This window comes from Georgenia sp. Z1344, assembly GCF_049856295.1.
Classification (GTDB): Bacteria; Actinomycetota; Actinomycetes; order Actinomycetales; family Actinomycetaceae; genus JB111.
The window spans coordinates 1-51,042 of sequence record NZ_JBNDMZ010000017.1; the positions used below are offsets into that span (position 1 = coordinate 1).

A 51,042-nucleotide genomic window follows, 5' to 3' on the forward strand; every position below is an offset into this window, starting at 1 on the left:
GGCGGTTTCAAGTGGTTGTTGCAACGAGTAGGTCGTTGAGTCGTTTCGCTGGAGTCTGCCAGCCCAGTGTCATGCGTGGTCGTGTGTTGAGTTCGCGGGCGACGGCGTCGAGGTCGCGCTGGGCGTAGGTGCGGAAGTCGGTACTCGAGCGGGGAAAGTACTGCCGCAGCAGGCCGTTGGTGTTCTCGTTCGAGCCTCGCTGCCAGGGCGAGTGCGGGTCGCAGAAGAAGACCCGGCAGTCTGTCGCCAGCGTGAAGTGGGCGTGCTTGGCCATCTCAGCGCCCTGATCCCAGGTCAGAGTCGCGGCCAGCTCGGCCGGCAGGCGGCCCATCGTCTCGATCAGCACGTCGATCACCTGCTCGGAGACCCTGCTCTCCGGTAGAGCGCCGAGCATGACGTACCGCGTGGAACGCTCGACCAGGGTGATGATCGCCGACGCGCTACGCGCACCGATGATCAGGTCACCTTCCCAGTGCCCGGGCACGGCCCGGTCTTCGACCTCGGCCGGCCGGGTGCTGATGTTCAGGCCATGGGTCCAGGCCTTGCCCGAGTGTGCCGCCCGCGCGAGGCGGGACTGGGGGCGCCGCCTGGTCCGCCCGGTACGGAGTGCGACCTGGCGTGCGATCTCGCTGCGCAGCCCGCCACGAGCTTGGTAGTAGATCGCTTGGTAGATCGTCTCGTGGGACACCCATCGCTCCGGCCGGTCGGGATACTCCTGACGAAGCCAGTGTGCGATCTGCTGCGGAGACCACCGCTGTTCGAGCTTGTCCCGCACCAGGGGCCATAGCCGGCCGCGACCCGAGGTCACCCCGCGGCGGCGATCGCCGGTCAACTTGCCGGGCCTGGGCCTGCGGGCCCGCTTGTCGGCCCTGCGCTGCGCGTTCCGGCACGAGTACGCCCACCGGTAGGCGCCACCACGACCGGCGGGATTGGCCTGCCGGCGTCCCGCCGGGGAACGCGTCCCGGGTGTGTCCAGGTGAGCGCCCCGGTAGGAGTTATTGCGAGTGACCTCGCGCCACACCGTGGTCCGGTGACGACCGATCCGCTCAGCGATCTGCGGGAACGTCAATCGCTGACCGAACAGCGCCTCGATCTTCGCCCGCTCCTCAAGTGTCAATCTCTTCCCAGCCATCCGTACACCCTCCCAAGGCGCACGTTGCAACAACCGATTGAAACCGCCTTGCGGTTGGGGCCCCAACCGCAATCTCGACGACGAGCTACGCGTGGTGCATGTCTGCGCACGAGCGCTCGCGCGTGGCGGCGGTCTCGAGCTGGATCGTCGCGTGATCGAACGACACGGGGAAGTGCTCGCGCACGCACGCTCGGATCGTCTCGAGGATCTCGGGGGCGTGACCGGAGGCGAAGCAGTGGTCGTCGACCACCACGTGCGCCGAGATCACGGGCATGCCGGTGCCGATCTCGGAGGCGTGCAGGTCGTGCACCTCGCGGACGTGCTCGAGCTCGAGGAGATGAGTCCGCACGTCGTCGAGGTCCACCCCGCGCGGCGTGTACTCGAGCAGCACCCGCCCGGTGTCCCGCACGATCCGCAGCGCGCGCGGCACGATGAGCGCCACGATCACCAGGCCCGCGATCGTGTCGGCCCGCTCGAAGCCGGTGACGCGGATGACGACCGCACCGACGATGACGGCCACCGACCCGAGCGCGTCCGCAAGCACCTCGAGGAACGCGGCCCGCATGTTTCGGTTGGCCTCCCGCCCACCGCCGAGGACCGCGAGGGCGGCGAGGTTCGCGACGAGCCCGACGACGCCGAACACCACCAGCTCGGTGGCCGCGATCTCGGTCGGAGCGGCAAGACGGCGCACCGCCTCGACCGCCGCGTAGACGCCGACGGCGAGCAGGAGCACCGCCTGGCCGAGCGCGGCGATCACCTCGGCGCGGGCGAAGCCCCAGGTCCGCTCGCTCGTCGCGGGTCGGGCCATCATCGTGGCGGCAAGGACGGCGACCACGAGGCCGACCGCGTCCGCCGCGGCGTGCGCCGTGTCGGTGAGCAGGGCGAGGCTGCCGGTGACCGCGCTGCCGACGAGCTGGGCGAGAACGATCCCGACGGTGAGGACGAGGGCGACGATCAGGCGGAGCCGCAGCCTCGGGTCGGCCGACGCCGCGGCCGGGTCGACGCCGTGCGCGTGGCCGTCGTGGCTCACGAGGCCGCCCCGGCGCTCCCCCGGCCCCGCTCGGCGGTGCCGGCGTCGTCGTCGGAGCTCGGTGCCACTATGTCGTCGGGGCTCGGTGCCGCCTCGTCGTCGTGGCTGTGCTGCACCGCGCCGGGGGCGATACCGGCCGCGACGAGCAGCGCGTCCGCCCGCGCGCGCAAGTCGGCGAGCCGCTCCGGGTCGGCGATCGCGAACCACGACGCCCGCCCCTCGGCGCGGACGGTGACGAGCCCGCAGTCGCGCAGGCACGCGAGGTGCTTGCTCACGGTGGACTGGGCGAGGTGCATGTGGTCGACGAGGTCCCGCACGCGGTGCTCGCCGGTGGTCAGGTGGTCGAGGAGGGCGAGTCGCGCGGGCTCGGCGAGCGCGTGGAAGAGCAGGGCGTGCGCACCGGTGGCGCTCGTCGTCGTCGGACCCTCTTCTTTCATCGCCATAAGGCGATGCTAGCGCTTCCAGGCGATGCTGGCGAGGGTTCGAGCCGTGCAGCAGACCCTTCGTCGAGATTGCGGTTGGGGCCCCAACCGCAATCTCGACGAGCACCAACCGCAATCTCGACGCACCGCTCCCCCGCACCACCAATACGGGGCCGACGCCCGCCGACCTCGCTACTGTTCGCTCGGGAGTCGCGCGGCCCCGACGGGGTGGTCCCGCCGGCAGGCGCGCGGCAGCGACCAAGGAGGAGCCGGCATGACGTTCCGGGACTCGGCGAGCGGCAGCGGCGGCAGCGAGGGCGTGCGCAGGCGCGGACGTGGACGCGGCGGCGCCGCGGCCGCGGGCGGTGGCGGGCTGGCCGTCGTCGCGCTGGTCATCTACCTGCTCACGGGGCAGGACCTCGGCGGCCTCATGGGCGGCGGAGGGGGCGGCGGCGGTGCGGCCCCGGCCGAGGAGGAGACGCTCGGCGACTGCACGGGCGCGGACGCGAACACGGACGTCGACTGCCGGATGGTCCTGACCTGGGGCTCGCTGCACGACGTCTGGGCGGTCACCCTTCCCGAGCAGGCCGACCTCGAGCACCGCAACCCCGAGTTCATCCTCTTCCAGGACTCGGTGGGAACGGGCTGCGGGAACGCGACCTCCGCCGTCGGGCCGTTCTACTGCCCGCCCGACGAGAGCGCGTACATCGACACCGGCTTCTTCGACCAGCTCGAGACCCAGCTCGGCGCGGAGAACGCGCCGCTCGCGCAGATGTACATCCTCGCCCACGAGTACGGGCACCACGTGCAGAACGAGACCGGCGTGATGGCCACGGCGAACCGCACGGACACCGGCCCGCAGTCCGACGGCGTGCGGCTCGAGCTGCAGGCCGACTGCTACGCGGGCATCTGGGTCAACCACGCCTCCACCGTCCCGCAGGAGGAGACCGGCGAGCCGATGCTGGTCGAGCCCACCACCGAGGAGATCCAGGACGCGCTCGACGCCGCCTCGGCCGTCGGCGACGACCGGATCCAGTCCGGCGCCGGCCAGGAGGTCAACCCGGAGACGTGGACGCACGGCTCGTCCGAGCAGCGCATGCACTGGTTCACGGTCGGCTACGAGGGCGGCACGATGCAGGACTGCGACACGTTCGCGGTCGGTCAGATCTGAGCGGGCGGCTCACCTCCCGCACCCACCCGCACGACGACGAGGAGCGCCCGCTGATCGGGCGCCCCTCGTTCGTGCGTGCGCGGCTGGTCGCGCGCCTGGCCGTGCCTCGTCACTGCCCCTGGGAGATGACGCAGGAGTCCTCGCCCGGGCCACCGAGGCCGCCGTCGATGAGCAGCAGGCCGCCGGTGGCGTCGGCGCCCGAGGTCGGCTCGTCGAACCAACGCTCGCCCGCTCCGTCGTCGACGCCGAACCGCCACATGCCGCCGTCGGTCGCCGTGGGCTCCACCTCGCCGCCGACGGTGGCCGCGGTGATCCACAGCGACTCGTCCTGGACCGCGCCGCTGACGGAGGTCCCAGGCGCGTCGACGATGCCGACGAGCGTGCCGCCCTCGACATCGAGCACCGCTGCCTGCTCGGCGCCGTTCTCGCCGTGGACGCTGACGACGGCGTAGCCCTCGTCGTACGTGATCCCGCCGGCGACCAGGCCCTCGCCCTCGATCGTCGCGACCTGGCGGGGGTCACCGTCCCGGTCGACGTCGACCGCCTCGACGACGATCCCGACGTCGGTTGCCCGGGTGGTCAGCACGGTCGGGCCGTCGGCCGCCGCGGTCGAGACGCCGCGGTTCCCGGGGGACGAGTACGGCTCCGACATGACCCCGAGGTCGGTCGTCTCTCCGGAGAACGTCGCGTGGTAGAGCGCGCCGTCCTCGGCCTGCGTGACGATGCCGAAGTCCGAGACGCCGACGATGTCCTCGCCGATCGGGCCGTCGGAGGTCGAGGCGACCTCGGTCGCGGCGCCGCCGTTCGGGTCGAGCTGCATGAGGCGGATGCCCTGGTCGCTGCCGGCGGTCCACACGATCGTGTCGGCATTGCTGTCGGGGTGCGCCATCATGTCGAGCGGCTCGGCCAGACCGATGTCGGTCTCCGTCTCGAGCGTGTACTCGACGGGCGTGGCGTTGCCGTCGTGGTCGTGCTCGACCAGCGTGGCGTCGTCGCCCGCCATGCTCCAGGCGTACGGCTGCCCGAGCGGACCGGCGGCGACGACCTCGTTCGTTCGCGCCACCCCGTCCATCGAGCTGTCGGACGCCGGGACCGTCCGGTGGTCCTCGAGCTCGCCGAGCGGGGCCTCCGCCATGTCGAGCTCCTGGGTCCACCCCGGCTCGAGCTCCGCCCCGTCCGGTCCCACCACGGTGATCGGGGGCTCGCCGGTGGCGTCGCTCTGGTCCGCGGGCGCCTCGGCGCCGTCCTCCGGGGCGCCGTCGGTCGGCGCACCGTCCTCCGGGGCGCCCTCCTCCGGGGCCGGCGGCTCGGAGGGCTGGGTGTTCTCCCCGCCGTCGCCCGGCGCGGGTGCGGGCGCGGGCGCCTGCTCCTGCTGGCCGTCGCCGGGAGCGGTCCCGGCCGGGTCGCCGGCGCAGGCGCCGAGCGTGAGCGCCACGGCGGCGAGCAGGCCGGCCCCCCGTGATCGGGCGGACGGTGGTGCGGGCCGTCAGTCGTCGTGTCCTGGTCATGATGTCCCCCTCATGGTCGGTCGCGGCTCGGACGAGCTGCGGCTGATCGGCCGGTCATCGTGGTGATGACCACGTTCTCGACGCTAGGGAAGGGCCGGTGGTCCCCGCAGGCCCGGGACGGGGCAGGTCTGGGGGCGGGAGAACTCCCCCGGCCTCTCTCCTCAGCCGGCCCTCCCACCTGCGCCGACGCACGACGACGAGGGGTACCCGCGGTCCGGGCACCCCTCGTCGGTGCGGTCGTCACTGACCCTGCGAGATGACGCGCGAGCTGTCGCCGAGGCCGCCGAGACCCTCGTCGACGAGCAGCTGCCCACCCGAGGCATCCGCGCCGGAGACCGGCTCGTCGAGCCACATCTCGCCCTCGGCGGTCTCGGGGTCGAGCCGCCACATCGCGCCGGAGGTGGCGGTCGGCTCGACCTCGCCGCCCACGGTGGCCGCGGTCATCCACAGCGAGCCGTCCTGGACGGCGCCGCTGACGGACGCGCCCTGGCCGTCGAAGACGCCGGCAACCTCGCCCGAGGCCACGTCGAGCACCACGGCCCGGTCGGCCTCCTGCTCGTCGTAGACGGTGACCACGGCGTGGCCCTCGTCGAACGTGACGTCGCCGCCGGTCAGGCCCTCGCCTTCGATCGTCGCGATCTCGGTGGGCTCGCCGCCGCTCTCGACGTCGAGCTGCTCGACGACGACGCCGCCCTCGTCCGCCCGGGTCGTGACGACGGTGCTGCCGTCGTACGCCGCGGTGCGCGCCTCGCCGATGCCCGGCAGGCTGACCTCCTCGGCGGAGGCGGCGAGCTCGGTCGTCTCGCCGTCGTAGGTCGAGTGGTGGAGCGAGCCGTCCGCGGACTCGGTGACGACGCCGCCCTCCGAGACTCCGACGATCGTCTCGCCGAGCTCGCCGTCGGCGGTCGACGCGACCTCGGTGGCCACGCCCTCCTCCGGGTCGAGCTGCATGAGGCGCGTGCCCTCGTCGTTGCCGGCCGTCCACAGGACGGTCCCGTCGTTCGGGTCCGGGTGCGCCATCATGTCGAGGGGCGCGGCCTCGCCGATGTCGGTGTCCTCGTCGAGGGTGTAGGCCACCGGCTCCGCCGCGCCGTCGTGGTCGTACTCGACGAGGGTCGCGTCGACCCCCGTGCCCGTCCACGCGTAGCTCTCGGAGCCCGCGCCGACGGTGCGGATGGCGTTCGTGCTCGGCGACCCGTCCTCGGCGGTGTCGGTCGCCGGGATCTCGTCGAACGTGTCGAGCTCGGCCTCGGCGGAGCCCTGAAGTCCGGGACCCATCGTCCAGCCCGGCTCGAGCTCCTCGCCGTCCGGGCCGACGACCGTGAGGCCGCTCGGGTTCGGCGCGTCCGGCCCGTCCTCGGCCGGAGCGGCGGTCTGGTCGGCGGTCGCGGGGCCCGCGGCGCCGAGCGTGATCGCCACGGCGGCCAGCAGGCCGGCCCCGGCGGTCGGCCGGATCGTGGTGGTGTGTGTCCGTCGCGTCGTGGTCATGGTGCTCCCTTCGCTTCGGTCGCGGCGCGCTCGATCTGCGCCACATCTGTGGGTCATCGCCTGGCATCCGTTCGATGACCACGTCTTCGACGCTACGAACCACCGGAGCGTCGATGCAGGTCCGGCAGGGGACAGTTCTGGTGGCGGGAGAACTACCCGCCGATCAGGTCGCGTCGTCGCATCGTCCCTGGTAGGGGGCTCGAGGAGGCTCGACGCGCAGAGATGACGACGCGACGATGGGGCACCGTGCACGCGAACTGCGGGCCCGGACACGACGAGGGGGCGCCCGCCGTGCGGACGCCCCCTCGTGGGTGTGGTGCGGCTGAGCCGCCCGGTGCTACTGGACCTGCTCCAGCGCGCCGGAGATGTCCGTGACGTCCATCCGGGTCGAGCCCTCCGGGTCGTCCCCGGTACCGGGGCCGGTCGAGACCATGGTGCTGCCGTTGAGCTCGACGGTCGTACCGGTCGCCGCGCTGACGGACTCGACGTCACCGGCGAAGGTGTCGTAGAGATACGTGCCCCGAGCGGTCCCGTCGTGGTCGCTGACGCCGATCGCGACGGCTCCGCCCTCGACATCCACGTTGGCCCCGCCGTCCATGACGACCTCCCGCAGTTCCTCCGAGCTGGTGTCGTAGACGTACGCGAGGTCGTTCCCGCCACTCTGCACGGTGAAAGCGATCTGGGCCTCGCCCACGGCGACTGGGTGGTCCGCGACGGCCACGTCCGTCACCTCCCCGCCGGGCAGGTCGACGTCGAGGACCACCTCGGGGTCCTCGGCGTCGGGGCGGTCACCGACCCGCATGATGCTGGTCGTACCCTCGAGGTCGATCGCCGTCCAGACCGTGTGCGCAGCTACGGAGTCGACGTTCGTCGCGGGACCGAGGTCGAGCGGCTCGATGAACATCTCCGAGTCGGCGAGCCACAGGGTCGGACCGCGGTGGTCCTCCATGGGGTACGCCATGAAGGCGACCCGGCCGTCGTGTGCGGCCAGCTCGTCGTCGTGCACCAGCTGCGTTCCCTCGACCGGCACCTCGGACGAGTCGACGAGCGTGCGGGTCTCGCCCGTGCTCGGGTCGTACTCGACGTAGCTCCAGCCCTCCTCCGCCTGGACCGAGTTCACGGGCGAGCGCGTCGACGACGCGAACGTCAGCGTGCCGTCCTCGCCAACCGCCATCGGTCCGCTGGGGTACTGCGACTCCTCGGTGTCGGCGGGCATGTCCACCTGGGTGAACTCGCCGTCAGCACCCGCGGCGATCTCCTCCTCCGACTGCTCACCGGTCGACGGGTCGAACGTGCGCTGCACGAGGGTGGCGTCGCCGGACTGCCCCTCGGGCGGGGTCTGCCACTCGTAGGTGCCGAAGGGATCGTCGGAGGGGGTGATTCCAGTGACAACCGTGTCCGGTCCGCCGGTGACGGCGGAGAAGTGCTGCTCGGGCTGCAGCGCGGGCAGCGAAGGGTCGGCGGTCTGGCTCTCCGAGACGGCGACCGGAGCGCCCTCGCCGTTCGTGAACGTGATGCCGCTCGCCGCAGCGACACCACCGTCGGTCGCGCCTCCTTCCGGCGCGGCGTCCTCGCCCTCGGCGGGTGCGGCATCCTCGCCCTCGGCGGGCGGAGCGGCGTCGCCGGACCCGGCCTCGGGTGCGGTCCCCGCGTCGGGCGCGGCACCGGCGTCCGGCGCTGCCTCGGCGCCGTCCTCGGCACCGGCGACGGGCGGACCGTCGGCCGGCACGTCCTGGCCGGCGCAGGCGCCGAGGCCGAGAACGACGGCGGCGCCGAACGGCAGGACGGCGAGTCGGTTGATGGTCGGTCGGCGGTCGGTCGATCGGATCGTGCGGCTCATGGTGTCCCCCAGTAGGTCGTTGCGCCGGTCCCGGCGCTTGTCCTCGGCCACCTCGCTGATGGCCATGACCACGACGGTAGGAACGGACCTGAGGCGTGCGCAGGCTCACCTCGGGGCAGTTCTGGGGGCGGGACAACTCCCCCGCATCGGCTCCCGGACCTGGCCATACGCCAGGAAACGGCATCTTCGTGCGGCTCCCGCGGGGTGACGCGCGGTCTCGACACAACCGTCGAACGGGCCGGGGGGACCTCGGCCCATCGGCGCGATCTGCGCCCGGGCGGCCGGCCTGCAGGTCCGACACCCTCGGTGGTCGAGAGTGCGGGTCAGCCTCGCCCCGAGTGGTCACGAGTGCGGGTCAGTCTCGCCCCGACGCACAGACGCACAGACGGCGAGCGTCAGGAGGCGGACCACGCGAACCTGGTGTCCCCGTCCTCGCCGCTGCCGAGGGTGGAGAGGAGCGTGGTGCCGGCCGCCCGGAGCCCGGTGTGGCCGCGCCCCTCGTCGTACCCCGTGACCGCGCCGTCGGCGAGATCGATGGCGAACAGCCCGCCACCGGTCGACGCACCACCCGACTCGTCGGACGTGGCCAGGCCGGACCACAGCGCCCCGTCGACGACGACGCTGCTGACGGTGCCCGAGCCGGGGGCGACCGCACCGGTGTAGGTGCCGTCCGTCGTCGAGAGCACGACCGTGCCGAGCGGGTCGCCGGCCGCGCCGTCCACGACGTCGACGCTCGCGTGGTCCCCGCCGGCGGAGACCTGCGCCTGCGGGTCGGCGGCGTCGCTCTCGATCGTTGCCCGGGAGTCCTCGACGAGGATGCCGTCGGGCGAGCTCGAGAGGTCGACCGTCGAGACCTCGACGCCGGCGTCCGTCACCTCCGCGCTGACGAGCGTGGACCCGACGACGTCCCACCCGCCGGGCCCTGCGGTGGCTGGCAGCTCGGTGGGCGTCTCGCCGGTCAGCAGCAGGTACAGGGCGTCGGTGCCGTCCTGGACGACGACGCCCCCGTCGGAGACCCGGAGGCCGCTGGGCTCCTCGATGTCGCCGTCCACCGACGACACGAGCTCGACCGCCGCCCCCGCGTCGGGACCGAGGCTCATCACGCGCCACCCCTCGGAGGAGGTGGCGAGCCAGGCGATCGTGCCGTCGTCGCCCACGTCGGTCAGATGCGCCTCGGCGACGCCGATGTCCGTGTCGTCCTCCAGCGTGTACGGGATCTCCTCGATCGTCCCGTCCTCGTCCTCCCGCACCATCGTGTGGTCCGCGTCCTCGTCCGTGCCGGTGACGTGCCAGGCGACGACGCCGCCGTCGGGTGCGGGGGCGACGTCGGTGCGCCGGGTGTCGTCGTCGACCTCGGACGGCAGCTCCCGGCCGGCGCCGGGCAGCTCGGTGGCGGTGCTCGACCCGAGGCCTGCGACCCACCCCGGGGAGAGCTCCGTGCCCTCCATGTCCGTGACCGTGAGGGGGTCCCAGTCCGGCGGGGCGGACGCGCCGTCGGACGGTGTGTCGATGTTCGCGTCGGCGCTGCCGCTCTCGGCCGGCGCCTCGGCCTCCGCGCTCGGCGCACCGGTCGCCTCGTCCGGCGGCGCGACGGCCTCCGGCTCGGGCTCGGCGTCGGCCGAGTCGTCCGAGGACCCGCACGCCCCGAGCAGGAGGGCAGGGGCCAGGACGAGGGCGAGGGCCGCGGGGCGGCGGGTCGCACGCGCCCGCAGGGACACATCGGTGGTCGTGGTCGTCGTGCGCACGTCGCTCCTCATGGATGGTCCTCCGCCGGTGCCGTGCACAGTGTCGCCCGTCCGGCGCCCCCCGCGCACACCGTGGGCGGGGACGAGGCCCCGGACCGACGACGACGGCTGGCATCCGGACGACAGGACGTCGCCCCCGGACTCTGCGCCGGCAGGAGGTGTTCCTGACCGGGCGTCACCCCACCGGCTCGACCCAGACGAGCGCGGGTCGGGGGTGGACCGGGATCACCTCGTTGGCCACGACGGCGAGGCCGCTGGACTCCAGGCTGTTCGCGGGGAAGTCGGACCGGGCGAGCGGTGTCCCGCCGGCCAGGTCCACGGAGTAGATGCCGGAGGCGGCGGACTCCTCGTCGTCGCCGGCCGCGACCCACAGGTCCTCGCCGGCGACCACACCGCCACCGAGCGGGGAGTCGGCGATCACGCCGCCCACGAACCGGCCGTCGTCCAGGGACAGCACCAGAAGCCCGGAGGAGGAATTGTCGACGGGCGCCCCCGAGACGTCCTCGACCATGAGCACGACATGGTCCTGGGCGACGACGAGGGACATGACAGCCACCGTGTCGGGAAGGTCGAGAGTCGCGATCATGCGCGGCTCGGCGGAGGGGTCGGTGACGTCGAGCGCCGTTACTGCGAGGCCGTCCGTCCCTCCGTCCTGGACCGCGACCACGTGGCCCGATCCGGCGTCCCACGCGCCGGCTGTCGAGAGCTCGAACGGCAGCTCGCTCGGGGTCTCGCCGGGGCGGACGACGTGGCCCCCGACCTCGGGGTCGTAGTCGGCGAGGACGAGCACCCCGTCGGTCAGCCAGATCCGGGTGGCCTCGATCCCCGTGCCCTCGGAGGCGACGAGCTCGGTGGCCGTCTCCGCCCCCGGGTCGAGGGACATCACGCGCCAGGCCCCGGAGTCGTCGGTCGCGCGCGCGAGCCACGCGATCGAGCCGGGCCCACCCGCGGCGTCATCGACCACCGTCTGCTCGGGGTCCGCCACCCCGATGTCGGTCTCCCCGTCGAGCTCGTAGACCAGGTGCTCGGTGCTGCCGTCCGGGAGGTGCCGGAACAGGTTCCACGTGCCCGGGCCGCCGGCCCCCTCGTCCCAGCCGACCACGGTGCCGTCGGGCGCGAGGGCCCGCGAGGCCGGTGCCTCACCCGACCGTCCGCCCGGGACGAGCTCCCAGGCCCCGGGCAGCGGCTCGTCCGCGGCCGCGGCGAGCGGAGCCACCCAGCCCGGCGTCTGCTCGGCGCCGTCCACGTCCAGCACCCGCACCTCGTGCACGTCGCCCCGCACCACGTCGGCCGAGGACCCGTCCGTCGGACCCTCGGAGGCGGAAGCGACCGCGTTTGTGGGTGCCTCGGGCGCCGCGCTCGCCGACCCGGTGGCCGCCTCGTCCTCCGCAGCCGTGGCCGACTCGCTCGGACCCGCCGTGGGCCACGCGGTCGTCCCCGCTCCGTCCCCGTCCTGGTCGTCGGCACCGCCGCAGGCCCCGAGCAGGAGGACAGCGCCGAGGCCGGCCGCCGCCGCTCGCCGGGCACCGCGCGTCCCGCACGCCTCTCGTGCCACGTCGTCGGTAGCCGTCGTCCTGCGCACGTCGCTCCTCGTCGAGATTCGTCAGGTGTCCGCGCATTCTCACCCGGTCCGGGTCGCCGCACACACGATGGAGCGGGGACCCGGACCCTCGGATACCACCCCTCGGGAACGACGACGAGCCGGCACCCGTTCGGGTACCGGCCCGTGCCGCACTCTCGGTGAGTGCCCACCACGATCTCGGTGCGGCTCAACCGCAGTTTCGGCGTGCACCAACCGCAATCTCGGCGTGCACCAACCGCAATCTCGGTGGGCACCAACCGCAATCTCGACGAGAGGGGTCAGACGTTGAAGCCGAGCGCGCGCAGCTGCTCGCGCCCCTCGCCCGTGATCTTGTCCGGGCCCCACGGCGGCAGCCACACCCAGTTGATGCGGTGCTCGGTGACGAGCCCCTCGAGGGCCATCGCGGCCTGGTCCTCGATGACGTCGGTCAGCGGGCAGGCCGCGGACGTCAGGGTCATGTCGATGCTCGCGTGGTTGGACTGGTCCACGGTGATGCCGTAGACGAGGCCGAGGTCGACCACGTTGATGCCGAGCTCGGGGTCGATGACGTCGCGCATCGCCTCCTCGACGTCGGCCGCGAGGGTCGCGGTCGGGCCCGCCGGTGCGGGCGCGGCCATCTCGCCGGTGTAGGTCTGCGCCTCCGGGGTGCCCGGGGCGTCGGTCGTCTCGCTCATGCGTCCTCCTGGGTCAGTGCCTGGGCGAGCGCGTCCCGCAGGGCCATCCAGCCGAGCAGGGCGCACTTGATGCGTGCGTGGAACTTGGCCACCCCGACGAACGCGGTCGCGTCGCCGAGCCGGTCGGATCGTTCGTCGTCGAGGTCCTCGCCCCGGTTGTGCATGAGCTCCCGGAACGTCTCGTGCAGCTCGTCCGCGGTCCGGACGTCCTTCCCCGTGACGAGGTCGGTGAGCACCGAGATCGAGGCCTGCGAGATGGAGCAGCCGTGGCCGTCCCACCCGATCTCCTCAACGACCGGGGCGCCGTCGGTGTTCCCGAGCCGCACGCGCATCGTCACCTGGTCGCCGCAGGTCGGGTTGACCTGGAACGACTCCCCGTCGAAGGGGTCGATGAGCCCGGCGCCGTGGCGCTCGCGCGAGTGGTCGAGGATGACCTGCTGGTAGAGCTGCTCCATCGGTGACGGCATGTCAGCCCCCCAGACCGAAGAACGGACGGACACCGGCGAGGGCCTCCGCGAACGCGGCGACGTCGTCGGCACTGGTGTACGGGCCGGCCGACGCACGCGTGGAGGCGTGGACGCCGAGCCGCCGGTGCAGCGGCTGCGCGCAGTGGTGCCCCACGCGCACGGCCACCCCGGCCGCGTCGAGCACCTGGCCCACGTCGTGGGGGTGCACACCGTCGACGTCGAACGCCACGGTGGCCAGCCGGTCCCGGGCAGAGTCCGGCCCGAGCAGCCGCACGCCCTCGACCCCGCGGACGGCGTCGAGCAGGAGCGTCGCCATCTCGGCCTCGTGGGCGGCGACCGCCTCCATGCCGAGGTCGCCGAGGTACTGGGCGGCCGCGGCCATGCCGATAGCCTGGGCGATCATCTGCGAGCCCGCCTCGAAGCGCGCGGGCGGCGGCATGAAGGTCGTCGTCTCCATCTGGACGATCTCGACCATCGAGCCGCCCGTGAGGAACGGGGGCATCGCGTCGAGGACCTCGCGGCGGCCGTACAGCGCGCCGACCCCGGTGGGGCCGAGCATCTTGTGGCTGGAGAACGCGGCGACGTCCACGCCGAGCGCGGCCAGGTCGACCGGCAGGTGCGGCACGGACTGGCAGGCGTCGAGCACGGTGAACGCGCCGACCTCCTTCGCCCGCGCGAGGATCTGCTCGACCGGGTTGATCGCGCCGGTGACGTTCTGGGCATGCGCGAGCGCGACGACCTTCGTGCGCTCGGTGACGACGTCGAGGGTCGAGAGGTCGATGCGGCCCTCGTCGGTCAGGCCGAGCCAGCGCAGGGTGGCGCCCGTGCGGGCGGCGACCTCCTGCCACGGCACGAGGTTCGCGTGGTGCTCGGCCTCGGTGACGACGATCTCGTCGCCCTCGCGCAGCACGAACCGCTCGGCGCCCGCTCCCCCGCGGCCCGCGGTGGCGTTGATGAACGCGTACGCCACGAGGTTGAGACCCTCCGTGGCGTTCTTCGTCCAGACGATCTCGTCCGCGCGCGCGCCGACGAACGCCGCGACGGTCGCGCGGGCGTTCTCGTAGAGCTGCGTGGACTCGTCGGCGAGCTGGTGCGCGCCCCGGTGGACGGCGGCGTTGGACCGCTCGTAGAAGTGCGTCTCGGCGTCGATGACGACGCTCGGCTTCTGCGCGGTCGCGCCCGAGTCGAGGTAGACGAGCGGGCGGCCGTCGGCGAGCGTGCGGTCGAGGATCGGGAAGTCGGCGCGGACGGCGGTCAGGTCGAAGCCCGGCAGTCCGTCGGCGCGCGCGCCCGCCCCGGCAGCGGTGCTGCCAGGGGCGGGCGCGGCGGCGGTGGTGCTCATCGGATCGGTCAGGCCCCCACCGGGCTGAACCGGTCGTAGCCCTCGGCCTCGAGGCGGTCGGCGAGCTCGCGGCCGCCCTGCTCCGCGACGCGACCGTCGACGAAGACGTGGACGAAGTCCGGGTCGATGTACTTGAGGATCCGCGTGTAGTGCGTGATGAGCAGGATCCCGGAGCCGACGTCGGAGTGGACGGCGTTGACGCCCTCGGACACGACGCGCAGCGCGTCGACGTCGAGGCCGGAGTCCGTCTCGTCGAGGACGGCGAAGCGCGGGCGCAGGAGGCCCATCTGGAGGATCTCGTGCCGCTTCTTCTCACCGCCGGAGAAGCCGTGGTTGACGTCGCGCTGGGCGAACGCCGGGTCCATGCGGAGCTTCTCCATCGCGGAGTTGACGTCCTTGACCCACGTGCGCAGGGCGGGCGCCTCGCCGTCGATCGCGGTCTTCGCGGTGCGCAGGAAGTTCGAGACCGTGACGCCGGGGACCTCGACCGGGTACTGCATGGCGAGGAACATGCCGGCGCGGGCGCGCTCGTCGACGCTCATCTCGAGGATGTTCTCGCCGTCGAGGAGGACCTCGCCGTCGGTCACCGTGTACTTCGGGTGGCCGGCGATCGAGTAGGCGAGCGTGGACTTGCCGGAGCCGTTGGGGCCCATGATCGCGTGGATCTCACCGCTGTTGATGGTGAGGTCGACGCCGCGCAGGATCGGCTTCGGGCCGTCCGTCGTCTCGACGGACACGTGGAGGTTCTTGATCTCCAGGGTGGACATGTGTGCTGTTCCTTTACGTAGCTGGCGGCCGCTCAGGCGGCGTTGACGATGGTGTCGGGGTCGACGAGGACGTCGTCACCCTCGAGCGCGAGGGCGTAGACGGTGACCGGCACGGTGGCGGGCAGGGACGTGGGACGGCCGGTGCGCAGGTCGAAGGCCGACCCGTGCTTCCAGCACTCCAGCGCCCCGTCGAACACCTCGCCGTCGGAGAGCGAGATCCGCTCGTGGGTGCAGATGTCGTCGAGGGCGTGCAGGCTGCCGTCCTCGTCGCGCGCGAGCGCGATGCGCCGCTCGCGGCCGTCCGCCCCGGGGACGGTCACGAGCGTGACGTCCCCGGGTGCGAGGTCGGCCGCGGAGGCGGCGCGGGTCAGGGTCACGCGCTCCTCGCCATGGTGAGGTCGAGCTCGGCCTCGATGGCCCGGGTCAGGCCCTCCTCGACCTCGGGCACGCCGATCTGCTTGATGAGCTCGGCGAAGAAGCCGTGCACCACCAGGCGGCGGGCCTCCTCCTCGGCGATGCCGCGGGCGCGCAGGTAGAAGAGCTGCTCGTCGTCGAACCGGCCGGTCGCCGACGCGTGGCCGGCGCCCTCGATCTCGCCGGTCTCGATCTCGAGGTTCGGCACCGAGTCGGCGCGGGCCCCCTCGGTGAGCACGAGGTTGCGGTTGAGCTCGTAGGTGTCGGTGCCCTCGGCCTCCTTGCGGATGAGGACGTCGCCCACCCACACGGAGTGCGCGCTCTCGCCCTGCAGCGCGCCCTTGTAGGTCGCGTTCGACTTGCACGACGGCACGGCGTGGTCGACGAAGAGGCGGTGCTCCTGGTGCTGGCCCGAGTCCGTGAAGTACAGGCCGAGCAGCTCGAGGTCGCCGCCGGTGCCCTCGAAGCGGGCGGTCGTCGAGACGCGGACGACCTCGCCGCCGAGGGTGACGACGACGTGCTTGACCGTGGCGTCCTTCGCGACCTGGATCGCGTTCTCCGCGAGGTGGATCGCGTCGTCCGCCCACTCCTGGACGGAGACGAGCGTGACGTGCGAGCCCTCGCCGGCATCCAGCGTGATCCGCTCGCCGTACGTGGCAGAGCCCGTGTAGCGGACGACGACGATGGCGCGGGCGTTGGCGCCCACCTCGACGACGACGTTGCCCCACACGAGGTCCGAGACCGACGCTCCGCTGAGGTTGACGATGACCGGCGTGTCGAGCTCGGTGTTCGCCGGGACGGACACGAGCGAGGCGCCGCCGGCGTGCTCGATCGCCGCCGCCGCGGGGCGGTCCCCGGGCAGGATCCGGGTGCGGGAACGGGCGTCCTCGGCCGAGATCTCGGTGAGGGTGACGCCGTCGGGCAGCTCGGTGTCCCACGTGAGGTGGGCGGAGCTCGGCTCCGCGGCGAGGATCTCCTGGAGGGCGTCGACCGGGGTGAAGCGCCACTCCTCCTCGCGCCCGTGGGGCACGGGGAGGTCGGCGAGGTCGAACGAGGCGGCGCGGGCGGCCCGCGAGGACTCGGGGACGACCCCGTGGCTGTGCGCGTCGTCGGCGCGCGCCTGGGAGTGATCGACGATCGGGGTGGTGGCGGTCATCAGCCGACGCTTCCTTCCATCTGCAGCTCGATGAGGCGGTTGAGCTCCAGGGCGTACTCCATGGGCAGCTCACGGGCGATGGGCTCGACGAAGCCGCGGACGATCATCGCCATGGCCTCCGTCTCCTCCATGCCGCGGGACATCAGGTAGAACAGCTGCTCCTCGCTGACCTTGGAGACGGTGGCCTCGTGGCCCATCTCCACGTCGTCGACGCGGACGTCGACGTACGGGTAGGTGTCGGAGCGGGAGATCGTGTCGACGAGCAGCGCGTCGCACAGCACGTTGGACTTGCTGTGGGCGGCGCCCTCGAGCACCTGGACGAGGCCCCGGTAGGACGCGCGGCCGCCGGAGCGGGCCACGGACTTCGAGACGATCGAGCTCGAGGTGTGCGGCGCGAGGTGCACCATCTTCGAGCCGGTGTCCTGGTGCTGGCCCTCGCCGGCGAACGCGATCGAGAGCGTCTCGCCGCGGGCGTGCTCGCCCATGAGGTAGACCGCCGGGTACTTCATCGTCACCTTGGAGCCGATGTTGCCGTCGATCCACTCCATCTGGCCGCCCTGCTCGACCGTGGCGCGCTTGGTGACGAGGTTGTACACGTTGTTCGACCAGTTCTGGATCGTCGTGTACCGGACGCGGGCGTCCTTCTTGACGACGATCTCGACGACCGCGCTGTGCAGCGAGTCGGACTGGTAGATCGGCGCGGTGCAGCCCTCGACGTAGTGCACGTAGGAGCCCTCGTCCGCGATGATGAGCGTCCGCTCGAACTGGCCCATGTTCTCCGTGTTGATGCGGAAGTAGGCCTGGAGCGGGATCTCGACGTGGACGCCCTTGGGGACGTAGACGAACGAGCCGCCCGACCACACGGCGGTGTTGAGCGAGGCGAACTTGTTGTCCCCCGGCGGGATGACGGTGCCGAAGTACTCCTCGAAGATCTCCGGGTGCTCCTTGAGCGCCGTGTCGGTGTCGAGGAACAGGACGCCCTGGGCCTCGAGGTCCTCACGGATCTGGTGGTAGACCACCTCGGACTCGTACTGCGCGGCGACGCCCGCGACGAGGCGCTGCTTCTCCGCCTCCGGGATGCCGAGCCGGTCGTACGTGTTCTTGATGTCCTCCGGGAGGTCCTCCCAGCTCGTCGCCTGCTTCTCGGTCGACCGGACGAAGTACTTGATGTTGTCGAAGTCGATGCCGGACAGGTCCGCGCCCCACTCGGGCATGGGCTTGCGGTCGAAGAGCCGCAGGGCCTTGAGACGCAGCTTGCGCATCCACTCGGACTCGTCCTTCTTGTCCGAGATGTCGCGCACGACCTCCTCGGACAGGCCGCGGCGCGCGGTCGCACCGGCGTCGTCCGAGTCGTGCCATCCGTAGCCGTACTGACCGATCGAGGCGATCGTCTCTTCCTGGGTCAGCTGCTCCCGGGTGGGAGGAGTTGTGGTGGTCATCGATGTCCTTCCGTGCCGACCGATGTCGGGTGGGGGGTCTGACGTGTGGGAAGTGCGAGTGGCACGTGGGTGGTGCACATGTAGCCGCCGCTCGCGAGGGTCGCGAGGCGTTGCACGTGGACGCCGAGGAGGCGGGAGAACGCGCGCGTCTCCGCCTCGCACAGCTGGGGGAACGCCTCGGCCACGTCCTGCACCGGGCAGTGGCCCTGGCACAGCTGGACGGCGATCTCCTTGTCGCCGACCTTGCGGACCGTGGCGGCGTACCCGTCGGCGGTCAGCGCCTCGGCGAGCGCCTGGACGCGTTCCTGACCGGGCGCGGTGCCCTCGAGCTGGGCGGCGTACCGGCGCTCGAGCTCCCCGACCCTGCGGTCGGCGAACTCGTCCGCGGCCTCGGTGCCGACCTTCTCCACGAGGAAGTCGAGGACCTGGCCGGCGAGGTCGGAGTAGGCGTCGGTGAACTCGGCGCGGCCGGCGTCGGTCGCGACGTAGTGCCGGGCGGGACGGCCGCGACGCGGCGTCGTCGTCCCGGGGTTGCGCTGCACCGCGATGAGGCCCTGGGCCTCGAGGGCGCCGATGTGGCGGCGCACGGCGGCCGAGGTGAGCTCGAGCTCCTCGGCCACGTCCGCGGCGCAGACGGGGCCCTGCTCGAGCACGAGGCCGAGGACGCGGTCACGCGTCGAGGTGTCCTCGTTCCCGGTGGTCGGGTGCAGCGGTGGGCTCGCCTGTGTCATGCGTGCCTCCCGTCGGTCGAGATCACCGGCGAGGGGCCCGAGAAGGGGCTCGTCCAGGAGCGGCGGGCTGCCGCCCGAGGTCGCCGATGAATTACACACAGTATGCGTTGCCAAATGGGGGCCGTCCAGGAAGGTTGGCCTAACCTCACACGCCGTCCCGGCGCGGTCCGGCGGGGCTGTGACCAGGGGCACGACGACGAACGGGTCGTCGTCAGGCGTACCCGAGCGCCGCCTTGGCCGACGCGTGCTGGTCGGTGACGACGGGGTCGAGGCCCGGCCGCTCGAGCGCGACCCGGTCCTTCTCCCAGGCCGGGAACTCGCCGGCGAGCACGGCGGCGGCCTGCATGGCGGCGCCGAGTGCCACGTACTCCCCCGGCTCCGGGACCTCGACGGGGACGTCGACGAGCCGGGGCAGCACGTCCCGCACCGCCGCGTTGTCGGCGGCCCCGCCGATGAGCAGCAGCCGGTGGACGGGCACCCCGAGCCGGCTGAGCGCGTCGAGCATGACCACCTGGCTGGCCAGCATCCCCTCGACGGTCGCCCGCGCGAGGTTCGCCGTCGTGAGGTTGTCGAGGGTGAGGCCGTGCAGTGAGCCGCGGGCGTCCGGGAGGTTCGGGGTGCGCTCCCCGGTGAAGTACGGCAGGAGGGCGAGGCCGTCCGCACCGGGCTCGGCGGTGAGCGCGAGGTCGGCCAGCTCGTCGTGGTCGAGGCCGAGGAGTCGGCCGACCACGTCGAGGTCGCGGGCCGCGTTGAGGGTGGCGGCGAGCGGCAGGTGGTCGCCGGTGCAGTCGGCGAAGCTCGCGTGGACGCGTTGCTCGTCCTGGACGGGGCGGTCGGTGCGGGCGTAGACGGTGCCGGACGTGCCGAGCGACATCACGGCGTCGCCCACCTCGAGCTGGAGGGCGAGGCCGGCGGCGGCGTTGTCCCCCGCGCCCACGCCGATCGGCAGGCCCGCGGGGACCCCCGGGATCCCGTCGGCCGTGGTGCCGGCCGTCTCCGTCGGGCCGAGGACCTTCGGCAGGATCGCGCGGTGGCCGAGGGCGAGCTCGAACAGCTCGAAGTCGTAGTCCTCGGTGGTGCCGGACCAGTAGCCGGTGCCGCTGACGTCGGAGCGGTCGGTGGTGAGCGCCTCGAGGTCGGCGTTGCCGGGGCCGAAGCCGCGCAGCCGCCACGTGAGGTAGTCGTGCGGGAGGGCGACGGCGGCCGTGCGCGCGGCGTTCTCCGGCTCGTTGTCCGCCATCCAGCGCACCTTCGTCACCGTGTAGGACGGCAGGAGGGACAGGCCCGTGCGGCGGACCCACTCGTCAGCCCCGAGGTCGGCGTTGAGCGCGTCGACCGCCGTGTGGGAGCGCGTGTCGTTCCACAGCAGCGCGTCGCGGACCACCTCGCCGTTCTCGTCGAGGCACACCATGCCGTGCTGCTGGGCGCCGATCGAGATCGCGGCGACGTCGTCGAGCCCGCCGGCGGACTCGATCGCGGCCAGGAGGGCGTCCCACCAGGCGTTCGGGTCGACCGAGGTGCCGTCCGGGTGCGGGGCGCGGCCCTCGCGGACCACCTCCCCGGTGCCGGCGTCGACGACGAGGACCTTGCAGCTCTGGGTCGATGAGTCGACCCCGGCGACGAGCGTCATGACGGACCTTCCTGGAGGGGCGTGCGGACCCGACCATCGTGGCAGCGCGCCGGGGAGCGCGCACGGGTGGCTCGGGTGGCGGGAGGCTGCCGGGCGGTCCGGGCGGTCCGAGCGGTCCGGGCGGTCCGAGCGGTCCGAGCGGTCCGAGCGCTCGAGCAGGCGGAGCCGGGCACGCCCCGCGCGGCGCGGGCTACCGCACGGGCAGAGCGGTCTCGCCCGACGCGACCTCGCGCGGCCCGTGCAGGCCGAAGCGCATGGCCGGGTCGCCCGGGTCCCAGCTGCTGTCCCGCTGGACGACGTCCCCCATCCAGGCCACCCGGTCGACGAGCTGGTTCCCGACCGTCAGCCGCTCCTGTTCCCACCCGGCGAGCACGCCGGTGACGTCCTCCGTGCCGGACAGCGCCTCGGCGAGGCTCCAGCCGTCCTCCGCGGCCTTGGCGGTCCCCGCGGCGGCGTGCGGGCGTGCGGCGAACGCGGCGTCCCCGATGACGACGACGCGGCCCTCGGCCATGCGGGGCGACCGGACGTCGACGACGCGCTGGATGTACGGCTCCGCGGTCGCCCGGACGAGCTCGGTCGCCGCCGGGGCGAGGACGGCGGCGGCCTCGCGCATCTCGTCGACGTACCGCTGCTGGACGAGCCCCTGCGGGACGGAGACCCCGCCGCGCGAGCCCGTGCTCGACATCATCATCTCGTCGAGCTCCGGCCCGGCGGGGACGTTGCGGTACCAGACGTAGTTCATCAGCCGGGACTCGGACGTGGGCCCGGGGATCGGGTACATGCAGATGTGGGTCTGCGGCGCGAGGGAGTAGCTGAGCGCGTCCCCGAGCAGGTCGAGCGTCCCGGCGGAGAGCTCGTGCTCCGGCACGGTCCCCCGCCAGCCGACGTAGCCGGCGTACTCCATCTCCACCTCGCCGTTGATCCGCCGGCGGCCGACCGACGAGATCCCGTCGGCGAACACGACGAACTCGGCGTGCAGGATGCGCCCGGACGCGCACCGGACCTCGGCCACGTCGTCGTCCTGCGAGAACCCGACGACCACCTCGCCGAGGAGGTACCCGTCGGTGCCGAAGTCGGACAGCAGCGCGCGGTAGAGCGTGGTCCACGAGCTGTAGCTCCAGTCGATCCGCTCCTCGTGCAGCAGGTCGTTCGTCGTCCCGAGGAACCGCAGCCACTCCGTGCGCGTCGAGACGTCGTCGGGGGTCAGCCGGCTGCGCTCGCGGAACCAGCGCAGCATCTCCGGCTGCAGGACGATGCCACCGCCCCGGCCGTCGAGCTGGGACGAGGAGCGTTCGAGGACGGTCACCTCGAACCCGAGGTCCCGCAGCAGCAGGGCCGCGGTGAGGCCGCCGATGGATCCGCCGACGACGACTGCGCGTCGACCCTGGTGGACTGTCATGTCGAGTCTCCTGATTCCGGTTGTCCCGCTCGCGCGGTGCGCGGCGAGGCGAGGGGCCGTCGGTCGGCGCCCCCGGTGAGTTGTGCGTGCGTGCTCGGTGCCGTCAGGCGAGGACGCGCAGGACGTCGAGGACGCGCATGGCGCCGGCGACCTCGAGCAGGACATCTGTGTCGGCGAGCTCGCCGCCGACGATCTCCTCGATGCGCCGGCGACGCTGGTTGACGGTGTTCTTGTGCAGGTAGAGTTCCTCGGCCGCGCGGGCGGCTCCAAGGTTGGTGCGCAGGAGCACCCGGAGGGTGTCGACGAGATGGGCGCCGTTGGCCGCGTCGTACTCGACGAGCGCCCCGACGGTCCGGTCGACGAACTCCTGGAGCGCGACCGTGTCGGCCGTGCGGAGCAGCAGACCGGTCAGCCCGGTGTGGTCGAGGTGGACCGCGGTGCCGCCGCGTCCGTAACGCAGCGCGAGATCCACGGCGCCGGCCGCGGCGACCACCGCGCTCCCGTACTCACCGATGTCGGCGACAGGGCCCACCGTCACCATCGGGGGCGCGCCGGCCCGGTCGCCCGCCCCGAGCAGGCGCCCGAGGTGCTCCTCGATCGCCGCGAGCAGCGCCTCGGCCCGGCCGGGGACGTCCGGCACGAGGACCACGAGGTGGTCGCCCCGGCGGCCGACGAGCGGACGAGGGCCGTCGGCGCCGAGCACGTTCGCGAGGTGGCTCGCGATCCGGTGCACCGGCGGCGCCGCGGGCTCGGCGCCCAGGTGGGTGACGAGGACGGCGTGCGCGAGCGCGAGGTCGTGGCCGAGCCGTCCGGCCCGTTCCCTCAGGGTCGGGCCGTACGCCGCACCGTCGTCGAGGAGCGAGGCGAGCACGTCGGCGGTGTCCCGCCACATCGACTCGGCGACCGCGCGGTGCCGCAGTACCTCGAGCGCCACCATCGTGGCGGCGTGATCGAGCGCCCGTCGATCGAGGTCGCCGAGCTGGTCCGGCCGGCACCCCGCCCAGACCCACGCCACGACGTCGTCCTGGAGCAGGACGGGCGCCCGAAGCAGCTCGACGCCGTCGACCGCCACCGCGGTGGTGCGGTCCCGGTCGCCGTCGAGGAACGACGTCTCCTCACCATCGCTCCACCGCGGGAGCACGAGCGCCTCCGGCAGTGCGGCCCCGTCCTGCTCGGTGGCATGGAGGAGGTCGCCGTCCACGTCCCGGACGGCAACAGGGGCGCCGAGGATCCGCGCGAGCGCCGTCACGACGGCGGCGACCCCGCCACCGCCGAGCGTCTGGGCCGTGAACTGCTCGTGGATCTCCATGGACTGGCGCTGGAGGTCCCGCTGGTGGGTGAGATCCCGGTTGGCCTCGTTGAGGCGGGTGATCGTCCGCTGCTCGCTGCTCCGCAGCTGGGCGGTGGCGATCGCGTTGGCCGCCTGGTCGGCGAGCATCGTGACGAGCCCGATCTCGCGGGAGTCGGCGCGGTGGCGCCGCGAGGTGTAGCAGTTGAGCGTGCCGAGCGGCTCGCCACCCGCGACCAGCGGCACGGCCAGCAGCGAGGCGTACCCCTGCTGCAGGGCCACACCGCCCCAGGGGCGGAACCGCGGGTCGTGCAGCGCGTCCTCGATCTGGTGCGCCGTCCCGGTGAGGAAGGCCTTCGAGGACGGTGAGCCGTGGGCGTCGAGCAGGATCGGGTGCTCGGCGTTGACCGTGGCGACGTACTCGGCCGAGAGCCCGTGCGCCCCCTGGATGAGCAGCGCCGTGCGGTCGCCGGTGGGCAGCGTGACCGCGCAGAAGTCGTAGCCGAGGAGCTCGCAGGCCGTGCGGGCGACCTCGTCGAGCAGGTCCACGACCGACGAGTCACCGTTGAGCGCCGCGCTGATCCGGGCCAGCGCGGGCAGCCACCCTGCCAACGAGGTGTCGCCCGCTCCGAGCTCCGCACCGGCGTCGTGCCCGGTCCCTGCCCGGTCGTGCCCGGCACCGGTCCCGTCGCGGCCGCCGACGATCGCGTCGTGCTCGGCGCCGTCGGAGGCGGGAAGGAGGTCCACCGCGGGCTCGCGGCGCGGACCTCGCTCCCCACCTCCCTCGGGCGCCGACGACGTCACGGCAGGGGCAGCGGGTCGTTCGCGGAGTCGAGGTGCTCGACGGTGGTGAAGACCAGCTCGCCGTCACCGATGTTCTCGATGTCGTGGAGCAGGTACTCGCCGGCGCCGAACACGAAGTGGCGGGTCTCGCCGGCCTCGTAGGAGACGTCGCGCGTGGTCCCGTCGAAGGTGTGCTGCCGGCTCGTCCCGGCGTTGACCGCGGTCCAGAAGTAGTCGAGGACGTGCCGGTGGGCGTGCCAGCGCTCCCCCGGCGCGAGCCGGATCTCCCAGACGCGGACGCGGTCGTTCTCGCTGAGCAGCCGGGAGCCGACCGCGCCGTCGAACGCGCGGTCGTCGAACTCCTGGCGCAGCTCGTCGGACCAGCCGTCGAAGTCCGTGGCGATCAGCTCTCCGGCGAGCGGGAGGTCGTTGAGGAACTCGGTCACGGCGTCAGCACGACCTTGAGCGAGTCGTGCTCGGCCGCGTTGAGGAAGACGTCGTACCCCTTCTCCATCTCGTCCAGCTTCATCCGGTGCGTGATGAGCGGCGTGGCATCCAGCGTGCCGGCCTCGATCGCGCGCATGAGGGCGGGCACGGACAGACCGTTGGGGATGCCCGTGGTCAGGGTGACGATCTTCGACCACAGCGTCTCCATCGGCAGGGAGACCGGGGTCTCGTGGCCGCCGATGTTGGCGATCCGGCCGCCGGGCCGGACGAGGTCGACGGCCAGCTCGAACGGCGCCGGGAAGCCCGCCGCCTCGATCGTGACGTCCGCGCCGAGCCCGTCGGTCAGCTCGTCGACCACGGACTTCGCCTCCTCGGGGGAGGCCACGTGCGAGGCCCCCATCTCGAGCGCCTTCGCGCGCCGCGACTCCACGGGGTCGACGACGACGATGTTCGACGGCGAGAACAGCTTGGCCGTGATGAGCGTGCTCAGACCCACCGGGCCCGAGCCCACGATGACCACGGTGTCGCCGGGCTGCACGTTGCCGCGGAGCACGCCGACCTCGTAGCCGGTGGCGAGGATGTCGGTGAGGAAGAGGACCTGCTCGTCGGTCAGCTCGTCGGGGATCTTGTAGACCGAGGTGTTGGCGAACGGGATCCGCGCGTACTCGGCCTGGAGCCCGTCGATGAGGTGACCGAGCGCCCAGCCTCCGGAGGTGCGGCACTGGCCCACCAGGCCCTCGCGGCACGCCGGGCAGGTCGCGCACGCCGTCACGCACGTGGCGAGGACGCGGTCGCCGGGCTTGACGGCGGTGACCGCCGAGCCGACCTCCTCGACGATGCCGACGCCCTCGTGTCCGAGGACGAGCCCGGCGGGCGTCTCGGGGAACCCGCCCTTGATGATGTGGGAGTCCGACCCGCACACGGTCGTGGCCGTCACCTTGAGCACGAGGTCCGTCGCGTCCTGGATCTGCGGCTTCGGGTGCTCGCACCACTCGATCTTGCCGGGACCGTCGTAGATCAGTGCCTTCATGGGGTGCTCTCCTTCGTCGTCGTTGACACGCTTCGCGTTCCGGAAGTGAACCCGCTCGCCGGTCCCCCATGGAATATCCGGCTAGACACCAAACTACCGCTCACGATGTTCGCCTGAACACCCGCGCACGGCGTGGCCGCAATTGCCGGGACGGGCGGAGCCCGACGGGCGGCCGCGCACCGGCCCGCGCCGCACCCCGAACTACCCTGAGCCGGTGCCACCCACCCCCGCCGCCCTTGAGGTGCGCGACCTGCGCCGCGCGTACGGCGGCCGGGTCGCCGCCGACGGCATCGACCTCACCGCCGCGGCCGGCCAGGTCACCGCGCTGCTCGGCCCCAACGGGGCGGGCAAGACGACGACCGTCGAGTGCTGCGTGGGCCTGCGCCGGCCGGACTCCGGTTCGATCCGCGTGCTCGGCCTCGACCGCGCCGACCCGGCGGCGGCCGGCGAGCTGCGCGAGTCGGTCGGGGTGATGCTGCAGGACGGCGGCCTGCCGATGGCGCCGCGCGCGGGCGACGTCCTCGCGCACGTCACGCGGATGTACGACCATCCCCTCGACCCGCGCGAGCTGCTCGAGCGCCTCGACCTCACCGGCTCCGCGCGTACCCCAGTTCGCCGGCTGTCCGGCGGGCAGCGCCAGCGCCTCGCGCTCGCGTGCGCCGTGGTGGGCCGCCCACGGCTCGTGTTCCTCGACGAGCCGAGCGCCGGGCTCGACCCGCGCTCGCGCCGCGAGACCTGGTCGCTCGTGCGCGAGCTGCGGGCCGACGGCGTCGCGATCGTGCTGACCACCCACCTCATGGACGACGCCGAGCAGCTCGCCGACGAGGTCGTCGTCGTCGATGCCGGGAAGGTCGTCGCCTCGGGCGCGCCGGGCGACCTGGCCGGGCACGCGGTGGTCGACGCCTACGCCCCCGCGAACCGCCCCACCGCGGACTGGGCACGCGACCTCGCCGGGGAGCTCGCCTCGGCCGGGCGGCGCGACCTCGCGGACGCCACCACCGCCCACGACGACGCCGCCCGCGTGCTCCTCTCCCCCGGCACGCGCGGTCCGGACGCGCGTGACGTGGCCGCCGTCGCCTCGGCCGCGGACCTCGTGGCGCGCCGGGTGTCCGGGGTGGCCGGCGCAACCGATGTCGAACGTGCGGGTCTGGAGCCGACCCACGCTAACCCCGCCGGCCACGCGCGCGTCGAGATCGTCGCGGGCAGGCGCACCCTCGAGGACGCGTTCCTCGAGCTCACCGGCCGCTCGCTGCGGACCGACCAGGACCGTCCCGGGTCCGCGGACGAGGCGGCTCCCACCGGCAGCTCGGCCCGTCGTCGTCGGAGGTCCCGATGAGCCCCGCGCTGCGCCGGGCCCTCGCCCAGGCCCGCTTCGACACGATCGGCACGCTGCGCAACGGCGAGCAGCTGCTGCTCACCCTCCTCATGCCGATCGGGGCGCTGATCGGGCTCGTCATCACCGGCATCGTCGACCTCCCGCTCTCCGACTCCGGCCAGGAGCACGGCGCGGCCCTCGGCTCGGCCCTCGCGCTGGCGATCAGCGCCGCGGGTCTGCCGTCGGTGGCGATCGCGCTCGCGTTCGACCGGCGCTGGGGCGTGCTGCGCCAGCTGGCCACCACGCCGCTCGGGCCGCGGGGCCTCCTGGCGGGTCGGGCGGGCGCGGTGCTCGCGCTCGTCGTCGTCCAGGTCGTGCTGCTCACCGCGACCGCACTGGTGGTCGGCTGGCGGCCGGACCTCGGCGCGTGGCCGGTCACCGTGCCCGTCGGCCTGCTGACGGTGCTCCTCGGGACGGCGGCGTTCACCGGCTTCGGCGTCATCGTCGGCGGGACGCTGCGCGCGGAGGCCGTCCTCGCGATCTCCAACACCCTGTGGGTCCTGCTCGCCGCCGGCGGCGGGGTCCTCGCCCCGACGTCGACCTACCCCGACTGGTGGGGCGCGATCGTCTCGGTCACCCCGTCCGGCGCGCTCGGCGAGGCGCTCCGCTCGCTCGCGACGCCGGGCTCCCCCGACTGGCTCTCCGTCGCGATCCTCGCGGCGTGGGCGGTCGTGCTGCCCGTGGTCGCCGCCCGCGTGGTCCGCTGGCAGGAGTGACCCCCGCGGGCTCCCCCAGCTGGTCGAGAGTGCGGGTCAGGCCGGGGTCAGCCGGTCCGTCGGCAGCGCGAGCTCGATCGTCCGCGTGAGGTCGAGGGCCTTGGCCACGTGCGCGGTCATGTCCTCCATCGCTCGCGCGACCACCACGACGTCCCGACGCAGCTCGACGATCCGCACGGCGACCTGCTCGCCGTCGACCTCGAGCCACCAGCTCTCCGCGAGGTAGCCGAGCCCCAGCTCCTCGAGGAGCGTCTCGGCCTCGTCCAGCTCGGACGCCGGGCCGCGGCGTCGGTGGAGGCGGTCGAACGGGACGAACAGTCCGTCGGTGGTCATGCCGAGGTACCCGACGTGCTCGCCGTCGTCGGGCCGGACATGGTCGAAGGAGGTCAGGTCGGACATACCGGGCGGGCCTGTCGGCACGCCGGCCGTCGGGCCGCCCGCGGGGTGCTCGTTCACGCCCTCGACGCTAGCGACGTCACCCCGATCGGCAAGGGAAATCTCCGCCGCCGGACGTACCCTGGGCGGGTGAGCGCAGCGCCCCCCACCGACCAGGCCCCCACGTCGCAGCACGGCGGAGGCGGTCCGGTCCGGCCCTCGCGCCGCGACCTCGTCTCGCCGCTCACGTGGTGGGTCGCGGTCGCCAACCTCGTGTGCCAGATCGGCATCATCGTCACCGGCGGGCTCGTCCGCGTCACCGGCTCCGGCCTGGGCTGCTCGACCTGGCCGATGTGCGAGCCAGGACAGTTCACGCCCGTCTTCCACGAGGAGACGAGCTACCACGCGTTCATCGAGTTCGGGAACCGCACGCTGACCGGCGTGCTCGGCGTCGTCGCGCTCGCGCTGGTCGTCCTCGTGTGGCGCACGGAGCCCACCCGGCGCCGCCCCGACCGTCTCCACGCCCTCGCGCTCGCCCCGCTCGCGGGCGTCATCCTCCAGGCGGTCATCGGCGGCATCACGGTGCTCCTCGACCTGCACCCGGCGGTCGTCGGCCTGCACATGTACGTCTCGCTCGGCCTCGTCGCGTTCTCCACCTACCTGCTGGTCCGCCTCGCGTCGCCGGACACCGAGCCGCGCCCGCTGCTCGACGCACGGACCCGGACGTTCGTCGTCGTGCTCGTGGCTCTGGCCGCCGTCATGACCGTCCTCGGCACGATCGTCACGGGCGCCGGACCGCACTCCGGCGACGACACCCACCCCTACCGCTGGGCCCTCGACCCGCTCGCCATCACCCGCGCGCACGCGTGGACGGTGTACGCGTTCACGGCGGTCCTCGTCGTCGTGCTCCTTCTTCTCCTCCGACGACGACGCGCGCAGCCCGCTCTCGGCCGCGCCGTCACGGCGGCCTGGACGCTCGTCGGCCTCACCGTGGCGGGCGCGGTGACCGGCATCGTCCAGCACAACATGGGGCTTCCCGGCGGGCTCGTCATCCTGCACATGCTCATCGCGGCGCTCGTCGTCGGGGCGACCACGTGGCTGTGGGCCTCGACGGTCGACCGCTGGGCGTCGACAGGGGACCTCGACCTCGGGACCCCGTCGTCCGTGCCCTCGAACGGCCGATAACCTCGACCGCATGACGATCGTCCACGAGGCGTTCCGGGGCGCCGACGGCAGCGCAGGCGTGCTCCTGCGAGCCGACTCGGCCAGCGGCACGCGGTTCCTCACCTGCTTCGTCGAGCCCGGCGACACCCTGTACCGGGTCGCGATCCGGGTGGTCCACCCCGGGCGGCCCGACCAGTGGACGTCGCTCGAGATGGCCGACCACGTGGGCGGCACGATCGCCACGCTCGGCGCCCGCGAGGTCGCGCCCGGGTCGATCCCCAGCTACGCCGACATCCTCGTGGTCGAGGACCTCGTGGCCGCCGGGCAGGACGGCTACGAGTGGAACCGGCTCGACGAGTCGACGCTCGGCACGCTGCACGCCGCGCTCCGCCGCGGCGAGGAGGGTGAGGTGGACGGCCTCGACGGCGCGCCGATCGCCGCCACCCCGTACGTCCTCGAGCTCGAGGGGCAGGCGACGTACTCGTTCTGGGTCGCCGACGGCCAGGTCGTCGTGTCCGACTGGGCCGGCGCGTTCAGCTACCGGGTCGCGGACCTCGACGCCGCGCTCGAGGGGTCGAGCAAGGACGTGGCGACGCACGCCGAGGCCTGGGTCCGCGGGCCCGGCAGTCGCTGAGGCGTCGTCGAACCACGATCAGTAGCCGTGGATCGTCGCCGGCTCCCCCACCGGCATGTCCCAGGCCGACGCGAGCAGGGCCGGCAGCCGGGTCGGGAGGTCGCGGGGGCTGAACAGGGTGCCGCGCCCGGCGGCCTCGGTCATCTCGTCCGCCGACCACCAGCGGATCGTCCGGTTGTCCACCGACACGCGCTCCCGCACGGGGACCTGCGCCATCGTCGCGACGTCGCCGGTCCCGGGCAGCGGCTCCTCCCGCAGCATGGTCGGTCCGCCGGGCCGGGCGACGGCAGCCATTGGCGCCGGCGCAGACTCCGCCACCGGCGCGGGCTCGAAGTGGGGCACACGCACGAGGTAGACCTCGTCGACGACCTCACCGCCGCCGTTCGGTCCGGCCGGCGCGGTGGGCACGTGCTGGATCCAGGCGAGGTCGCGCAGCGCACCCTCGGCGAGGCGCAGCCCGGTCGCGGCATGGAGCGCGCGTCGCAGGACAGGCTCCGGGGCCTCGCCCATGGCGGCGGGCCCGCCCGGAGCCGCCCAGACGGTCCCCGCGCGGCTCTGATCAGCGACGAGAAGGACTCGGCCGGCGCCGTCGACGAGCAGCGCGCGGCACGACCGTTCGTAGGAGAGCTCAGCGTGCATCGTTCGATCATCACCGACGACTCCCACCCCTCGCATCCCCTCGACGGGTGAGGTTTGCCCTCCGGACATCCTCCTGCCCGCGAGTCCGCGGCGACACGCCGACGACGCGACACGCCGAACGCGTTCCGTGCTCCACGACGTCGGCGCGGTCGGCCTCGAGCACCGGACCGATTCCTAGACTGGTCGGGTCCGGCAGCTCGACCGAAGGGGCAGTGTTCCCGTGCGGGTGATCAGCTGGAGCCGCGGCCGGCCCGCCACCGATATCGCCGAACACGCCTCGGCCGACGCCGACCGCGCCCTCGCCGCCGCCCGCTCCCTGCTCGGCCGCGACGACCTGGTCCTCGTGCCGGCCAGGGACCGCACGGCGTCGTCGTTCCGGATCCTCGTCGTCGGGGACACGATCCTCACGTTCCCGTCGCGCGACCTCGAGACCGACTGGCACACAGCGATCGCGCGGCCGCCGGACGACGCGACGGTGCGGGTGGACCTCACCTACGACGACACGGCCGGCCTCGTCGAGCTGACCTACGCCGGCCCCGACGGCGAGCGGTACGTGGTCCTCGACGAGGATGACGACGACGCGGACCTCGAGGACGCCTACGGGATGAGCAGGGGCGCGCCGCTGCCCTTCGAGACACCCGACCTCCACCGGGGCGGCTCACGACCCGGCGAGTTCCTCGCGGCCGCGTCGCACTGGATCTTCGGCCGGCGCGTCGACGACCTCGACCCGCTCGCGTCCGCCGGGCATCACATCCGGATCGGGAACGCCCCGACGACGAGACCCCCGACGACGACGAACGACCCGTCGCCGGAGGGACCGCGCGCTCCCACGACTCCCGAGCGGCCAACGAACACCACGACCACGACTCAACTGCCGAACTCCGCGAAGCGAGCGGCCACCCGCGCCCAGATCGCGATCGCCCGCTGGAGCCCGCTGGTCATCGCCGTCGTGCTCATCGTCGTCGGCGCGATCGGCGGCCTGGTGACCGACGACCTGCCGACCGGCCTGATCCTCGGCGCGGTGCTGGCCGTGCTCATCGGGGTGCCGGCCTGGCTCCTCATGCGCTACCTGCTGCGGCACGAGGAGACAAAGCTCGGCTCCCGTCGGTGACGGGAAGGCCCGCGGCTATCGGTGCTCGGGCGGGAGGCCGGTCAGTGCGCCGTCGGGCGATCCGTCGGTGGACCGGTAGCGCCGCAGCGTCCACGGGGCGTCGGCGGGCCGCAGGTCGGCCCACCCCCGCGCGCGGGAGGTCTCGGCGGCGAGCAGGCCGAGCGTCGTGGCGCCGTTGTGGATCCGGCCGTCGAGGACGGCGGCGACGGCGTCGGCGAGCGGCACCCAGCGCGGCACCATCTCGGACTCCTCGTCCTCGCGCTCGTGGCGCTCTCCCGCGGGCACCTCGGTGAGGTCGCGGGCGAGCAGGACGCGGACGCACTCGTTGGTGGCGCCGGGCGAGAGCAGGACGTCGGCGAGGACGTGCCAGCTGCCGGCGCGCAGGTCGGCCTCCTCTGCGAGCTCGCGGCGACCGGCCTCGACCGGGTCCTCGCCGGGGACGTCGAGCAGCCCGGCGGGGATCTCGTGCAGGAACGCGCGCGAGGCGTGCCGGTACTGGGAGACGAGGAGGACCTCGGGGGCGTCGTCGTCGCCCCGCAGGGCCACGATGGCGACGGCGCCGGGGTGGACGAGGTACTCGCGGCGCACCGTCGGCCCGCCGGGGCTCAGCTCGACGGTGTCCCCGACGATGTCGAAGATCCGGCCCTCGAGCAGGCGGTCGGCCTGGACCACGTGGCGCTGGTCGTCGGCGTCGGCGAGGCGCTCACCGGTCACGCGTCGTCCCCGCCCTGAGCCGCACTCTCGACGGAAGAACCGCCGGCCTCGACCGCACTCTCGACGGGAGACGAGGAGCCACCACCCTGACCCGCACTCTCGACCGAGGAGTCGTCGATCTCGAGGAGCCGGGTGGCGCGCTGCCGCTCGACGGCCGCACCGATGAGCCCGGCGAACAGCGGGTGGGCCCGCGTCGGCCGCGACTTGAACTCCGGGTGCGCCTGGGTGGCCACGTAGTAGGGGTGCTGCTCGCGGTCGAGCTCGACGAACTCCACCAGGTTCCCCTCGGGCAGCGTCCCGGTCACCCGCAGGCCGACGCCCTCGAGACGCTCGCGGTAGGCGTTGTTGACCTCGTAGCGGTGCCGGTGCCGCTCGGAGACCTCGGTCGCGCCGTAGGTCTCGGCCACCACGGACCCCGGGGTCAGCGCGGCCTTGTAGGAACCGAGGCGCATCGTGCCACCCATGTCCCCCTCGGCGCCCTCGACGAACCGCACCTGCTCGTCCATCGTCGCGATGACGGGCTCGTCGGTGCCCGGGTGGAACTCCGTCGAGCTGGCGCCCTCGAGACCGAGCAGCGAGCGGGCCGCCTCGATGACCATGCACTGCAGCCCGAGGCAGATGCCGAGCGTGGGCACCTGGTTCTCGCGCGCCCAGGTCAGCGCACCGAGCTTGCCCTCGATCCCGCGCACGCCGAACCCGCCGGGCACGAGCACGGCGTCGACCCCGGACAGGGCCTCGCGCGCGCCCTCGGGGGTGTCGCACCGGTCGGACTCGACCCAGCGGATGTTCGCGTGGGAGCGGTGCTCGAACGCGCCGGCGCGGATGGCCTCGGTGACGGAGAGGTAGGCGTCGGGCAGGTCGATGTACTTGCCGACGAGGGCCACCTCGACGTCGTGCCGCGGGTGGTTGACCCGGTCGAGGAGGCGGTCCCACTCGGTCCAGTCGACGTCGCGGAACGCGAGGCCGAGGCGCCGCACCACGTAGGCGTCGAGGCCCTCGGAGTGCAGCACGCGGGGGATCTGGTAGATCGAGGGGGCGTCGGGGCACTCGACGACGGCCTCACGGTCGACGTCGCACATCGACGCGATCTTGTTCTTCACGCCCTCGGGCAGCGCGCGGTCCGTGCGGCACACGAGCGCGTCGGGCTGGATACCGATCGAGCGCAGCTCGGCCACAGAGTGCTGGGTGGGCTTGGTCTTCAGCTCGCCGGAGGCCGCGATGTAGGGCACGAGCGAGACGTGGAGGAAGAACACGTGCTCGCGCCCGACGTCCTGGCGCACCTGCCGCGCGGCCTCGAGGAACGGCTGGGACTCGATGTCGCCGACGGTCCCGCCGATCTCGGTGATGATGATGTCCGGCGGCTCGCTGCCGTCGGTGGGCGCGGCCTGCGCACGCATCCGCGCCTTGATCTCGTCGGTGATGTGCGGGATGACCTGCACGGTGTCCCCGAGGTACTCGCCGCGCCGCTCGCGCGCGATGACCTCGGAGTAGACCTGGCCGGTGGTCGCGTTCGCGCGGCCCGAGAGCTCGATGTCGAGGAAGCGCTCGTAGTGGCCGATGTCGAGGTCGGTCTCGGTGCCGTCCTCGGTGACGAACACCTCGCCGTGCTGGAACGGGTTCATCGTGCCCGGGTCCACGTTGATGTACGGGTCGAGCTTCTGCATGACGACCCGCAGGCCGCGCGAGCGCAGCAGCCGGCCGAGCGAGGAGGCCGTGAGGCCCTTGCCGAGGGAGGACACCACCCCACCGGTCACGAAGATCTGCTTGGGGACCGAGGTGCCGGGCAGCGGCCGGTGCGAAGTGGGTGCCACGGGCTTCGAGACTAGCAGCGCGTGCCGGGGCCGTAGGCGGACTCGAGCTGGCGGTACAGGTCACCCTCCGTGGGCAGCTCGCCGGACCGCTCGCGCGCGAGGCCCCGCAGCCGGTTCGCGACGTCGGCGTCGAGAAGAACCTGCCCGACGCCGGAGCTCACCTCGGCCGCGTCGCGGCCGGTCAGGAGGGCTGCTCCCCCGACGACGAGACCCGTCCCCCCGACGTCCGTCGCCACGACGGCGGCGCCCGCGTGCATCGCCTCCCCCAGGGAGATCGGCTGCCCCTCCCACACCGAGGTCGAGACGACGACGTCGGCGGCGGCGAGCAGGTCGGGAATGTCCGACCGGGCGCCGAGGACCCGCACGGGCGCGCCGGCCTCGGTCGCGGCGGCGGAGACCTCGGGGCCGAGCGGTCCGCCGCCGGCGATGCACCACTGGGCGGCGGGCGCGCCGTCCTCCCGCGTGGGCAGGAGGTCCTCGGTGAGCGCGGCGGCGTCGACGAGGAGGTCGAGGCCCTTCTGGGGGGCGAGCCGGGCCACGGCGAGGACGAGGCGCTGGCCGTCGAGCAGGCCGAGGTCGCGGCGGACCTGGTCCGCCGGGGTGGTGGCGGGGCGCGGCTCGGGGGCGGGGATGACGGCGACCTCGACGCACCGGGCGCCGAGGCGGCGGGCGCGGTCGGCGAGGTCGGGGGCGACGGGCAGGACGACGTCGGCGCCGCGCGCGACGACCGCCTCGAGCCCGGCGGCGATCGCGCGGACGCGGGCGGACCCGACGGCGAGGTTGTGCTCGGTGACGACGAGGCGGGGGCGGTCGGGCAGCGAGCGGGTCGCGAGGACGGCGGCGGCGCCGGCGCGCAGGCCGTGGGCGTGGACGACATCGGCGCCCGCGGCGAGGTGCCGCAGCCGGCGCACGGTGGCGGCGTCGGCGGCCGAGGGGCGGTCGCGCAGGTCGATGGTGGCGGTGGGGACGGTGGCGCCCGCGACGACGTCGGCCGGGCCGGCCATGCGGACGTCGTGCCCGGCGCCGGTCAGCACGTCGATCGCCTGGGCCACGTGGCGGGCCACGCCCCCGGTGGTCGTGCCGGTCACCTGGAGGATCCTCATGCGTGTCCCTTCCCTGGGTCGGCGGGGCGGTCCGCCTCGTCATCGGTCGCGGAGGTGCGGGGTTCGTCGTCGCGGGTCTCGTCGTCGTGCGAGGTGGTCGCGTCCCCGCCGGTCCCTCTCCCCCGGCGGCGGAGGAGCTGGAGCGCCTGGCGGTCGGCGACGAGCATGACCCCGACCCAGAGAGCGAGCGCCACGAGGCCGCCCGCGAGGACGGCGAGCACCGCCCGGAGCAGGCCGTCGCCGAGCGCGAGGTCGGTGACCCACCGCCCGGCGAGGCCGGCGAGCGCGGCGCCGAGGACGGCCGTCGCGGCGGTGCGGACGAGCCCGGAGAGGGCCGGGCCGCCGAGTGCGCGGGCGAGGCAGATGGCCGCGAGGACCCCGGCGAGCGTCATGCCGGCGCTCGAGGCCGCGGCGAGGAGCGAGAGGAGGGTGCCGCTCGAGGCGCCGGCGGCGGCGAGGCCCGCAACCACGGTGGCGAGGGCGGTGACGAGCCAGCCGACGAGGGCGGGGATCGTGGCGAGGCGGGCGCGATGGACGGCGTAGAGCGAGCGCTGGGCGTGCAGGAGGAGCGCGAAGCCGGGCAGGCCGAGGGCGAGGACGGTGAGGGTGGGGGTCATGCCCGGCATGTCGAACCGGGCGGAGAAGACGGCGGTGACGGCGGGAGCGACGGCCACGAGCGCGCCCGCGCCGAGCGCCCCGGCGGCGACGACGGCACGCGCCGAGCGGGCGACCACGGGGGCGGCGCGGGCCACGGAGTCGGCGGCGAGCTCGGCGATGCGGGGCGCCATGGCCGTGACGAGCGGGACGGCGAGCACCGCGTACGGCAGGAGGTAGGCGGCCTGCGCGTACTGCCACACGTTGTAGCTGCCGGGCACGGCGGAGGTGGCGCGCAGGACCGCGAGGACGGCGACCTGCTGGGCGAGCAGCGCGGTGAGGCCGGCACCGGCGAGGGCGAGGGCGCGGCGGCGCAGGTCGGCGCCGAGCGCGAGCGTGGGGCGCCACCGCAGGCCGAGGCCGCGCAGGGCGAGGGCGGGCGCGAGGCTCATCGCGAGGACGCCGGCGGTGGTGCCCCAGCCGAGGATCGCGACCATCGTGGGGGCGATCGTCGCGGGGTCGTCGGTGGCGGGGCCGCCGAGCAGCCCGACGGCGCCGTACGTCGCGATGACCACGAGCGAGGAGAGCAGGGGGGCGAGGGCCGGCCAGGCGAACCGGTGGTGGGCCTGCGCGACGCCCGTGAGGACCGTGCCCACCCCGTAGAGCGGCACCTGGACGGCGAAGATCCGCAGGAAGGTGGCGGTGAGGTCGAGGCTCTCGGCCGGGGCGTCGGAGCCGAGGAGGAGCCCGGCGAGCGGGCGGGCGAGGACGGCCACGAGGAGGCCGACCGGCGCGAGGATCGCGATCGTCCAGCTGAGCAGGGCGGACGCCCGGCGGCCGGTCTCGTCGCGCAGGCCTTGGGCGAGGGGCGCGGCGAGGAGCGGGACGACGAGGCCGACGAGCGCCCCGCCGGCCGCGATCTCGAAGAGGACGTTGGGGACGGTGTTGGCCTTGGCGTAGGCGTCGGCGGTGGCCGAGCTGCCGAGGACCCAGGACTGGACGAGCCAGCGCGCGAACCCGGCGGCGCGGGAGGCGAGGGTGAGGACGGCGATGAGGCCGGCGGCGCCGAGCGCCCCGGCGAGGACGGGAGAGCCGGCGGTCGTGCGTCGGGACGCCCCCTCGGGGGCGACGTCCGTCGTCGGAGGGTGGCCGGAGCCCGTGCCCGACGTCGATCCGTCGTCGGCGGGTGCGCGCCCGGTCCGTGGCCCGCCCGGGGGGTCCTCGGTGCCCACGGCTCAGGCCGCGCGGCCCGCGCGGTCGATGGCCCGCAGGACGGGCACGGAGTCGATGACGGCGGTGAACGAGATCCGCTCGGAGGCGAGCGTGAGCCCGACGACGGCGCAGAGCGCGATGCCCCGCAGCGCGGCCGACGGGTCCGCCGCGAGCACGACGCCGACGATCGCGCCGAGCGGGTTGGCCCCGGTGTCGCCGAGCATGTCCCGCGCGGCGAGGTCGGCCGGGAGCGTGGCGCCGATGACGCCGAGCGCGCCGGCGGCGAGGGTGGCGCGGCCGGCGGCCGCGTCAGTGGCCCTGGCGGCTGCGGTGGACCTGGGTGCGGTGGAGCCGGCAGCGTCCGGGCCGAGCACCACGGGCGCGAGAGCGACCGGTGCGAGCGCGATCCCGGCCACCTTGAGCGCGCGGCCGGGCCGCAGGTCGAAGAGGTTGGCGAGGTTGGCGCAGCCGGCCACGAGGGCGGCGTCGGCGAGGCGGCCGATGAGCGGCCGCGGGCCCGGGAGCAGCAGGGCGGCCGCGGACGCCCCCGCGCCGACCACCGCGATCTTCAGCGCCCCGGTCGTCACCTCGCCGCGAGCGAGAGCCCCGAGGTGGCCCGTGAGTCCCTTGGCCCGGCCGGTGGGGACGCCGGTGAGGTCCTCGCCGTGGTCGTCGAGGACGCCGGCCGCCGTTGCGGCTCCCCCGGCCGCAGTGGCGGCGAGCGCGAGGCGCGGGCCGACCGGCGTGCAGGGGGCGAGCAGCGGCCCGATCCCGGTGACGGCCGCCCCCGCGGCGAGCCCGCCGAGCAGGGAGACCGGGTCGCCCGCGTGGTTGGTCCGCGTCCACACGTCCGCGCCGCCGGGCGGGCGACGCTCGAGGAGGCGGCGCGCGGCCGCGGAGACGCCGGCACCAAGAGCTGCGGCACCGAGCGCGACGGCCGCAGCGCGCACCCGGCCACCGGCACCTCCACGCGAACCGACGCCGTCACCGCCGCGACCGCCGCGGCCGGCCACCTGGCCGCCCCGTGCCGAGCTCACGACGTCCCGCCCTGGGACGCGCTCTCGCCGGACCCCCCGGTCGGCGACTCCCCGACGGTCGGAGACTCGGGGTCGACCGCGGACGGCTCCCCGTCGGCCAGCCGCTCGGCCGGCGTGGGCGCCGCGGGAGGCAGGACCGCCTCGGCCCCGTCGTCGAACCCGTACTGCTCGACCACTCCGTCGAGCGTGGCGGCCACCGCGAGCGGCGTGAGGACGGCGGAGGAGACAGAGCCGACCGAGTCGACGGTCGTGGCCCCGGGCGCGAGCGAGAGGTCCTCCCGCAGCACGCCGACGAGGTCACGCGTGGACTCGGCGGACCCGACGAGCACGAGCGGCCCCTCGTCCGCCATCGCGCCGTACGCCTGGAGCGCGGTGATGTGCGCGATGCGCTGCTCGGCGGCCTCGGCCTGGACGTCCGGGGTGCCGTCCTCGTCGGAGTCCTCGGCGGGGTCCCCCTCGGGCTCCGGCTCGGCGCGGGCGCCGACGATGACGAGGATGTCGGCGCGGTCCTCCGGGTCCGTCTGAAGGCTGACGAGGTCGGAGCCGGTGCCGAGGATGCGGTCGAGGATCTCGCCGTCGGCCGCCACGTCGTCGATCGCGCCCGTCTCGTCGTGGCCCACGGTCAGGGCGTCGGCGATCGCGCCGCCGAGCACGGCGACCGGGTCGTCGTCCGGGTCGGCGTCGGGGGCGACCTGCTCGACGAGGTCGATGCGCTCGTCGCCCATCGACGGGGTGGTCAGGGCCTCGGACAGGACGCCCTCGACCACGATGTCGGCGCCGGCGGCGGTGAGCGACTCCTCCACGGCGGTGAAGTCGTCGCCGTTGGCGCCGGGGGTGGACAGCAGGGCGACCCGCCCGCCGTCGAGGGTGCCCTCGACGAGTCGCGGCCCGCCCTGCTCGAGCAGGGTGTTGACCGAGTCGAGGTCGCCCTGCGTCTGGGTCAGCTCCTCGCGCATGGCCTCGCGGTCGGCGCGCAGGTCCTGGACCTGGCCGCGCAGCGTGTCGCCGAGGGCGCCGCCGAGCGGTCCCGCGCCGAGCAGGATGCCCACGGCCAGCGCCATGAACACCGCGATCAGCGAGACCACGTGGAACTTGAAGTCGATCATGCGTCTCCCCCGCTACCGGTCGTGCGCACCGTGCGCGTGCCCACGAGGGCCGAGTTCACCCAGCCCATGCTCACCCGGACCCGAACAGCGAGCGCACCCACGCCACGAGGTCGCCCCAGCGCGTGGCGGCGAGCTCGAGGAACGCCTGGCCCGCCGTCGTGGCGAGCACGGCGGCGCCCAGGGCGAGCAGGCCCGCGAGGACGAGCAGCACGAGGAGCCAGCCGGAGATGCGCGTGCGGTAGAGCCGGGAGACGCCCTTGGCGTCGATGAGCTTGGAGCCCACCCGCAGGCGGGTGAGGAAGGTCGACGCCATGCCGGCGCGCCCCTTGTCGAGGAACTCGTTGAGCGTGTTGTGCGTGCCGACGGCCACGATGACGCTCGCGCCCTTCTCGTCGGCGAGCAGCATGGCGACGTCCTCGGACGTGCCGGTGGCGGGGACCACCACGTGGTCGACCCCGAGCTCCTCGACGCGGGCCTGGCCGGGCGCGCGGCCGTCGCGGTAGGCGTGGACGAGGATCTCCGCGCCGGAGCGCAGCGCCTCGTCGGACACGGAGTCCATGTCCCCGACGATCATGTCGAGCCGCAGCCCGAACTCGAGCACCGCGTCGGCCCCGCCGTCGACCCCCACGATGAGCGGGCGGAACTCCCGCACGTAGGGCCGCAGCATCGCGAGGTCCTCCTTGTAGTGGTACCCGCGCACCACGATGAGGACGTGCCGGCCGTCGAACACGGTGCGCACCGCGGGGATCCCGATGCCGTCGATGATGAGGTCCTGCTCGAGCTCGACGTACTCCATCGTGTTCGTCGCGAACTTCTTCAGCTGCTCGGAGATCCCGGCCCGCGCCCGCCGCTGGTCCTCGGCGATCGTCGCGTCGTCCTGGACCACGCCGCGGCCCACGAGCTCGCCGCCGGAGTGGATCGACCCGTCGGGGTGGACATCGACCTGCGAGCCTTCGGAGAGTTCCATCAGGTGCTCGCCGACGTCGTCGACCAGCACGATGCCGGCCTCGACGAGGATCGACGGCCCCGCGTTGGGGTAGCGCCCGGAGGTGGACTCGGCGGCGTTGAGGACGGCCACGGGGCGGGCGGCCACGAGGGACTCGGCGGCGACCCGGTCGATGTCGACGTGGTCGATGACGGCCACGTCGCCGTGGCGCAGGCGGGACGTCAGGCGCTTCGTGCGGGTGTCCACGCGGGCGGGTCCCGCCACTCCCACGGGGTCGGCGGACGATCGCCGCGCCGGTCGCTGGAAGAGCCTCACCGCGTCATGGTGACACGCCGGCCAGCGAGAGCAGCTCTGCCGCGTGTGCGCGCGCCGCGTCGGAGTCATCCTGACCTGCGAGCATGCGGGCCAGCTCGACGACCCTCGCGTCCCCGTGCGCCCGCACCACGTCGGTGACGCCGTCCTCCCCGCGGGTGACGACGAGGTGGTCGGTGGCGAACGCGGCGACCTGGGCGAGGTGGGTGACGACGACGACCTGGTGGCGCTCGGCGAGCCCCGCGAGGCGGCGGCCGACCTCGACGGCTGCGCGGCCGCCGACCCCGGCGTCGACCTCGTCGAACACGAACGTGCGGGCCTCGCCGCCGGCCTCGGTGGCGAGGCAGACCTCGAGGGCGAGCATGACGCGGGAGAGCTCACCGCCCGACGCCGCCTGGCCGAGCGGGCGGGCGGGCGCGCTCGGGTGGGTGGCCAGGGTGAGGACGACCTCCTCGGCACCGTGCGGGCCGGGCTCGGGAAGCTCCTGCAGGTCGATGCCGAGGCGGGCGCCGGGCATGGCCAGGCCCGTGAGCTCGGCGTCGACGGCGGCGGTCAGCCGCTCGGCGGCTGCCCTCCGGGAGGCGGTGAGCGCGGTGGCGGCGCGCTCGCGGGCGGCCTCCGCCTCGGTGACGGCGGCGGCGAGGGCCTCGGGCTCGGCGGCCGGGCCGTCGATCTGCGCGAGGCGGAGGGCGGCCCGCTCGGCCTGCTCGAGGGCCTCGTCGACTCCCCCGACCCCGAGGTCGCGGATGAGGCGGCCGAGCTCGGCGCGGCGGGCGTGCACGGTGTCGAGCGCAGAGGGGTCGGCGTCGAGCCCGTCGAGGTAGCCGGCGAGCTCGACCGCCGCGTCGTCGAGCAGCGGGCCGACGGCGGCGACCCGCTCGGCGAGCGCGGCCAGGGCCGGGTCGTGGCCGCTCGCGGCGGCCAGGGCGTGGGCGGCCTGGGCGACGAGCGCCGAGGCCCCCGGGGTCGCGCTGTCCTCGTCCCCGGCGACGGCGCCGCGTGCCTCGGTCGCGGCGGTCCGTAAGGCCTCGGCGTGCTCGAGGCGCAGGGAGGCGGCGCGCAGCTCCTCGTCCTCGCCCGGGCTGGGGTCGGCGGCGGCGACGAGCTCGGCGACCCGGGTCAGCGCGGCGATCTCCGCGAGGCGGCGGCCCTCGTCGGCGGTGCGCTCCTCGAGGGCGGCCCGCGCGGCGACGACGGCCGCGTGGGCCTCGGCCGCGGCGGTGACGAGCGCCAGGTGGTCGGCGCCGCCGAAGGTGTCGAGGGCGGCGCGCTGCCGGGCGGGCTCGCGCAGGCGGAGCTGGTCGGCCTGGCCATGGACGGTGACGAGGCCGTCCCCGATGTCGGTGAGCAGGGCGGCGGGCACGGTGCGGCCGCCGGCGTGGGCGCGGGAGCGGCCCTGGGCGGAGACGGTGCGGGCCACAAGGAGGACGTCGTCGTCGAGCTCGGCCCCGGCATCCGCCGCAAGGTCGCGGGCCGGCGCATCGTCGGGGACGGACCACTCCCCCTCGACGACGGCGCGCTCCGCCCCGTGCCGCACGATCGCTGGATCCGCCTTGTGCCCGAGGAGGAGCCGCAGCGAGGAGAGGACCATCGTCTTGCCCGCGCCGGTCTCGCCGGTCAGGGCGGTCAGGCCCGGGCCGAGGTCGAGGTGGGCGCGGGCGATGACGCCGAGGTCCTCGATGCTCACGCGCTCGATCACGGGGCCGCCCCCTGGTCCGGTGCGGCGGGGACGCCGTCCTGATCCGGACTATCGACACCGGGTGAGCCCTCGACACCTGGTAAGCCCTTGCCCGTGTCCTCCTGCTGGGCCGCACTGTCGACACCGGGTGAGCCTTCGACACCGGACGCGCTCGAGCCCTGGTCCTGGGGGGACGCGGTCATGAGTCCGCCGCGCCAGCCGGTGACCGGGAGGTCGAACTTGGCCACGAGCCGCCCGGAGAAGGGCGCCTCGCTCAGCAGCGCGAGGAGTGCCGGTCGCGTGCCGCGGCGGACCTCGATGCGCGAGCCGGGCGGGGCCTCGATCGTGCGCCGCCCGTCGCACCGCACGACGGCCGTCCCGCGCGCCTCGGCGAGGATCTCGACCTCGAGCACGGACTCGCGGCCCACGACCATCGGCCGAGTGAACAAGGCGTGCGCGGCCACGGGCACCACGAGCAGCGCCTCGAGGCCGGGCCAGACGATCGGCCCGCCCGCGGAGAAGGCGTAGGCGGTCGAGCCGGTGGGCGTGGCGAGGACGACGGCGTCGCAGGCGAACGTCGACAGCCCGCGACCGTCGACCCCGAGCGCGGCCTCGACCATCCGGCCCTCGGGCCCCTTCTCGACCGCGGCCTCGTTGAGGGCCCACCCGTGGTGGGTGGCGCCGTCGGGCGTGCGGACCGTGACGTCGACGGTCATGCGCTCCTCGACCAGGTAGTCGCGAGCGACGATGCGGCGCACGACCTCCGGCAGCGCCTCGGGCTCGGCCTCCGCGAGGAAGCCGACGTGACCGAGGTTGACGCCGAGCACGGGCACGCCGTGCGGGCGCGCGAGCTCGGTGCCGGTGAGGATCGACCCGTCGCCGCCGAGGACCACGACGAGCTCGGCCCCCTCGACCATGGTGTCCGGCCGGGGCTCGGCGTCGCTCGCGGGGCTGACGGCGCGCACGGACAGCCCGGCCGAGGTCAGTCCCTCGTGCACGGACGTCGCGGCCGCGTGCGCGTCGGGCCGGGTGGGGTGGTAGAGCAGGACGACCTCGCGCGCGCCGCCGCGGGCGGTCTCGCTGGCCCGGTGCTTGGGGGGTTCCGTCATCGTGCGGCCTCCTTCCCGGCGGGTCCCTCGGCGACGGCGGCGCGCGCGGCCTCGGTCAGCGCGTCGCCGGTGAGGGGCTGCTCCGCGTCGCGGCGCAGCGCGACGAAGTACTCGACGTTCCCGGCCGGCCCGGGCAGGGGGCTCGGGACGATCGCCCACGTGTCGAGGCCGAGGGTCTGCGCGGAGCGCGCGACGTCGACCACGGTGGCCGCCCGCTGCTCCGGGTCCCGGACGACTCCCCCGGTGCCGAGCGCGTCCTTCCCGACCTCGAACTGGGGCTTGACCATGAGCAGGAGATCGGCGTCGTCCGAGGCGGCGCCCGCCAGAGCGGGCAGGACGAGTCCGAGGGAGATGAAGGACAGGTCCCCGACGACGAGGCTCGGCGCCGGTGCGACCGCCGCCGGGTCCAGGGTGCGGACGTTCGTGCGCTCGAGGACGGTGACGCGGTCGTCGGTGCGCAGGGACCAGGCGAGCTGCCCGTACCCGACGTCGACGGCGACGACCTCGGCCGCCCCGCGGCGCAGGAGGACGTCGGTGAAGCCGCCCGTGGACGCGCCGGCGTCGAGGCAGCGCCGCCCGGTCGGGTCGATCGGGGTGCCGCGCGCGGCGAGAGCGTCGAGGGCGCCGACGAGCTTGTGGGCGCCGCGGGAGACGTAGTCGTCGACCTGCTCGCTCTCGCGCACGACGATCGCCTGCGCGGGGTCGACCTGACGTGCCGGCTTGACCACGGATTCGCCGTCGAGCGTGACCCGGTGGGCCACGATGAGCTCTGCGGCGTGCTGGCGCGAGCGGGCGAGCTTGCGGCGGACGAGCTCGGCGTCGATGCGCGTCAGGCGCGCCACCTCAGCCGCCGTCCTGGGCCAGTCGGGCCTGGAGCGTGCCGTGCAGGGCCTCGAGGGCGTCCGCCTGGGCGTCGAGGTCCCGCTCGGCGAGGTCCGCGGGCAGGCGGTCGTCGCCGCGGACGGACGCGGGGGTGGGCCGGGGCTGCTCGCTCATCCGGGCCAGGTTATCGCCGCTCGACCACCAGCTCGGGGACCACCTGTGGATCCAGCGGCGCGCCCGCGTCGGCGGAGGCCCAGGCGGCGGCCGCGAGGGCGCGGTAGCCGTCGAGGCTGACGGTGACCGGCGCGGGGGGCGCGCTGCCTGCGGGCGTGCCGAGCGGGGTGGCGGTGCCGGTCCCGTCGTCGAGGTGGAGGACGCCGTCGGCGACGTGCGCGTGGGCGCTGCCGGCCGTCCAGACGGTCGAGGCGGCGGTGGCCGAGTCGGTGCCGGCCGTGTCAGCGCCATCCGATCCGCCTGCGGTCGACCCCGTGACCTCGGGGTGCGCCACGAGGAGGTCGCGCAGGTCGATCGCGAGGTAGGTGGGTCGCTCGATCGGGTCGGCGAGGACGACGTTGCGCGCGTCGTCGACCCCGGTGAGCACGTGCAGCGACGCCATGCCCGCGGACACGGCGCCGCGGATGTCGGTGTCGAGCCGGTCGCCGAGGATGATCGGCGCGGTGCCGCCGGCGCGGCGGGCGGCCGTCTCGAAGATCTCGGGCTCCGGCTTGCCCGTGGAGATCGGCTGCGAGCCGGACACGCGCGCGACGACGTCGACGAACGCGCCGTTGCCGGGGGCGATCCCACCGGGCTTGGGGATGCTGAAGTCGAGGTTGGTGGCGATGTGGGCCGCGCCCCGCTCGATCGCGTAGCAGGCCTCGGCGAGCGGGCCCCAGGACAGGTTCGGGTCCCAGCCCTGGATGACGGCGACCGGCTCGTCGTCGGCCGCCTCCACGATCCGCATGCCGCGCTCGGCGACCGCGGTGCGCAGCCCGGCGCCGCCGACCACGAGGATCGGCGAGCCCTCCGGGAAGCGCTCCGCGAGCAGGGCCGCGCCGGCCTGGGCGGCGGTGACGACCTCGTCCGGCTCGGTCGCGATGCCGAGCTCGGTGAGGTGATCCGCCACCGTGCCCGGCTCGCGCGAGGCGTTGTTGGTGACGAAGCGGGCGGCCAGCCCGCCTTCGCGCGCCGCGGTGAGCGACTCCGCGGCGTGCTCCACGGGGTCGTCGCCCCGGTAGCAGACGCCGTCGAGGTCGATGAGCGCGACGTCGTGCGCGAGGTGCAGGGGCTGGTCGGATCCGCGAAGAGTCACCGGTCCATCGTGCCTGAACCCCGCTCCTCGTCCGCGGGGCGTTCGTCCTGCGGTCCGTCGCCGCCCAGGTCGAACCCGAGGTCGAGCATCCCCTGCTCCGCCTCAGGCTCGGCCTCAGCGTCGTGCTCGGCCTCAACTACGGGCACATGGTCGGCCTCTGCGTTGACCTCAGAGACCGGCTCGTCCTCAGCGTTCTCCTCGGACGTAGGCACCGACTCGACGTCCGCCTCAGGCTCGGCAACCGGCTCCGAATCGGCCTCGGGCTCACCCAGGCGCCCAGCCTCGGCCTCGGGAACCGGCTCCGAATCGGCCTCAGCGGACTCCTCGGACTCGAGCTCCGGTCCACCGGTGTCCTCGTCGCCCGTAGGCGTGGACGACGACTCCTCGGTCGAGTCCTCGTCCGCGGCAGTCGAGTCACCCTCGGCATCGGGCTCGACGGTCTCCTGCGGCGCCGCCGGGCGCGCCGGCGGCTCGTCGTCGATGTCCTCGGGCTGGAGGTCGATGACATCGAAGGAGTCGCTGGCGTCGTCCGTGGGCACGGTGATGCGGCCTCGGAGCTCGGTGGCCTCGTCGGAGCGCCCGACCTCGTCAAGGCGGTCGGCGATCACGGAGTCCAGACGGGACCTGATCGCCGGGTCCTTGATCGCGTCCAGCTGGACGGTGCGCAGGATGAGGAGTCCTGCCTCGTTCTCGCCGAGGTCCGCGCGCGCCCCCGAGGCGACGATCGCTAGCTCGGCCTTCTCAGCGTCCGAGAGCACGGTCGTGTCGGTCTCCGCGATGACACTCAGTGCCCGCTCGGGCCGGCCGAGGCCGCGCTCGCAGTCGGCCTCCATCACGCGGTGGTCGTCCCGGCCGGCCAGGCGGCGTACGGCGCGCAGCTCCTTGAGGGCCTCCGCGAACCGGCCGGTGGCATACGCGGTGATGGCGACGGCCTCGCGAGCCGTGGCCACGCGGCCCGCACCTCGGCCGGCAGCCTGGGCGTGCTCGTAAGCGCGCTCGGGGTCGTCGTCGAGCAGGACGCCCGCCATCACGAGGTGGCGCGCAACCGTGTCCCCGTTGGTCTTCGAGAGCGTGAGGAGCTCGCGGCGCGCGTCGCGGTCGAGCATCTGCGCGGTGATGTCCTCGGGGATGTCCGGCGCCTGCGGGCCGGCCGCACGACGCTCCTGACCCGGGCGACCGTGGCCGACCTGGCGGTCGTTCCGGTCGTCGCGCCGCCCGCGGTCGAAGGAGCGCTCGCCATCGCGACGGGGTCCCCGGTCACCTCGGTCGCCGTAGGAACGCTCGCCGTCACGCCGGGGCGGTCGGTCGTCCCAGCGGCGGCCGCCACCCTGCGGTCGGTCACCGTCACGACGAGGACCCCGGTCATTGCGATCCCCGTAGGAACGCTCGCCATCGCGACGCGGGGGACGGTCCTCCCATCGACGGCCGCCACCCTGGGGGCGGTCACCGTCTCGACGGGGACCGCGGTCACCACGGTCATTCCGGTCGCCGTAGGAACGATCACCATCGCGACGGGGCGGGCGCTCCTCCCAGCGGCGGCCGCCACCCTGCGGTCGGTCACCGTCACGACGGGGACCCCGGTCACCGCGATCATCACGATTGCCGTAGGAACGATCACCATCGCGACGGGGCGGGCGCTCCTCCCAGCGGCGGCCGCCACCCTGCGGTCGGTCACCGTCCCGGCGAGGACCACGGTCGTTGCGATCCCCGTAGGAACGCTCGCCATCGCGACGAGGCGGGCGATCCTCCCACCGACGACCGCCACCCTCGGGGCGGTCTCCGTCCCGGCGAGGACCACGGTCGTTGCGATCCCCGTAGGAACGCTCGCCGTCACGGCGAGGCGGGCGATCCTCCCACCGACGACCGCCACCCTGCGGACGGTCACCATCACGGCGAGGACCACGGTCATCACGATTGCCGAATGAGCGCTGGTCACCGTCATGACGAGGGGGACGGTCCTCCCACCGGCGGCCACCCCGCTGTGCACCGCCACGTGAGCTCGACTGACGACGCTGGTCGTCGTTCCGTCCGCGCTGCGAACCGTTCGACCGATCGGGTCGGCGGTCGTTGTCGTCTGGGGTCTCGCTCACTCTGTTCTCCTGTCGAAGCTGACGCGGTCCTGCTTCACCAGACACGGCCGGCACTCTCGGGTGGAGCGCTCGACGCCGGATCTCGTCTGCCCGCGAACCCCGAACACTACGGGAGGCGGCACGCGCACAGAAGGACGACCGACGGTGACGCTGGCTCCACATTCGGCCCGCACAGACGCTCTCGTCCTGATCGACGTCAACGTTGGACCACGAAGCACTCCGTGTGACCGACACAAAAGTACGGAGAAACGCGAAAGGCCCCCACCTGGTGGTGGGGGCCTTTCGGTAATGGTGTGTACGGCGGTGTCCTACTCTCCCGCACGGTCTCCCGTGAAGTACCATCGGCGCTGAGGGGCTTAGCTTCCGGGTTCGGAATGGGACCGGGCGTTTCCCCCTCGCTATTGCCGCCGTAACCTGGCGGAACCAATCATCCAATTATCAACCCCAACAAACCAGCCTTCCCCCGATCGGGGTGGCCTGGTCTGGGGGTGGGTGGTTCCAGAACCGTACAGTGGACGCGCAATGTTGATGTGTTGTGCTCATTGTTCTCAACAGCCACCACACACAGTTCGTGTGGGGTGTGGTGTTGGAAGTTGTCGGCCAATTAGTACCGGTCAGCTTCACGACTTTCGCCGCTTCCACATCCGGCCTATCAACCCCATGGTCTATAGGGGGCCTTCCCACCAAAGGTGGTGGAAACCTCATCTTGAAGCAGGCTTCCCGCTTAGATGCTTTCAGCGGTTATCCCTCCCGAACGTAGCCAACCAGCCATGCTCCTGGCGGAACAACTGGCACACCAGAGGTTCGTCCGTCCCGGTCCTCTCGTACTAGGGACAGCCCTTCTCAAGTTTCCTGCGCGCGCAGCGGATAGGGACCGAACTGTCTCACGACGTTCTAAACCCAGCTCGCGTACCGCTTTAATGGGCGAACAGCCCAACCCTTGGGACCTACTCCAGCCCCAGGATGCGACGAGCCGACATCGAGGTGCCAAACCATGCCGTCGATATGGACTCTTGGGCAAGATCAGCCTGTTATCCCCGGGGTACCTTTTATCCGTTGAGCGACGGCGCTTCCACAAGCCACCGCCGGGTCACTAGTTCCGACTTTCGTCCCTGCTCGACATGTCTGTCTCGCAGTCAAGCTCCCTTGTGCACTTGCACTCAACACCTGATTGCCAACCAGGCTGAGGGAACCTTTGAGCGCCTCCGTTACTCTTTAGGAGGCAACCGCCCCAGTTAAACTACCCACCAGGCAATGTCCCTGATCCGGATCACGGACCGAGGTTAGACGCTAGTAACGACCAGAGTGGTATTTCAACGATGACTCCACACACACTGGCGTGCATGCTTCACAGTCTCCCACCTATCCTACACAAGCCGTAACCAACACCAATACCAAGCTATAGTAAAGGTCCCGGGGTCTTTCCGTCCTGCTGCGCGTAACGAGCATCTTTACTCGTAATGCAATTTCGCCGAGTTCATGGTCGAGACAGCGGAGAAGTCGTTACGCCATTCGTGCAGGTCGGAACTTACCCGACAAGGAATTTCGCTACCTTAGGATGGTTATAGTTACCACCGCCGTTTACTGGGGCTTAAATTCTGAGCTTCACCCCAAAGGGTTGACCCGTCCTCTTAACCTTCCAGCACCGGGCAGGCGTCAGTCCGTATACATCGTCTTGCGACTTCGCACGGACCTGTGTTTTTAGTAAACAGTCGCTTCTCCCTGGTCTCTGCGGCCCGCCAGGCTCACACCCGCAAGTGGTGATCACCCATAGGGCCCCCCTTCTCCCGAAGTTACGGGGGCATTTTGCCGAGTTCCTTAACCATGATTATCTCGATCGCCTTAGTATTCTCTACCTGACCACCTGAGTCGGTTTAGGGTACGGGCGGCTAGTCCCTCGCGTCGAGGCTTTTCTTGGCAGCAGAGGATCACCACTTTCCACCATACGGTGTCATCATCCGGCCTGAGGCAATATGAGACACGGATTTACCTGTGTCTCGCCCTGCACCCTTGAACGATCCAAGCCATTAGGATCGCGCGGCTACCTTCCTGCGTCACCCCTGTTAATACGCTTACCTACTACCGGATCGGGTCCCACGCGCCCCACCATCTCGCCCCGAAGGGCAATGACGGTGGTTTGGGTGGTTAGCATCACCGGACTCGGTATGGGCGGTCCTTCGCCGGTCACGGGAATATCAACCCGTTGTCCATCGACTACGCCTGTCGGCCTCGCCTTAGGTCCCGACTAACCCAGGGCGGATTAACCTGGCCCTGGAACCCTTGGTCATTCGGCGGACGGGGTTCTCACCCGTCATTCGCTACTCATGCCTGCATTCTCACTCGCGTAGGATCCACCACTGGGTCACCCCGCAGCTTCACCTCCCACGCGACGCTCCCCTACCCACCACAACCCCTGAACCAAGGCTAGGGACATGCTGTGGTGCCACGGCTTCGGCGGTGTGCTTGAGCCCCGCTACATTGTCGGCGCGGAATCACTTGACCAGTGAGCTATTACGCACTCTTTCAAGGATGGCTGCTTCTAAGCCAACCTCCTGGTTGTCACTGCAACTCCACATCCTTTCCCACTTAGCACACGCTTAGGGGCCTTAGCCGATGATCTGGGCTGTTTCCCTCTCGACTACGAAGCTTATCCCCCGCAGTCTCACTGCCACGCTCACACTTACCGGCATTCGGAGTTTGGCTGACGTCAGTAACCTTGTAGGGCCCATCGGCCATCCAGTAGCTCTACCTCCGGCAAGAAGCACGCAACGCTGCACCTAAATGCATTTCGGGGAGAACCAGCTATCACGAAGTTTGATTGGCCTTTCACCCCTACCCACAGGTCATCCCCTCAGTTTTCAACCTAAGTGGGTTCGGTCCTCCACACGCTCTTACACGTGCTTCAACCTGCCCATGGGTAGATCACTTCGCTTCGGGTCTAGAACGCGCGACTAATGCGCCCTGTTCGGACTCGCTTTCGCTACGGCTTCCCCACACGGGTTAACCTCGCCACACGCCACTAACTCGCAGGCTCATTCTTCAAAAGGCACGCCGTCACCCCAACAACGGAGGCTCCGACGGATTGTAAGCATCCGGTTTCAGGTACTATTTCACTCCCCTCCCGGGGTACTTTTCACCTTTCCCTCACGGTACTAGTCCGCTATCGGTCACCAGGTAGTATTTAGGCTTAGCAAGTGGTCTTGCCAGATTCACACCGGATTTCACGGGCCCGGTGCTACTCGGGAACACACCCACACCACACACGCCACGGTACGCCTACAGGGGTCTCACCCTCTACGCCAGGCCTTCCCAGACCTTTCAGCTCCCATAGCACTGCACAGTGCTCCTTCCGGCAGGAAGGAACGGACATGCCCCACAACCCCGCACGCACAACGCCTGCCGGCTATCACGCACGCACGGTTTAGCCTCATCCGCTTTCGCTCGCCACTACTCACGGAATATCTCTTCCTGCGGGTACTGAGATGTTTCACTTCCCCGCGTTCCCTCACACGCCCTATACATTCAGGCGCGCGTGACCACCCATGACGGTGGCCGGGTTCCCCCATTCGGACATCCACGGATCACAGCTCGTTTGCCAGCTCCCCGCGGCTTATCGCAGGCTACAACGTCCTTCATCGGCTCCTGGTGCCAAGGCATCCACCGAATGCTCTTAAAAACTTCCAACCACCACCACACAACC

Annotated in this window: 43 protein-coding genes and 2 rRNA genes; 7 read left to right on the top strand and 38 right to left on the bottom strand. The window is 72.8% G+C overall.

What is annotated here, in order from left to right; all coding sequences use genetic code 11:
• Positions 1–7: 7 nt before the first annotated feature.
• The 3 genes from ACPYO6_RS15675 to ACPYO6_RS15685 form a co-directional block, all read right to left on the bottom strand.
• A complete protein-coding gene (locus tag ACPYO6_RS15675; protein ID WP_425713196.1) occupies positions 8–1,132 on the bottom strand; it encodes an IS30 family transposase in 1,125 nt (374 codons plus the stop codon).
• 85 nt (positions 1,133–1,217) lie between these two features.
• Entirely contained in the window at positions 1,218–2,162 is a 945-nt protein-coding gene (locus ACPYO6_RS15680; RefSeq protein ID WP_425715719.1) for a cation diffusion facilitator family transporter, read from the bottom strand.
• The gene (locus ACPYO6_RS15685; RefSeq protein WP_425715720.1) at positions 2,159–2,605 is read right to left on the bottom strand and encodes an ArsR/SmtB family transcription factor; all 447 of its coding nucleotides are present in this window, start codon (positions 2,603–2,605) and stop codon (positions 2,159–2,161) included. The genes ACPYO6_RS15680 and ACPYO6_RS15685 overlap by 4 nt, the downstream gene beginning before the upstream one ends.
• 253 nt (positions 2,606–2,858) lie before the next feature.
• On the opposite strand from ACPYO6_RS15685, the gene ypfJ reads away from it, so the two are divergent.
• Positions 2,859–3,755 (top strand): KPN_02809 family neutral zinc metallopeptidase, encoded by an 897-nt coding sequence (gene ypfJ / locus ACPYO6_RS15690; RefSeq protein WP_425715721.1) that lies wholly within the window; start codon positions 2,859–2,861, stop codon positions 3,753–3,755.
• A 109-nt stretch (positions 3,756–3,864) separates the two neighbouring features.
• Here ypfJ and ACPYO6_RS15695 read toward each other — a convergent pair whose 3' ends face one another.
• The 18 genes from ACPYO6_RS15695 to ACPYO6_RS15780 form a co-directional block, all read right to left on the bottom strand.
• The gene (locus tag ACPYO6_RS15695; RefSeq protein ID WP_425715722.1) at positions 3,865–5,190 is read right to left on the bottom strand and encodes a hypothetical protein; all 1,326 of its coding nucleotides are present in this window, start codon (positions 5,188–5,190) and stop codon (positions 3,865–3,867) included.
• 313 nt (positions 5,191–5,503) lie between these two features.
• On the bottom strand, positions 5,504–6,751 hold the full coding sequence (locus ACPYO6_RS15700; protein ID WP_425715723.1) for a hypothetical protein: 1,248 nt from the start codon (positions 6,749–6,751) through the stop codon (positions 5,504–5,506).
• A 337-nt stretch (positions 6,752–7,088) separates the two neighbouring features.
• A complete protein-coding gene (locus tag ACPYO6_RS15705) occupies positions 7,089–8,657 on the bottom strand; it encodes a hypothetical protein (RefSeq protein WP_425715724.1) in 1,569 nt (522 codons plus the stop codon).
• Positions 8,658–8,986: 329 nt separating this feature from the next.
• Entirely contained in the window at positions 8,987–10,348 is a 1,362-nt protein-coding gene (locus tag ACPYO6_RS15710) for a hypothetical protein (protein ID WP_425715726.1), read from the bottom strand.
• Between the two features lie 163 nt (positions 10,349–10,511).
• Positions 10,512–11,918, bottom strand: a complete 1,407-nt coding sequence (locus tag ACPYO6_RS15715) for a hypothetical protein (RefSeq protein WP_425715727.1) — start codon at positions 11,916–11,918, stop codon at positions 10,512–10,514.
• Between the two features lie 278 nt (positions 11,919–12,196).
• Positions 12,197–12,535, bottom strand: a complete 339-nt coding sequence (locus ACPYO6_RS15720; protein ID WP_425715763.1) for a metal-sulfur cluster assembly factor — start codon at positions 12,533–12,535, stop codon at positions 12,197–12,199.
• Positions 12,536–12,588: 53 nt separating this feature from the next.
• On the bottom strand, positions 12,589–13,059 hold the full coding sequence (gene sufU, locus ACPYO6_RS15725) for a Fe-S cluster assembly sulfur transfer protein SufU (protein WP_425715728.1): 471 nt from the start codon (positions 13,057–13,059) through the stop codon (positions 12,589–12,591).
• A 1-nt stretch (position 13,060) separates the two neighbouring features.
• The gene (locus ACPYO6_RS15730; RefSeq protein WP_425715729.1) at positions 13,061–14,401 is read right to left on the bottom strand and encodes a SufS family cysteine desulfurase; all 1,341 of its coding nucleotides are present in this window, start codon (positions 14,399–14,401) and stop codon (positions 13,061–13,063) included.
• A gap of 8 nt (positions 14,402–14,409) precedes the next feature.
• Complete coding sequence (gene sufC / locus ACPYO6_RS15735) at positions 14,410–15,168, bottom strand: Fe-S cluster assembly ATPase SufC (RefSeq protein WP_425715730.1); 759 nt, start codon at positions 15,166–15,168, stop codon at positions 14,410–14,412.
• A gap of 32 nt (positions 15,169–15,200) precedes the next feature.
• Positions 15,201–15,545 (bottom strand): non-heme iron oxygenase ferredoxin subunit, encoded by a 345-nt coding sequence (locus tag ACPYO6_RS15740; RefSeq protein WP_425715731.1) that lies wholly within the window; start codon positions 15,543–15,545, stop codon positions 15,201–15,203.
• Positions 15,542–16,738 (bottom strand): Fe-S cluster assembly protein SufD, encoded by a 1,197-nt coding sequence (gene sufD, locus ACPYO6_RS15745; protein ID WP_425715732.1) that lies wholly within the window; start codon positions 16,736–16,738, stop codon positions 15,542–15,544. Before sufD ends, ACPYO6_RS15740 begins: the two co-directional genes overlap by 4 nt.
• On the bottom strand, positions 16,738–18,177 hold the full coding sequence (gene sufB / locus ACPYO6_RS15750) for a Fe-S cluster assembly protein SufB (protein WP_425715733.1): 1,440 nt from the start codon (positions 18,175–18,177) through the stop codon (positions 16,738–16,740). Before sufB ends, sufD begins: the two co-directional genes overlap by 1 nt.
• Positions 18,174–18,908: a helix-turn-helix transcriptional regulator gene (locus ACPYO6_RS15755; protein WP_425715734.1), complete on the bottom strand. Its 735-nt coding sequence runs from the start codon at positions 18,906–18,908 to the stop codon at positions 18,174–18,176. Before ACPYO6_RS15755 ends, sufB begins: the two co-directional genes overlap by 4 nt.
• A gap of 211 nt (positions 18,909–19,119) precedes the next feature.
• A complete protein-coding gene (gene xylB, locus ACPYO6_RS15760) occupies positions 19,120–20,538 on the bottom strand; it encodes a xylulokinase (protein WP_425715735.1) in 1,419 nt (472 codons plus the stop codon).
• Positions 20,539–20,728: 190 nt separating this feature from the next.
• Positions 20,729–21,937: an FAD-dependent monooxygenase gene (locus ACPYO6_RS15765; protein ID WP_425715736.1), complete on the bottom strand. Its 1,209-nt coding sequence runs from the start codon at positions 21,935–21,937 to the stop codon at positions 20,729–20,731.
• A 103-nt stretch (positions 21,938–22,040) separates the two neighbouring features.
• Positions 22,041–23,972: a helix-turn-helix domain-containing protein gene (locus ACPYO6_RS15770; protein WP_425715737.1), complete on the bottom strand. Its 1,932-nt coding sequence runs from the start codon at positions 23,970–23,972 to the stop codon at positions 22,041–22,043.
• Positions 23,973–24,025: 53 nt separating this feature from the next.
• Positions 24,026–24,454, bottom strand: coding sequence for a hypothetical protein (locus ACPYO6_RS15775; RefSeq protein ID WP_425715738.1), 429 nt, complete (start codon positions 24,452–24,454; stop codon positions 24,026–24,028).
• The gene (locus ACPYO6_RS15780) at positions 24,451–25,485 is read right to left on the bottom strand and encodes an alcohol dehydrogenase catalytic domain-containing protein (protein WP_425715739.1); all 1,035 of its coding nucleotides are present in this window, start codon (positions 25,483–25,485) and stop codon (positions 24,451–24,453) included. Before ACPYO6_RS15780 ends, ACPYO6_RS15775 begins: the two co-directional genes overlap by 4 nt.
• A 214-nt stretch (positions 25,486–25,699) precedes the next feature.
• Between ACPYO6_RS15780 and ACPYO6_RS15785 the strand changes: the two genes are divergently transcribed.
• Both ACPYO6_RS15785 and ACPYO6_RS15790 read left to right on the top strand, forming a co-directional pair.
• Positions 25,700–26,821 (top strand): ABC transporter ATP-binding protein, encoded by a 1,122-nt coding sequence (locus ACPYO6_RS15785; RefSeq protein WP_425715741.1) that lies wholly within the window; start codon positions 25,700–25,702, stop codon positions 26,819–26,821.
• On the top strand, positions 26,818–27,576 hold the full coding sequence (locus tag ACPYO6_RS15790; protein ID WP_425715742.1) for an ABC transporter permease: 759 nt from the start codon (positions 26,818–26,820) through the stop codon (positions 27,574–27,576). Before ACPYO6_RS15785 ends, ACPYO6_RS15790 begins: the two co-directional genes overlap by 4 nt.
• Positions 27,577–27,612: 36 nt before the next feature.
• Here the strand turns inward: ACPYO6_RS15790 and ACPYO6_RS15795 are convergent, their stop codons facing one another.
• Entirely contained in the window at positions 27,613–28,032 is a 420-nt protein-coding gene (locus tag ACPYO6_RS15795) for a serine/threonine protein phosphatase (protein WP_425715743.1), read from the bottom strand.
• Between the two features lie 69 nt (positions 28,033–28,101).
• Here ACPYO6_RS15795 and ACPYO6_RS15800 point away from each other — a divergent pair, with 69 nt between their 5' ends.
• Both ACPYO6_RS15800 and ACPYO6_RS15805 read left to right on the top strand, forming a co-directional pair.
• Positions 28,102–29,136: a COX15/CtaA family protein gene (locus ACPYO6_RS15800; RefSeq protein ID WP_425715744.1), complete on the top strand. Its 1,035-nt coding sequence runs from the start codon at positions 28,102–28,104 to the stop codon at positions 29,134–29,136.
• Between the two features lie 10 nt (positions 29,137–29,146).
• The gene (locus ACPYO6_RS15805; RefSeq protein WP_425715745.1) at positions 29,147–29,749 is read left to right on the top strand and encodes a hypothetical protein; all 603 of its coding nucleotides are present in this window, start codon (positions 29,147–29,149) and stop codon (positions 29,747–29,749) included.
• An 18-nt stretch (positions 29,750–29,767) separates the two neighbouring features.
• On the opposite strand, the gene ACPYO6_RS15810 is transcribed toward ACPYO6_RS15805, so the two are convergent.
• Positions 29,768–30,388, bottom strand: a complete 621-nt coding sequence (locus tag ACPYO6_RS15810) for an NUDIX domain-containing protein (protein ID WP_425715746.1) — start codon at positions 30,386–30,388, stop codon at positions 29,768–29,770.
• Positions 30,389–30,614: 226 nt separating this feature from the next.
• On the opposite strand from ACPYO6_RS15810, the gene ACPYO6_RS15815 reads away from it, so the two are divergent.
• Positions 30,615–31,499 carry a hypothetical protein gene (locus ACPYO6_RS15815; RefSeq protein ID WP_425715747.1) on the top strand — a complete coding sequence of 295 codons (885 nt, stop codon included), beginning with the start codon at positions 30,615–30,617 and terminating at the stop codon, positions 31,497–31,499.
• Between the two features lie 15 nt (positions 31,500–31,514).
• Here ACPYO6_RS15815 and ACPYO6_RS15820 read toward each other — a convergent pair whose 3' ends face one another.
• From ACPYO6_RS15820 to ACPYO6_RS15880, 13 genes are all read right to left on the bottom strand, one after another.
• Entirely contained in the window at positions 31,515–32,213 is a 699-nt protein-coding gene (locus ACPYO6_RS15820) for an NUDIX domain-containing protein (RefSeq protein WP_425715748.1), read from the bottom strand.
• Positions 32,210–34,024 (bottom strand): CTP synthase, encoded by a 1,815-nt coding sequence (locus ACPYO6_RS15825; RefSeq protein ID WP_425715749.1) that lies wholly within the window; start codon positions 34,022–34,024, stop codon positions 32,210–32,212. Before ACPYO6_RS15825 ends, ACPYO6_RS15820 begins: the two co-directional genes overlap by 4 nt.
• Before the next feature lie 11 nt (positions 34,025–34,035).
• On the bottom strand, positions 34,036–35,127 hold the full coding sequence (locus tag ACPYO6_RS15830) for a glycosyltransferase family 4 protein (RefSeq protein ID WP_425715750.1): 1,092 nt from the start codon (positions 35,125–35,127) through the stop codon (positions 34,036–34,038).
• A complete protein-coding gene (gene murJ / locus ACPYO6_RS15835) occupies positions 35,124–36,953 on the bottom strand; it encodes a murein biosynthesis integral membrane protein MurJ (protein ID WP_425715751.1) in 1,830 nt (609 codons plus the stop codon). The genes ACPYO6_RS15830 and murJ overlap by 4 nt, the downstream gene beginning before the upstream one ends.
• Before the next feature lie 3 nt (positions 36,954–36,956).
• Entirely contained in the window at positions 36,957–37,883 is a 927-nt protein-coding gene (locus tag ACPYO6_RS15840; RefSeq protein ID WP_425715752.1) for a hypothetical protein, read from the bottom strand.
• An 83-nt stretch (positions 37,884–37,966) separates the two neighbouring features.
• Positions 37,967–39,076, bottom strand: coding sequence for a copper transporter (locus tag ACPYO6_RS15845; RefSeq protein WP_425715754.1), 1,110 nt, complete (start codon positions 39,074–39,076; stop codon positions 37,967–37,969).
• Between the two features lie 70 nt (positions 39,077–39,146).
• Positions 39,147–40,337 (bottom strand): putative cytokinetic ring protein SteA, encoded by a 1,191-nt coding sequence (gene steA / locus ACPYO6_RS15850; RefSeq protein ID WP_425715755.1) that lies wholly within the window; start codon positions 40,335–40,337, stop codon positions 39,147–39,149.
• Positions 40,338–40,341: 4 nt separating this feature from the next.
• Positions 40,342–42,021 (bottom strand): DNA repair protein RecN, encoded by a 1,680-nt coding sequence (gene recN, locus ACPYO6_RS15855; protein WP_425715756.1) that lies wholly within the window; start codon positions 42,019–42,021, stop codon positions 40,342–40,344.
• An 8-nt stretch (positions 42,022–42,029) separates the two neighbouring features.
• Entirely contained in the window at positions 42,030–43,121 is a 1,092-nt protein-coding gene (locus ACPYO6_RS15860) for an NAD kinase (protein ID WP_425715757.1), read from the bottom strand.
• A complete protein-coding gene (locus ACPYO6_RS15865) occupies positions 43,118–43,963 on the bottom strand; it encodes a TlyA family RNA methyltransferase (protein ID WP_425715758.1) in 846 nt (281 codons plus the stop codon). The genes ACPYO6_RS15860 and ACPYO6_RS15865 overlap by 4 nt, the downstream gene beginning before the upstream one ends.
• Position 43,964: 1 nt before the next feature.
• Positions 43,965–44,117, bottom strand: a complete 153-nt coding sequence (locus tag ACPYO6_RS15870; RefSeq protein WP_425715759.1) for a hypothetical protein — start codon at positions 44,115–44,117, stop codon at positions 43,965–43,967.
• A gap of 10 nt (positions 44,118–44,127) precedes the next feature.
• Positions 44,128–45,252, bottom strand: coding sequence for an HAD-IIA family hydrolase (locus ACPYO6_RS15875; RefSeq protein ID WP_425715760.1), 1,125 nt, complete (start codon positions 45,250–45,252; stop codon positions 44,128–44,130).
• Entirely contained in the window at positions 45,249–46,358 is a 1,110-nt protein-coding gene (locus tag ACPYO6_RS15880; protein WP_425715761.1) for a hypothetical protein, read from the bottom strand. Before ACPYO6_RS15880 ends, ACPYO6_RS15875 begins: the two co-directional genes overlap by 4 nt.
• A gap of 72 nt (positions 46,359–46,430) precedes the next feature.
• Here ACPYO6_RS15880 and ACPYO6_RS15885 point away from each other — a divergent pair, with 72 nt between their 5' ends.
• The gene (locus tag ACPYO6_RS15885) at positions 46,431–47,177 is read left to right on the top strand and encodes a hypothetical protein (protein ID WP_425715762.1); all 747 of its coding nucleotides are present in this window, start codon (positions 46,431–46,433) and stop codon (positions 47,175–47,177) included.
• 460 nt (positions 47,178–47,637) lie between these two features.
• On the opposite strand, the gene rrf is transcribed toward ACPYO6_RS15885, so the two are convergent.
• Both rrf and ACPYO6_RS15895 read right to left on the bottom strand, forming a co-directional pair.
• A 5S ribosomal RNA gene (rrf, locus tag ACPYO6_RS15890) occupies positions 47,638–47,754 on the bottom strand.
• A 172-nt stretch (positions 47,755–47,926) separates the two neighbouring features.
• A 23S ribosomal RNA gene (locus ACPYO6_RS15895) occupies positions 47,927–51,026 on the bottom strand.
• Positions 51,027–51,042: the final 16 nt, after the last annotated feature.

What these genes read in the sequence shown, in the direction of transcription:
- ACPYO6_RS15675 (WP_425713196.1), bottom strand. Translation starts at nt 1,132, where the DNA reads ATGGCTGGGAAGAGATTGACACTTGAGGAGCGGGCGAAGATCGAGGCG.
- ACPYO6_RS15685 (WP_425715720.1), bottom strand. Translation starts at nt 2,605, where the DNA reads ATGGCGATGAAAGAAGAGGGTCCGACGACGACGAGCGCCACCGGTGCG.
- ypfJ (WP_425715721.1), top strand. Translation starts at nt 2,859, where the DNA reads ATGACGTTCCGGGACTCGGCGAGCGGCAGCGGCGGCAGCGAGGGCGTG.
- ACPYO6_RS15700 (WP_425715723.1), bottom strand. Translation starts at nt 6,751, where the DNA reads ATGACCACGACGCGACGGACACACACCACCACGATCCGGCCGACCGCC.
- ACPYO6_RS15705 (WP_425715724.1), bottom strand. Translation starts at nt 8,657, where the DNA reads ATGGCCATCAGCGAGGTGGCCGAGGACAAGCGCCGGGACCGGCGCAAC.
- ACPYO6_RS15710 (WP_425715726.1), bottom strand. Translation starts at nt 10,348, where the DNA reads ATGAGGAGCGACGTGCGCACGACGACCACGACCACCGATGTGTCCCTG.
- ACPYO6_RS15720 (WP_425715763.1), bottom strand. Translation starts at nt 12,535, where the DNA reads ATGGCCGCGCCCGCACCGGCGGGCCCGACCGCGACCCTCGCGGCCGAC.
- sufU (WP_425715728.1), bottom strand. Translation starts at nt 13,059, where the DNA reads ATGCCGTCACCGATGGAGCAGCTCTACCAGCAGGTCATCCTCGACCAC.
- ACPYO6_RS15730 (WP_425715729.1), bottom strand. Translation starts at nt 14,401, where the DNA reads ATGAGCACCACCGCCGCCGCGCCCGCCCCTGGCAGCACCGCTGCCGGG.
- sufC (WP_425715730.1), bottom strand. Translation starts at nt 15,168, where the DNA reads ATGTCCACCCTGGAGATCAAGAACCTCCACGTGTCCGTCGAGACGACG.
- sufD (WP_425715732.1), bottom strand. Translation starts at nt 16,738, where the DNA reads ATGACCGCCACCACCCCGATCGTCGATCACTCCCAGGCGCGCGCCGAC.
- sufB (WP_425715733.1), bottom strand. Translation starts at nt 18,177, where the DNA reads ATGACCACCACAACTCCTCCCACCCGGGAGCAGCTGACCCAGGAAGAG.
- ACPYO6_RS15755 (WP_425715734.1), bottom strand. Translation starts at nt 18,908, where the DNA reads ATGACACAGGCGAGCCCACCGCTGCACCCGACCACCGGGAACGAGGAC.
- xylB (WP_425715735.1), bottom strand. Translation starts at nt 20,538, where the DNA reads ATGACGCTCGTCGCCGGGGTCGACTCATCGACCCAGAGCTGCAAGGTC.
- ACPYO6_RS15765 (WP_425715736.1), bottom strand. Translation starts at nt 21,937, where the DNA reads ATGACAGTCCACCAGGGTCGACGCGCAGTCGTCGTCGGCGGATCCATC.
- ACPYO6_RS15780 (WP_425715739.1), bottom strand. Translation starts at nt 25,485, where the DNA reads ATGAAGGCACTGATCTACGACGGTCCCGGCAAGATCGAGTGGTGCGAG.
- ACPYO6_RS15790 (WP_425715742.1), top strand. Translation starts at nt 26,818, where the DNA reads ATGAGCCCCGCGCTGCGCCGGGCCCTCGCCCAGGCCCGCTTCGACACG.
- ACPYO6_RS15805 (WP_425715745.1), top strand. Translation starts at nt 29,147, where the DNA reads ATGACGATCGTCCACGAGGCGTTCCGGGGCGCCGACGGCAGCGCAGGC.
- ACPYO6_RS15810 (WP_425715746.1), bottom strand. Translation starts at nt 30,388, where the DNA reads ATGCACGCTGAGCTCTCCTACGAACGGTCGTGCCGCGCGCTGCTCGTC.
- ACPYO6_RS15830 (WP_425715750.1), bottom strand. Translation starts at nt 35,127, where the DNA reads ATGAGGATCCTCCAGGTGACCGGCACGACCACCGGGGGCGTGGCCCGC.
- ACPYO6_RS15845 (WP_425715754.1), bottom strand. Translation starts at nt 39,076, where the DNA reads ATGATCGACTTCAAGTTCCACGTGGTCTCGCTGATCGCGGTGTTCATG.
- ACPYO6_RS15860 (WP_425715757.1), bottom strand. Translation starts at nt 43,121, where the DNA reads ATGACGGAACCCCCCAAGCACCGGGCCAGCGAGACCGCCCGCGGCGGC.
- ACPYO6_RS15870 (WP_425715759.1), bottom strand. Translation starts at nt 44,117, where the DNA reads ATGAGCGAGCAGCCCCGGCCCACCCCCGCGTCCGTCCGCGGCGACGAC.
- ACPYO6_RS15880 (WP_425715761.1), bottom strand. Translation starts at nt 46,358, where the DNA reads ATGCTCGACCGCGACGCGCGCCGCGAGCTCCTCACGCTCTCGAAGACC.